We start from the raw sequence: 57,531 nt of genomic DNA on the forward strand, positions 1-57,531 counted from the left end.
TTTCTTGTAGTGGTGTGGGTAGCCGTGGGCACTTGGCTATACTTGCATAGCGACCTGTCATGGACAGATGCATTTAGGATCGTCGCAGTCAATGTGACGTCGGTGGTAACCACCACAGGCATTGCTGTAGGGGACTACACTCTTTGGGGCAGCTTCGCAGTACTGCTCTTCTTCTACCTTACGTTTATAGGAGGGTGTTCAGGGTCTACAGCCGGCGGGTTGAAAATATTTCGCTTTCAGGTGGCCGCGTCGCTTCTGGTTAGCAGTTTGAAGCAGTTGATCCATCCACGGGCGATGATCTCGAAAAAGTACAATGGTCACCCCATTGATGAAGAGATCGTGCGCTCATTGCTGACTTTTTCGTTCTTCTTCTCTTTCACCATTGCCATGATCGCACTGGGGTTATCCTTGATAGGGCTTGACTGGACCACAGCGCTCAGTGGTGCAGCAACGGCTGTATGTAACGTTGGGCCAGGGCTAGGTACAGTGATTGGGCCTGCCGGGAACTTCGCCTCTATACCCGACGCTGCGAAATGGCTGCTGACCATCGGAATGCTCCTTGGCCGACTTGAAATTCTTACCGTGTTAGTCCTCGTTTCTCCTGCTTTTTGGAGGTTCTGAATTGCGCCTAGATCACATCGACTTTTACTTGCTTGGCCGTTGTTTCTTTGGCGGGATCAAGTGTGAAGGTCTACTGTACGGTGACAGGACTATCGCAGCGTTGCATTGGACAAGCGCACCCTCCTAGGGAGGGTCTGAAGTAGACCGCTATTTTCGGCTATTGAGCCATCGGCGCTTTCAAAAACGGTTGCCGTTCAAAAGCTTTGGCACCGAAGGAATACTGGTTTCCCTTCTTCGTTTGGTGCATTTCTGGGCCGCGTTTACCGTCCTTGTTCTAGGTCGAACTGGGTGCATGAATCATGCGTGGCATCGACGATGGTGCCTTGTCGCAGTGACAAGCCACGGTCGCCCAGATAGCCATTGATCACACTGAAAATACCAGCGGCCAACGCGTGTTTTTCCAGCAGGCGATGGAAGTTGAGAATGGTGGTTTCTCAAGGATTCGCTCCAGGCTCAGGCCGAAAAACTGGCGCAAAATCGTTGTGCTTTTGCTCGTCGGTGTATTTGTCTTTGTCTCCACGTGGCATGGCCGTCACTCCTGAAGGGCTCTAGGTGAACAGTTGAGCGCCCTCGGCGGAGTGCCGACTGATGGACGAATGGAATATCGTTCCCTGACCTCTGCCCGCCACTGGCATCGCACATGCTGTGGCCGGTCGCATCGTCGATGCCGTCTGTGTTCATGAAACCGCCCCACGCTGTGTCTCAGTGGGGCGGTCTGGGTCACTTCCTGAGTGCCTGGAAAGAACTCACCATGTCCTTGGCCCAACCATCGAGCACTGCTTTTGCGTCCTTGGCCTGCATGACCTGAGACGCGTTATCCAGTTCCGTCCCCGCTCCCTTGCGCACGACCTCAGCGACCACTTGGTTGGTATCGCCATCCAGAAACGCAGCTTCAGTAGCAATGCTGGTGTCCTGGTCACGGATGCCAGTGGCGGTGCTGATGCCGGCGGCTACCAGGGCAATCGGGATGACCTCATAAGGCCGCAGGCTCTTGGTCTTTGCACTGACAGCGGTGATCGCCGGGCGAACCACCAGCACCCCTGGGCCCGGGCTTGTCGCCAACGGCAAAACCTGGGAGAAGTGGTTTTTCAGCGTCTGGTCATAATACTGGGTGATGCCCTGCAGCGTGGATTGCGGGATCTTTTCCGTCGGTTGCGGCTTGGGATAGAGCTGGCTGGGTTCCAGGTACACGCTGGTATACCGCTTCGCATCGGTGCCCGGCTTTATCCAGCGCATCACCGGAGCCCCTGATGGGGATTTGTCTTCCTTCAAGACACTGTAATCCTTGAGAAAGCCCGAGTACTGATCGGACTCCACATACTTGCTCGCACAGCCCTGCAACAGCAATGTGCTGAGGCACATCGTTGCAGCCAACGTTTTGATCTTCATGCAGGCTCTCCTTCCATACGATTATGATGTTGCCGCTAGCATTGCCCTCAACCAGCCAAACAGACTCGCCCACGTTGCTGCTTGGCGTGGTACATCGCCTGGTCTGCCGCCTTGACCAGCATGTCCGCACAGGTGGCATGCGCAGGCGCGAACGCAAGGCCGATGCTCGGTGTGACGAAATCGATCAGCACGTCGCCGATACTCACCGGTGCACTCAACACCGCCAATAGCCGCTCGGCCAGTGCTCTGGCCGCCGCCTCGTCGATGCCAGGCAGGATCGCCGTGAACTCATCGCCACCCAATCGATAGACCGAGTCCTGCTCGCGCATGGCATTGCGCAGGCGTTCGGCCATGCAGGACAGCAAGGCGTCGCCGACATCGTGGCCAAAGCGATCGTTGACTTGCTTGAAACGGTCCAGGTCGAGAAAAACCAGCGCCAGCGGCCAGCGCTGCGTATCGAGTTGCCGCTCCAACTGCTGGTGAAAAGCCTTGCGATTGCCCAAGCCGGTCAGTGCGTCATGGTAGGCCATGTCCAGCAGCGCCTGCTGGTACTGAACATGCTCGCTCACGTCATGCAGGATGCCGCGGTAGCCGATCACGCTGCCAGTTGGGCCACTGATCCTGGTAAATCGCGTTTGGTAATGGCCCACGCTTCCATCCGCACGCTGCAGCCGGGCCGACAGCGGCGCACCTGCTTCGGTGTCGAACACCACAGCTGGGGTGGTCGAGTTGGCCTGCGTACTGCCTTGCAGTGAAGCGAACCTGTGGCCGATGACATCCGCCGCAGCGTAGCCAAGTATTTTGCAGAACGCAGGGTTTACCGACTGGATCCTGCCCTGTTGGTCGAGTTCGAAGTAGCCATCCTCCATGCCGTCCAGGATTACCCGCCCGCGGCTCTCACTCTGCTCCAGACGGTCCAGGGTGCGGTTGGCTTCCTGCGCCAGCAGGCCCAACTCGTCATGCCCTGCATCCGACAAACGCCCGCCCGTTGAATCTGCGCCTATGGCATGAAACTCTCGATGCAGGGTAGAAATCCGCCTGAGCACTGTGAAGTCCAAGGCCAGATAGATCAGCGCCCAGGCCAGGCAGATGATCGCGGCCATAGCCCCCAGCAACAGCTTCAGTTGTTCGCTGCCCTCGATATACAGGTGCCGCTCACGCTGCAACTGCAACTTCACCTGCGGCTCGCCCAGGCTGTCATGGAAGATCAGCTCGATACTGTGCTGGCGCGCGTCACTGATCTGGCGATTGCCGATACTGATGAACTCGCCATCCGCTCGCGAGGCATTGCGTTCAGCGCCGGCAGCATTCCACTGCAGCACTGCGCCCAGTTGCCGTTGCAGGGCGGCGATCCGCGCGGCATCGAGAAACGTGCCTGCAAACAAGACGTCTTTAGCGCCGGCCGGGCCGCCATCAACAGCCACAAGAATGAACGGCTGGCCGTTCACCAGCATCAGCTGAGGCGCTGGCGCTGACGCCATGGCCCTGGTCAAGCGCTCAAGCTGCGTCGACACTTCGCGCTGGAGTGCTGCCAATGACAAAGGCGTACTGTTGCCTGTGGCCCTGAACGTCGCAGGGTCCAGGGGTTTCCAGGCCGCAAGTTGCCCTGTATCGGTGGCCAGTACGAAAAAGTCGAAACCGGTCCGGCTGAAGATTTGCGCGGGCAAAGGGAACGCCAGGCCGAGGGGGCGAGGCAGTGACTCGGCCAACTGCTGCAAGCGATCGGCATCGCGTTCGAAGATGCTGCCCAACAGCGCGCGCATGCGGCCTGCCTCGATGACCAGGAGTCGCTCGTCCTGCTTGTCCAGCCGTTCGAGCAGCAAGGCATGAGCGGCAACGTAGCTGAGGAGCAGCACCAGCAACAGCGGCGGCGCGAACAGCCAGAGCAGTTTAGTGCGTAACGACATACCTACTCCCATGGGGCGCCATCCAAACCCTGAACCTCACCTGAGCAGTGCACCCTCAGGTAGTGGTCAACGCAATGATCACAGGCCCACAGACCGCCAGCAGAACATTGGAGATGGCATAGCACACGGTAAAGCCGATGACCGGCGTATTGCTGCCGGACTGCTCAAGGATCTTGTTCATCGACGCCGCTTCGGTTTGCGCTCCGGCCAGGGCACCGAACAGGATCATCGGGTGCAGGCGCAACACGTAGTAGCCAAAGTACAAGGTCACCACGGGAGGGATCAGCGTGACTGCGGCCCCGGAGATCAATAACGCCAGGCCTTGCGTTTCGATCGCGGCCAGCGCGGCAGGGCCTGCGAGCAGCCCGACGACTGCACCGAATGCGGTGAGGCCAAACTCTGAAAATGCCCATTGCGCGGCCGGCGGCAGCGCGCCGAAATCAGGATGACGCGAGTTGTACCAGCCAATCAGCAGGCCCACCAGCAGCACCCCGCCACCCACCCCCAACTCGACCGGAATGATGCCGATGTGGGTAGACAACATGCCGAGCAACGACCCGACCACCAACCCCAACGCATGGATCGCGATATCGCTCTTGTGATGGTCCTCGCGCACCCGCCCCAACTGCTCGGCCAGCGCTTCGACGCTGCGGGTGCGACCGGTCAGGGTAATCACATCGCCACGGCGCAATACCGTGTCGGGCAGCAGCGGTAAATCCAGCCCCTGGCGCGTAATACCGACGATGTAACAGCCCATGCGCATGGCGCCGACCAGCTCATGCTTGATCTGCTTCAGGGTTTTGCCCGACAGCTTGCGCGAGGTGAGCACGATGTGCGCCGTGCGGGTGGCAAACGACATCGAGAGCGGGTCATCCACCTCGGGGCCGATCCACGGGTTGAGCTGGGCAACGGCTTCGCGTAACGCGTAAACGCCTAGCACATCGCCACGCTGCAGGCGCAATTGCGCGTCCCGCTCAAGCACCCGGCCGTCACGCACAACCCGCTCGACACTGAGGTTGCGGTGCACTGCCTCGATATCGGCAATGCGCATGCCCTCGGCCGCCGATGCAGTCAATTGATGGGCACGCACCACGATACGCGTATAGGGGATGCTCAACGCAGCGTCCTCCTGCTCGATCCCCAGCGAACGCTCCAATTCCCGCGCAGAACTGGCCAGGTCCACGCGTAGCAGCCGCGGTGCGATGCTGCCAACGAAGACCACCAGGCCGATGGTACCGAACACGTAGGTGATGGCGTAGGCCACTGCCATATGGCTGTTGAGTTGCGCCTTGGTCGCCTCGTCGATAGACAGCTGGGCAATGGCACTGCTGGCCGTGCCCATGATGGCCGTGTCCGTCAAAGCCCCGGCTCCGAGCCCGGCCGTGAAACCCGCATCGAAACCGTACACGCTGTACATCGCCAGTATCGTGGCCAGCGCAGTACCGCACAGGACCACCGAGAGCAGCACCAGTTTCAAGGTGCCTCGATTGAGGCTACCGAAGAACTCCGGCCCACTCTTGAAGCCGACGGCGTAGATGAACAAGGCGAAAAATACCGACTTCAGTTCATGTGGCACTTCGAGCCCGATCTGGCCTATGACCAAGCCCATCAGCAGCGCCCCGGCAACCGAGCCAAGGTGAAAGCTGCCCACGCGTATCCGGCCGATCAGAACGCCCGATGCGATGGCCAGGAACACTGCAATTTCTGGGTTTGCACGCAAGGCATGGAGCACAAACTCGATCATTGCCGTTCATCCCTGGGCGCGTCCACGCAACGCTGTGCGCTGGAGGATAGCTGTCGCCTGAACGGCTCGCCAGCGGCCCTGATCAGCCAAGCTGCAGCTTCGGCGAGTGCGCCACCCCTTCAGCGCTCGCCACCCGTAAACCAGCGCATGTAAGGATTCTGTGCGCTGATCGGCGCCAAGGCCCGCGCCTCGCGCATCCAGCCCTGGCGATCGCCGTTGTAAGCCAGTAGCGACAAGCCATAGAAACGTCGCAACAGTTGCCACTCATCGTTCACCGCCGCCCGCACTGAAGGGCTGGCGTTTTCCAACGGCGGCGCTACCCGCAATGCCAGCAGCGCTGGCAGTACGCGGGTGATTTCACGCGGCCGGACCCACGGGGCGTATTCGATGCGTGGTCGATCATCGGTAACCGGCTGAGCATCGCCGGCATAGCGCTCCAGGCCCTGCCTATCGGTGACCCAAGTGGCCAGCAAGGCGCCGAGCGAACTCACACCGACCTGTGACAGCGCAGCTGACACCTCAGGCTGCTCGAAGCGTTGGCGGATACGCGGCACATCCAGCACCATGGGCGTGGCCGAGCCGATCAGCAGCATTTCGTGAAACTCGGTGGTCCACAACGAGGCATGCGGGAACACGTCAAGGAAGCTGCGCACCAACGAGCGGCTGTCTTCGTCGTTCTGGGTTGGTAGCGGCAGCCATTGGGCGACCAGCCCATGTTCTTGCAGACGCGACGCCGCCAACTGGTAGAAGTCGCGCGAGTACAGGTTCACCACCCCTGCCGCAGACGGCGGTGGTGGTTCCAGGGTGATCACGTCGTAGCGTTGCTCACTGCGCAGAAGCTCACGGCGCCCATCACGCAGGCGGATGTCCAGGCGTGGGTCGTTCACAGCGTCGTAGTTACCGGAAAACAGCGGCGCCGCTGCCAGAACTTGCGGCAGCAGTTCGGCGACCACCGGGTGATCCAGGCCCGGGTAGCGCAGCATCGCGCCGGCGGTGATCCCAGTGCCGAAGCCGATCACCAGCGCTGAGCGCGGCTCACCGCGATGGATCAGCAACGGCAGCAACGCCTGCAGGCGCATATAGCGCAGTGACGGCATGGCATCGCCGGTGTTGGAAACCCCTTGAATGTACAGGCGGTTGAACGCTTGGCCCTGACGCTGCTGGTTGACCACCGCCACCGTGCCGCCGCGGCCCTCCTGGTAGAACACCAGCTCGCCGCTGCGCGCCCCGGGCAACAGTTGCGCCAGGCGCTGTGGCGGAGTCAGCGCGCCGCTGACCAGGGTCGCGACGGCAACCAGCAGGACCGCTACGCGCATCCCCTTGTGCACGGTGTGGCCACGCCACGCCGCCACTGCGCCGATGGCTGCCGCCACACAGGCGAGCACGACCAAGGTGCGTACCAGCCCGACCTCTGGCACCAGAACAAACCCGGTAAGCATGACACCGACAATCCCGCCCAGGGTGTTTAGCGCGACCACCACACCCACGTCCCGTCCCACCTGGCCACTGTCCACGGCCAGGCGCAACGCCAGCGGGAATGCCGCACCCAGCAACGTGGTGGGTACGAACACCACGCACAACGCGGCAGCGGCGAAGCGCGCGCACATACCTGCCAGCTGACTACCGGTCAATTGCAATACATGGCCTTCCAACGTGGTCTGCAGGATCACCAGCCAACGCCCGAGCCCGGCGATCTGCAGCAAGGCCAGTAGCCCAGCGGCCGCGATCAGCAGGCCGAACAACCCCCACGGGTCGCGGATGCGGTCGGCACGCCGGGCGTACACGGCACTGCCCAGTACCAACCCGGTCAGATAGGTGGCCAGCACCACGGAGAAAGCAAAGGCGCGGGTGCTCATGAACTGCACGATCGATTGCGTCCACATCACCTCGTAACCAAGCGCCACGCCCCCCGCCAGGCAATACAAGGTGAGGGCCAAGCGCGCCTGCGGGGAACGTGTTGGCGCAGTATCCGTAGCAGTGGGCAGTGCCCGCTCATCCTTGGCGCGCCCAACCCATGCACCCAGCGCCGCCAGCAGATTCAACAAGGCGGCCACACCGGCGGCCCCGGTTACGCCGAGCTGGGGCAACAGGACGAACGCCGCCAACAAGGTGCCGAGGATTGCCCCGGCGGTATTGGCGGCGTACAGCCGACCACCCGCCTCGCCCATCTGCCCTTCGCTTGGGGTCAGCGCCCGAACCAGCACCGGCAAGGTGCCGCCCATCAGGAACGCCGGCAGCCCGACCAGGCTGAATGGCAGCAGCCAAGCCAACAGGCCGACACTCGCCTCCAGGCGGGCAAACAGCGCCGCACTCTGCGCCAGGGCCAAGGTCGCCGCCACCGCAACGATTGCCACCGCCAGCTCTAGGCCGGCATAGAGCTTGACCGGACGCCGCAGGCGGTCGGCCCAGCGGCCGAACACCAGCCCGCCCAGCGCCAGGCCGGCAAAAAATGCACTGATGCCTGCGGTGATGGCGTACACCTCCACCCCAACCACCAAGGACAGCTGCTTGACCCAGAGCACTTGGTAGATCAGCGCTGCACCGCCAGAAACGAACAGCAGCGCCGCTGGCAGCATCAGTTGCAGCGGTGTCCGGTTTTCGGTGGATTCAGGGGTATGAACGCGGGCGCAATTCACAGCTGCTGGCATCGATAAGCCTTAGCGGACCTGTTGCCAAGTCCGCAATGGATGTAGAAAAAATGCGCCCGCCAACGGCGGGCGCGGGGCCGTACGCTCAGTTCTTCATCTTCTCTTCGATTTTCTTGTCCACGTCAGCACGGATCTGATCGATGCTGAAGCTCGCTGGACGCTGGCTCGGCGGATACTCGACGAAGGTCTGCAAGAATGCAGCTGCTTTGCGAGTACCTTGGAAGATCAAGTAATCGTTTTTGGTCAACCAATCGTAGTATTGGTCCGAGACGATATCAGCTCGCTCGTAGGGGTCCATGCGAAGGTTGAACATCTTCGGCACGCGCAAACAGGTGAATGGCTCGCTCCAGACTTGCAGCCCGCCAGGGGCGCGCTGTTCGCAGAACACCAGTTTCCAATCCTGGAAACGCATGGAGACCAGCACACCGTCATCGTTGAAGTAATAGAACTCGTTACGCGCGCTCTTGTCGGCTTTGCCCGTCAGGTAATCGAGTTGGTTGAAACCGTCGAGGTGGACCTTGAAGTTCTTGCCTGCCACATCAGTGCCCTTGAGCAAGCGGTCCTTGATGTCGGTATCCCCTGCTGCGGCCAGCAGAGTCGGGAACCAGTCCAATCCAGAGAACATCTGGGTAGACACCGTTCCCGGCTTGACCTTGCCTGGCCAGCGGACCATCGCCGGCACCCGATAAGCACCCTCCCAGTTGGAGTTTTTCTCATTGCGGAACGGCGTAGTGGCGGCGTCCGGCCACGACCACTGGTTCGGCCCATTGTCTGTGGTGTAGACCACGATGGTGTTATCGGTGATTTTCAGATCATCCAGTGTCTTCAACAGTTTGCCTACATCGCCATCATGCTCCAGCATGCCATCGGCGTATTCATTGCCGACCATTCCGCTCTGGCCCCGCATGGATTCACGCACATGGGTAAACGCATGCATCCGCGTGGTGTTCATCCAGACAAAGAACGGTTTGTCTGCCTTGACCTGCTTGTCGATGAAGTTGATCGCCGCCTGCGTGGTCTCGTCGTCGATGGTTTCCATGCGTTTCTTGGTCAAGGCGCCAGTGTCCTCGATCTTGCCGTCGGCGCTGGATTTGATCACCCCACGTGGTGAGGCGGCCTTGACGAATTCCGCGTCATCCTTGGGCCAGAACTCGCGCTCAGGCTCCTCCTCTGCATTGAGGTGGTAAAGGTTGCCAAAGAACTCATCAAAACCGTGGTTGGTGGGCAGGTACTCGTCGCGGTCGCCGAGGTGGTTCTTGCCGAACTGGCCCGTGGCATAACCTTGCGCCTTCAATGCCTGGGCGATGGTCACGTCACGGGCTTGCAGGCCGACCGGCACACCGGGCATGCCAACCTTCGACAAACCAGTGCGCAGCGGCGTCTGGCCAGTGATGAAACTCGAACGGCCGGCGGTGCAACTGTTTTCGGCGTAATAGTCGGTAAACATCATCCCTTCTTTACCGATGCGGTCGATGTTCGGTGTCTGGTAGCCGACCACCCCCTGGCCATAGGCACTGATGTTGGTCTGGCCTATGTCATCACCGAAAATCACCAGGATATTGGGCTTTTCTGCGGCATTCGCCGCGCACACGCCCATCGCCGCAGTGGCGGCGAGCGCGAGGGTGGATATCCATCTTCTACTGGACTTCATAAGGCGATCTCTCCGTATCACGTTTACTGGCAATTGCCACGACTACGCGCACGATCGACCTACTACTCGGCTGGTTCCCTGTGCCCCTGCGGTGTCTCTTTCATTGAGCCTGCTGCTTTTCATATGGGTAGATGCGCTGCCATTCACGGGCCATGTCCACCACGGTCCAGTTCGCGCGCCTGGCGGCGTCCAGAGCCTTGTCCAGGCGCCCGACCTTGCTGTTGCGGTCGTAAGCCCATTCGCGTGTTGCATCGGTGTGGTGGACCAGGCCGGCAAAACGCTTGCCGTCGCCGGCCATGGTCCACTGCAGCATTTGCAGGTCGCCATCGGAGTTGCCGAAAGCGAGGATCGGTCGACGGCCAATGCGCGCGTCGATGCTGACCGGCTTGCCGGGCCCGTCATCGTTGTGCAGCAACTTGGGCAGCCGCTCGATCGACAGTTTGCCGTTGTCATCGATAAAACGCGCGTCCAGGGTGGTGCCGATCACTTGCTCCGGCGGCACCCCGTAGACCTCTTCAGCGAAGGCACGCATGAAGGCCACCTCGCCGCCCGACACGATGTACGTTCTGAAACCGTTGGCCCGCAGGTACTGCAAGAGTTCGAGCATGGGCTGGAAGACCATTTCGGTGTACGGCTTGTGGCTGCGGGGGTGCACGGCCGTTGCCAGCCAACGCTTGGTGTTGGCGATGAAAGCCTCGGTACTGAACCCGGCATGGGTCGCGGCAACGATCTTCAGCAGGCCTTCCATGCCGCTATCGCTCAGCGTCTTCTGATCACCCTGCAGAACTGCCTTGAACGGCTGTTGGCTTGCCCACTCAGGGTGCTGAGGCGCGAGTCGTTTCACCTCATCCAGGGCAAACAGCACTTCGAAATACAACGGCTGTTCGCTCCACAAGGTGCCGTCATTGTCGAAGACAGCAACCCGCTCGACCGCTGGCACAAAGTCCTTGCCGCCCTCGGTGGTCACAGCCGTGACAAAGGCTTCGATGGCCTGGCGTGACGGCCCATCACGCCACGACGGTAATGGGTCCGCGGCTTGCACCAGCCAGGGCAGCATGAGCAACAGCGCCCACCACCAGCGTACGCGTTGTAGGTCAAGCATGCAGAATCCCTCCTCTGTACTACCTACCCTGTTCGACTCGTATCATGGATTGAGTGGTTTCAAACCGTTGCGCTGACTGCTGCGGACGTGTTCGGGTGCCAGCACCCGCCTGGCCTGCGAAAGCGTCGGGCCCAGCGGCGGCGTCACTTGAGCGGAGCCACTTGGCTTGCCGTAGCGGATCTGGAGCCAGTCTAGTAGACGAATTCCTGATGAGGGGGGCAAACGCTGGGAAAAATCAGACAACGTGTAGTACCCGGTACGGCGTCGAACCCACAGGTACAGCCCGCCAAGCTCAGGGGGGTCTTGTGCAAGTTGCTTGCGGGCCAACTGCCAGGCGTAGTCCGCAGACTGCAAGCGTGCCGTGCGGCGCGCCGCCTGCCAACCTTCGAACCGACGCCAGGCCGCGTACAGCCAAGGCCTGCAGAGATAAATCAGTCCCCCACCTAACAGCAACAGGCCGATCAACCACAGCCACTGCGCTGACAGGCGCAACTGTGCCTGGCGACCGAGCGCCCGCAAGTCTTCGTCGATGGAAAAGGGGGCTTTATAAGTGCCTTCGGTGACGTTCAAATCGATGGGCGGCAGCGTTGCCTGCCTGGCTTGGCCGCTGGCGGCGTCCCACCACTGCAGTTCGATGGCAGGCAGTTGGTAGTGCCCGGCGGCGGACACCACGTAGGTCACGCTGTCTTCACGCTGGCCACCGCTCGTGCCACCCCGACCATCACTGAGAGGTGTCACTCTGGGCGTTTGCACATAACGTTTGAGGCCGGCAACTTCGCTCAAGGGCGGCGGCGGTAGCAACATTGCCTGGGCGCCCTCGGCGCGGGTCAGTACACGCCGGGTAATGCTGTCGCCTGCTCTCAGTGGCGAATGCGACAGCTGCGTCTGTTGCTCGAGGCTAACCTTGCGCGCCACCAGGCGATGCCCACCCGTGTCACCCGCCAGTGCCTTGGCCACCCACGACAGCGGTTCGCTGGTGAGCGTCAACGGGCCATCCGACTGCCCTGGGAACACCTGAAAGGATTGCGCCGGGAGGGTGAAGGTTTGGGCTGCCTGCGGGGTGATCTGGTAGGTGTAGCGCAGGCCGAAGAAAGTCTTGCCATCGTGCTCTTGGTTCAGGTGCTGGGCCTCGCCGCTCGGCGCACTCACGGTGGCGCCCGGTAAGTCGATCAAAGGCAGCACTGGCGGTTGGGTGAACCAGGTATCGACCAGCAGATCGACCTGCAATTCGACGGTGGCGCCTACCACCGTGTCGCCGCCAGGCACCAGACGCGCCTGCACCCGAGCCTCGGGCGCCGCCATTGCAAGCAACGGCAGGTACAGCCCTAGCAGTAACAGCAAGTGTCTCATCAGCTGCCCTCCGCAGTTTGTCGCGAGGCGTCCTGCAGCAGGAACTTGCGCCTGAGAAACTGGGCCGGCGAGGTGGTCAGGTTGTTCAACCAGACCTGATCGGAAGCTGCCTGCGGCGTCTGCTGTTGCTTTTGCTTGGCGCCTTTGGAGGGCGTCTGGTCCTCTACCACCTTGTCAGCCTTCTCATCCGGGGTGCCGGCTTTTTGCTGATCTTCATAGTCCTTGAGCAACGCCTCGGCCAGCGCCAGGTTGGCGGTGGCCTCAGGAAATACGGGCTGCTGCTTCAAAGCCTGCTGATAGGCCTGGACCGCCTGGGGAAACTTGAACTGGCGCACGTAGATGTTGCCCCGGTAGAAGTAGGCCTGCGCGCTGTCAAGCTTGCCGAGGCTGGCCAAGGCGACGTCGTAGTCGGCAGCGTTGTAGGCAGCCAGGCCTTTCCAGTAGGGGTCGGTGAAATGCGCAGCGGCCTGAGGGTAGTGGCCATGTTCGAAGGCCCAGCGCCCCTGTTGGTTGGCGGTGAAGAACGCATCGGCCACAGGCCCGGCCTGGGCGTTTTGTGGCTGGGCGCCTAGTAGCACTGCCACCAGTACGCTAGCCATCCACTGCACCTTCCAACCACGGCGCAGGCACAACAGTGCAATGAGCGCCAATGGCCAGCACAGCCAATAGCCGGCGTCTTTCCAGTGCACCTGCTGCGGGTCGCCCTGGGCCGCCTGAAAATGCTGCTGCGCATGCAACTCGACCCAATCGAGGTCATCGTCGTTCAAGGTCAGGCTGCCCAACGGGCCATTGCTGGCCTTGGCCAGCTTTCGCAAAGCGTCTTCGTCGAAAGCCGCCTGTAGCGGCCGCCCATCGGCGCCGATCCGTGTACGGCCCTGAGCATCCCGCAGCACGCCGGCATCGCGGCTGCCGACCGCCAACACCATCACTTGCAGATCACTGCCCTCGAGCGCTTTTGGGATCGCTGCGAACTGCCCGGCGTCGGCGCCATCGGTAAGCAGGACCAGAGTTCCAGGTACTTGCTCGGCGGCCAGCAAGCGCTTGGCCACCTCGATCACCCCCAGCACGTCCTTGCCTGGCTGGCTGATCAGATCGGTGGACAACGCCTGCAGGAAGGTGTCGAGCAGTTGCGGGTCTTGCGTCGCCGGCAAGACCAGATGCGCGCTACCGGCATAGACGACCAGCGCGGTTCGCGCCCCTGCCCTGCGCATGACCAGGTCGTGCAGCGTGTGCTTGGCGGCCTGCAGGCGCGAGGGCGGCACATCGTCGGCATCCATCGAGGGCGAAAGGTCCAGCGCCAGGATCAACGGTGCTCGATTGTCGACGAACGCCGGAACATCGCGCTGCCAGGTCGGCCCGGCAGCGGCCAGCGCCCCGATGCCGAGCAGTGCAGCGAGCAGATGGACCGGCCGTACGCGCTGCTGTTCTTCTGGGGTGATGATCAAATGCGCGACCAGGTGCGGGGCGATGATGCCCTGCAATTGCCGCTTCAGATCATTGCGCCGCTGCCAGGCCCAAGGCAGCAACACGGCCGGAACCCACAGCAACAGCCAGTAAGGGCGAAGCAGATGCAGCGCGTTGAGGTCGATGTCCATATCAAGGCCTCGCCGGCGCGGGCTTTGCCCGCAACGGGCCGGCTATCGCTGCCAGGCCGTGACTCAGGGCCAGCAACAGCAAAGCCGCGCCTAACGGCCACCAGAACAGGTCCCGCTTGGGTTGGTGGCTGAACGTCTTGACCGTGTGCGGCGTGATTTGGTCGAGCGTGGCGTACACCTGGGCCAAGGCACTGCGGTCGTCGGCGCGGAAGAACCGACCGGCAGTGGTGCGCGCGATATTTTCCAGCGCCTGCAGGTCGACCTTGTCCTCACCGCTGGCCTGAGGATCGCCAATGCCGATGGTATGAACCGTGATGCCGCGTGCATGTGCCAGGGCTGCGGCGTGCTCCGGCGTGATCGCACTGCCGGTGTCATTGCCGTCACTGAGCAAAATCAGCACCTTCTCCTGTTCCTTGGCCTGGTCCAGCAGTTTGATGGCAAGGCCAATGGCATCACCGATCGCGGTGTTCGGCCCGGCCATGCCCACCCCTACCTCATCGAGCAGCAGCAACAGACTGGCATGGTCCAGGGTCAAGGGTGCCTGGGGGTAGGCACCGGTCCCGAAGACGATCAAGCCAATGCGGTCTTGCTTGCGCTGGTCGATGAAGTCACGCACCACTGTTTTGACCGCGCTCAAGCGGTCCACTTGCTGGCCATTGCCATCTGTGAAGTCCTTGGCCTGCATGGACTGGGAGATATCGATGGCCAGCAGCATGTCGCGGATCGGCTGGTCGTGCTCGATGGCCTTCTCCACCAGCACCGGCCGCGCACAGGCCGCCAGCAGCAGCCCCCACACCAGCAGGTTGATAACCACTTGCCAGCGACCGCCCGAACCTTGTGAGGTGCTCGGCAATTGATTGACCGCCCGGCTCATGGCAAAGAAAAACGGCACCCGCAACGCACTGTGCGCCTCGTGATACGGACGCAGAAACCGGTACGCGAGCCAGGGTAACGGCAGCAGCAAAAACACCCAGAGGTAGTCAAACTGCCACATGGTGGGCCTCGATCCAGCGTCGGCAGGTGTGCACCAGGGTGCTGAGTTCTTCGGCGCCGAGCGATTGCACCCGCGCATCAGGCGCATAGGCCAGGGTCTGCAGGCGCTCGGCAAACTGTTCGGGCAGCGCAAAGCGTGCCCGTTGCTGAAGAAAAGCCTGCCAGTGCGAGCCTGACAAACTGTGCACGGGCGGTGCATCGGGCATCGACAGCGCGACGCGCTTGAGTAATTCGGGTAGTTCCCGCAAGGCCTGTAGGCGTTGCTCGGGGATAGCCAGAGCCACATCGAGTTGGTTCAGCCGTTGCAACGCCTCACGCCGGTAACGTTCACGCTGCCAGCGCCGCCAGGCAAGCACGGCATAGGCAAGCGCCGCCGCCAAGGCAATCGCCAGCAATACCCACCAGCCCCAAGTTTGCGGGGCATAGCTGAACGGGGATACCGGTAGCGGTAGCTCCTTGAGCTGGTCGATCGTTGCCGCAGGCGCAGGCGCGTTCATCGGGCACCTCCCGCAAGCCGGCCAAGCTCGCGCCGCAGTTGGTCCAGCACCTCTTCACCGGTACTGATCAGCATCAACGGAATCTGGCTACGCCGCAGCAGTTCGGCCACCGCTTGCAAGCGCCCGGAGAGATAATCGCTCAACGGCCGCTGCACGTGGCGACGGCCAACTTCAAGGTCGACCTGCAATTCACCTTGGGTCACGGTAAGCCGCCCCTTGTCTGGCACTTCCAGGGCGATGGGGTCGTACACCTGCATGGCGATCACATCGTTGTGCGCACTGAGCTGGCGCAGCAGTTTCAGGGTCTGTTCGGTAACCCCGGCAAAGTCACTGATGATGCACACGAGGGCATCATGCCCGGCGATGCCGATGGCGTCGCGCAGCATGTTATCGAGTTGCACCTGTTGTTCACTGTCCGGGCCTGCTGCGCTTAGGCTGTTGTTGCTGCGCACCACGGCCGCGCAAAACTGCTGTACCCGTGCGCGACTGCGCAGCGGCTTGATATGCACCACCTGCTTATCATCGAAGACCAAACCGCCTACCCGGTCGCCGGCATGCAGGGCAATCCATGCCGACAACGCCGCAAGCTCGGCGGCGGTAACCGACTTGAAACTGCGCTGTGAGCCGAAGTACATGTTCATGCGTTGATCCACCAGCAGCAGCGTCGGCCGGTCCCGCTCCTCGGTGAAGGTGCGCACGAACGGTTTGCCGAAACGCAACGAGGCACGCCAGTCGAGGTGGCGCAGATCATCGCCAGGGATGTAGCGACGCAGCTCGTCGAAACTCAGGCCGCGACCCCGCAGGCGTGAGGCATGATTGCCTGCCAGGATGCTGGCCAACGGCTGCCGGGCCAAGAAACTCAACCCGCGCACGCGATGTTCGAACGCCATGAGCTGGCTTAGCGAGGCATAGACGAAACCATCCTGGGTCGGTTGCATGGGCTCACTCCGCTCAGGCCGGGATCGCCACTTTGTCCAGCAGCCGATCGATCACGTGGTCGGCACCGATGCCATCGGCGACGGCGTCATAGGACAGCTGCAGGCGATGGCGCAACACGGGGTGGACCACCGCCCGCACATCGTCCGGCGTGACGAAATCCTGCCCGGCCAGCCAGGCATGGGCGCGCGCCACCCGGTCCAGGCTGATGCCGCCACGCGGGCTGGCGCCGATCTTGATCCAGCGCCCAAGGTCGGGATCATGCTCGGCCGGGTGGCGAGTGGCATTGATCAGATCGATCAGGTAGCGATCGACCGCTGGCGAAACTTCAATACCGGCAATGGCGCTGCGCGCTGCGAACACCACCTCCTGGGGCAAGCGCTGAGGCGCCTGGTGCGCATGTCCGGCTTGCTGTTCCTCGCTGCGCACCAGGCGTAGCACCTGGGTCTCATCCTCGACTTTGGGGTAGTCCAGTTGCAGCTTCATCAGAAAGCGGTCCATCTGCGCCTCGGGCAACGGATAGGTGCCCTCTTGTTCGATGGGGTTCTGGGTTGCCAGCACCATGAACAACCCAGACATCGGGTAGCTCTGGCCGGCCACGGTAATCTGGCGCTCTTCCATGGCTTCGAGCAGGGCCGCCTGAACCTTGGCCGGGGCACGGTTGATTTCGTCGGCAAGAATCACGTTGCCAAACAGCGGCCCGGGTTGAAACTTGATCTCGTTGCCCTGTGCGGTCTGCTGGAGGATTTCGCCACCGGTGATGTCCGATGGCAGCAGGTCCGGGGTGAACTGAATGCGCCGCATGCTGGCTTCCAGATGCGTTGCCAGGGCCTTGACCGTGCGCGTTTTGGCCAGCCCTGGCAGGCTCTCCAGCAAGACATGCCCATTGGCCAGCAAGCCAAGGATCACATGGCGTATGGTATCCGCCTGGCCCAGCACGCTCTGCGCCACACTGGCTTCAAGCTCGGCTATTTGCTCGCGTATATCCACTGATCCCTTCCTTGTCAGCCGGGGCACCGACAGGGTGCCCCCTGGATGTTCGCAACTGCTGAAGGCGACGAGGTAAATCTAGACGCTTACCTCGATCGCGCCAGCTCATTGGGTGCTTTCGTACTTTTGCCAATAGGGCTCGATGCTCTGCAATCGAGGATCGTCCGGGGCAACTTTGCGCATGCGCTGGACATACGCATAGGCTTCACTGCGTTCACCGGCCAAGGCATGCAGGTAGATCAGCGAGTACAGCAGGTCGGCGTTCTCCGGTGCCTGCTGCAGCCCACGCTCAAGGGCCACCAAGGCTTCATCGCGGCGGTTCATGCGCGACAGCAAGAGGCCTTGGTTGTAGCGGATGCGCGAATTACCCGGCAGCGCAACGGCCGCATTTTCCATCCAGTTCAGCGCTTCCTCAGGCTGACGTCGCTCTACCAGCAGCAGTGCCAGCATATAGGCCAGGTTGCCGTGGTCGGTGGCCGGCATCTTCTCCAATACCAAGCCTGCACGCAGCACCTTTTCCGCCTCATCCAGCTGTTGCTCGGCCGTTGCTAGGTTAGCCAGGTTGACCCGCGCAGGGACAAAGTACGGGTCCAGGCGCAATGCCTGACGGTACTGGTCCATGGCTTCTTCTTGGCGCCCCTGGCGGCTCAACAGCACCGCCAGGTTCAAGCGCCCACCGGGCAGGTCGGCATTGCCGCGCAGACGCGCCTCATAGTCCGCCAACGCAGCGCTGAACGTGTCCAGCGATTGCACCGGCACCTGCGCCTTGGGCACATCGGCGAGCGCCCGGATCGCCTCGTCGCGTACTGCCACGGCGGGATCTTCAAGCAAGGGCAGCAACGGCTTGAGGCGCTGCTCCGGCGGCACGCTTGAAAAGCCCGACGCGGCGTACGCGCGCACCAGCGGGCTCGGATCCTTGAGTGCCCAGCCCAGGCTGATCAACGCCTGCGGGCCAAGGTCGGCCATCTGTTCGGCGGCACTGGCGCGAACGATGGTCGGCTTGCTCTTGTCTGCCAGGACCGTATTCAACAAGCTCAACGGTACCCCTTCGCCGTTGCGCACCGCCTGGAACGATTCACCAAACAGTGCGGGCCGCTGCTGCTTGCCGAACCACTGCTCGATTGCCTTGGCCGCCCAGGCCGGTTGCTGGTCCTTGTGACAGGCGGTGCAGGCATCGGGGCTGTCGACCTTGCTGGCGAGGTCTGGCCGCGGGATCCGCAAACTGTGATCACGACGGGGGTCGACCACCATGTAGGTCTTGGTCGGCATGTGGCAGCTGACACATTGGGCGCCGGGGCTGCCCGCAACATGATGATGATGGGCGGGGGTATCGTAATCCTTGGCCTGCAACGTGGCGAAGCGGGCAACCGGGGGGTTGCCGTTGTGGCATTGCAGGCACAGGCCGTTGCCTTCGACTTTCACCTTGCTGGTGTGCGGATTGTGGCAATCGGTACAACCAACACCTGCGTTATACATCTTGCTTTGCGTGAACGAGCCAAACTCGTACACCTCACCGTCGATCTGGCCGTCGGCGTGATACAGGCCGCTACGCAGCGTCGCCGGCAGGCTCTGGTCAAGCTGCGGGTGACCGGGCAGTTGGCCCACGCCCAGCGTTTGCCGGCGGCTGTGGCAGAACGCGCACTGTTCGACCTGGCCCTGACTGCCCAGTGCCTTGTAGTCGACCGCCAGGCCGATGTCCTTGGCCGACGCGTGGGTGTGATCGCCAGGCGCAGCTTTGTTCGCCCAGTCGACATGCGCCTGGCCGGGGCCATGGCAACTCTGGCAACCGACATTCTGCTCTTTCCAGGTGGAAGCGAAGCTGTCCTGACGATCGTCGTAGTTCTTCATCAAACGGGTTGAATGGCAATCCGCGCACATGCCGTTCCAGTTCTGGTAGCGGCCAGTCCAGTGCAAGGGGTCATCGGGGGCAAAGCGTTGGCCTGGGTAGAGCGAGAACCAGCGTTGCCCGCCTTCCCCCTTGGTTCTGCTGTCCCAGGCGATGGTCAAGGCCTGCAAGCGCCCCCTGGGCAGGGCTACCAGATACTGTTGCAGCGGGTAGTGGCCGAAGGTGTAGAGCACTTGAAAATCTGCAGGTTTACCGTCTTCACCTTCGGTATTGACGAAAAAACCACCCTGCTTGCGGAAGAAGCGTGCCGTTACCCCGGCCTCGTCGAACGATGCCCCCTTGAAATTGCCCAGTACGTTGGCCTCGGTGGCATCGCGCATGGCCCAGCCGTGATCTGAATCTTTCCATTCCTTGGCCTGCGCAACGTGGCAGCCAAGGCATGTCGTGGTAGCCACATAACCTTCGGGCTCAGTCGCAGGCCTGGGTGCCTGGCCGGCTTCCTGAGCAGCTAACGCAAAGCCCGACGGGCCGAGCACCAGGGTGATCAACACCGCCACACACCACCAAGCCTTCAATTGCCCACCCAGGTCCTTCTTGTCGGTACGACGCCCCATCCCTTAGCTCCACGGTCAACGCGAACAATCGGCCCTTTGGGCTCTTCTGGCGCCATGCGCCTATGCCTGCGTGATCAGGCTAGCGCATGGGGCCGACAACGAAAGGTCAATGCGCTGAAAAATCAGGTTCCTCAGGCCAACCGCTGTCGCCTTGAAACAAGCCAACGGCTGGACCACAAGCCACGACGGGCAACGCCGACACCTGAGGTTGCAGCACTTTTCCGGTAGACGATCCCCATGGCACCCGGCATTTCCCGTCTGGTCTGTGACTGATCTGAATCGGCATAACGCACAACCGCTCAAGCGCCCCGATGAGGCTCAGGATGACCCTTCAACCGCTCTGCCCCGACGCTCTTGCTCGCGGAAAAGCGCATCGCCTACCAGTTCCTCGATGGCAGCGTAGCCACCAAAGAACGGGAGCGCCGAGTGAATGCCTTCCAAGCGGGTTCAGGTGAGATCTTCCTCATCAGCCTGAAGGCCGGCGGCAGTGCCTGAACTCTACTCACACATCGCACAACAGTTCGATAATCGCACAAAATCCGCTTAGCTCCCTCTACTTGTGCACGATCTTGCGGCACGCTAGTACGCAGTCACCCAACAATTCCTAGGTGCTGATTGGCCCACCGCTTCGCCACGCGAAGACAAGGTCGATAACCCACACTCCAGGAAAAACCAGGAGCTCGCTTTGATCAATAAAACGTTTGAGTCCATCGCCAGCGCGGTGGAAGGCATCACCGACGGTTCGACCATCATGGTCGGTGGTTTTGGCACTGCCGGCATGCCGTCTGAACTGATTGATGCCCTGATCGCCACCGGTACCCGCGACCTCACCATCATCAGCAACAATGCCGGCAACGGTGAGGTCGGGCTTGCCGCGCTGCTCAAGGCGGGCAGCGTACGCAAGGTGGTCTGCTCGTTCCCGCGCCAGTCCGACTCCTACGTGTTCGATGAACTGTACCGGGCCGGCAAGATCGAGCTGGAAGTGGTACCGCAAGGCAACCTGGCCGAGCGTATCCGTGCTGCGGGCTCGGGCATCGGTGCGTTCTTCTCGCCGACCGGCTACGGCACCCTGCTGGCCGAAGGCAAGGAAACCCGTGAAATCGACGGCCGCCAGTACGTTCTGGAGATGCCGCTGCACGCCGACTTCGCGCTGATCAAGGCGCACAAGGGCGACCGTTGGGGCAACCTGATCTACCGCAAGGCCGCCCGCAACTTCGGCCCGATCATGGCCATGGCCGCCAAGACCGCCATCGCCCAAGTTGACCAGATCGTCGAACTCGGTGAACTGGACCCGGAACACATCATCACCCCGGGTATCTTCGTCCAGCGCGTGGTCGCCGTCTCCGGCGCTGCCGCTTCTTCGATCGCCAACGCTGTCTGAGGCCTGCCATGACCATCACCCGAAAACTCTCCCGTACCGAGATGGCCCAGCGCGTGGCCGCAGACATTCAGGAAGGCGCCTATGTAAACCTGGGCATCGGCGCACCGACCCTGGTGGCCAATTACCTGGGCGACAAGGAAGTATTCCTGCACAGCGAAAACGGCCTGCTGGGCATGGGCCCAAGCCCTGCGCCGGGAGAAGAAGACGATGACCTGATCAACGCCGGCAAGCAGCACGTGACCCTGCTGACCGGCGGTGCCTTCTTCCACCACGCCGACTCCTTCTCGATGATGCGTGGCGGCCACCTGGACATCGCCGTACTGGGCGCCTTCCAAGTGTCGGTCAAGGGCGACCTGGCCAACTGGCACACCGGCGCCGAAGGTTCGATCCCGGCTGTAGGCGGTGCGATGGACCTCGCCACGGGCGCCCGCCAAGTGTTCGTGATGATGGACCACCTGACCAAGTCCGGCGAAAGCAAGCTCGTGCCCGAGTGCACCTACCCGCTGACCGGTATCGGTTGCGTAAGCCGCATCTACACCGACCTGGCCGTGCTGGAGGTGACGTCAGATGGGCTGCAGGTGATAGAGATCTGCGCCGACATCGACTTCGACGAGTTGCAGAAGCTCAGCGGCGTGCCGCTGTTCAGGTAATCCACCCTGCCCGTATGACGCCTGGAATCCCCGAGCGCCTCTACTTGGCCAAGCTGGGCCACGTGCGCGTTGGTGAGAGGCGTTGATGACATTTCGTGATACCTCGGCGTCACTCAGGTAAGCTCTGCCCCCTGTAAGGCAGCGCATGGCGGGTCTTGATTGAATCAACGGCCGCCATGGGTTGACCCGCCGACATCACCACCAACCGATAAGGAAATCTCATGCGTAAACTCAAATTCGTGCTCATGGCGTTGCCGTTCTGCGTACTGGCCGGCTGCGGCGGCGACGCGCTGGAAGGCACTTACGAACAAACCACCACCGTGATGGGCTTCCAGGGTCCCAAGCAGACGGTAGAGTTCTCGAGCGACTACATCATCGCCAACGGCAACAAGGTCAAGGTTGACGAGTGGGAGCGCAAAGATGATGTGGTCACTGCTCGCAACAAGGACGGGGTAGCCCTGATCAACGTTCGCGTACTGGATGGCGGCAAGCGCCTGGAAGCCGTTGGTGGCAGTGACATGGCCAAGAACGTGTTCGTGCGGGTAGATTGATCTGGCGGGGCGGGCGTTCGCCTGCCCCCAAACACCGACCTTGGTCTGATCAGGGTAAAGCCGAGTGAGCCAATCTGATGCTCGCAATGGCGCAGGATGCCTATCGGCTGCACTGAGGCCAGGATTTGTTGGCACGCTCTACTTCTGAGCCGGATGCACCGCCTGCAAGTGGTTGGAAAACCCTGCCTCCGTTTCACAGCGCCAGGTCGCCCACAGCTTGCTACCGGCCTCACCGCCCATGTCCAACTCGAACGCCAACCAGTTCCGGGATGGCATCACATAGCGATTGAACCCCGGGAACAGCATCATCTCGACACAGTGCTGCACATCGATGGACTGGACCTTGCTCGCGGTATGGTTCAGCAACTGCAGAAACAGCCGTTCGGCCACGCCAATCAACGAAGGATGCACCACACCCGACGAGGTGAATTGCTGAATCTGCGCCCAGTTCGAGGTCGGCGGGATGTCTCGGCGATAACAGCTGCCCCACGCCGCGACGTGCACGTCCCCAGAAGCGATGGATACCCGCAGCAGCCTCTGCTCGGCAATCCGGGTCAGCGATTCCAGCAGGCGCTTGCGCTCGCCCTCGTGATCGCCGTGCGACCAATGGTCCTTGAGGTCGTCAGCATTGCTGTCGAGCACATGGTCCTGGCCGAAGGTATCGAGTAACCCTTCAGCCAGCGACAGTTTGGGGTGCGCGACTGGCACCGAGGACATGAAGATCAGGTGCTGGCATTTGCTCCCCGGATGGGCAGGCTCACCGTCACGCAGTGTGCCGAGCCAAGCCTGCATGGCAGCCCAGGTCGCGGCCCCCATCACCTGGGTGCGTGAACGCTCGGTGCGCAAATCAGCCACGAACAGTGATACCGGCCCTATGTGAAAGCCGAAACTGAAGCCCGGTTGGCCATCCAGAAGTGGCAAGGCCAAACGGTCCCCTTTCAGCCGTGTGCCCCATGCTATCGGCTCGTACTGAGGGTCCTGCTGGGAAACATTTGCACGCTTCAGCCCTTGCAGCGGCGGCAAGTCATCCAGGGCATGCTGCAACTGAAATACCCAGAACGCCTTGCGCGCGTGGCGCATCATCACCTGGAACAACTCACAGTGTTGCATGGCGGGGCTGTAAGACCCCCAGCCGTCGAAGATGTCGTGGTCGTCCCACATCATCACCGTGGGGATTCTCGCCATCGCATCAGCGGCATCCAGGTTCGGCTTGGCCTGGCCCCAGTCACGCCGAGTATCCGGCAGCCAACGCTTGGCATAGAGCCCGAAATAGTAAGATTCGATCTCCCTCTCCAGCGTCACGCCTACCTTGAATGCCAACTGCTCCTTGCGCGACAGCCCGACCCATTTCTTGAGCGCTGTTATATCTTCCCAGATCGAATCGAAGTAAATCTGGTCGCCCCCCATCAACAGCAATTGAAAGCGCTTCAAGCCCTTGTCATGGATACGGGCTTCATGCCAAAGCTGCTCCTTGTCCAGCACGTAACCTGCATCGCGCAGCAAACTGTCATGGTTACTGATCAGGTCAGCCCAGACGGCGTTTTCAGGGCGCACCAACTTGCGCATGCCACTTGGGTCGGAGAAGCCATTGCAAGAGACGTAGGCCATTCTCGGCGCATAGTCTCGGCCGGGCACGGAGAACTGCCATTGCGGCCCGCCCTGCGCTGCACCAAATTGCACCGTTCGCTCCTGGGCCTGTTGCTCGCAGCTCAGGTCATAGCGAAGGATGGTTTCCTTGCCATGCTCCAACAACACCTTCGGCGCAGCGCATGCCCGCCCTTCAATAACCAGCGCGGGGAATGCAGAACCCTGTGCAACCCCGACCAACGCAGTCACTTGCCACTGCCCGGTTTCACTGACGCCGCGAAAAGACAACACCGGCCCTACGGTAAAGCGTGCTTTGGACATCCCTGTTATCTCCCCTCAAGCTCGGCAGCAATAACGCTGACAATTCTGGCGCGCGAAACGGCTCTCTTGGCCAGCCTCTGCGCTTCACCGGTCTGGTCCAGCCATTCTCTGAAGCGCTGCAGCGCATGGCGCGTTTGCGACGCATCGCGGCAGTTGGCCAGGAAGGCAAACTGTACCTTCTGTACATCATCGGCGACAAACACACCGAAGGGTCCGCTGACCACGGTTGCATCAGCAAAGCCCAGCAACGCCGTGGCCTGATGCTCTGTAGCCCCCCGATGGCAGGCAATCAGGTGCAACGGCCCATGCCCGCCTTGCAATAAATGAGCATGCTCATGGTCACGTAGAAAGGGTTTACCCACCAACTCACGCGCAGCGGCAACGGTGAACGCAGCCGGGATTGCATGGACAAACACAGCGATATTCACGTCGGCCATTGGAACAATGGCATACGCATCGCCCACAGGGGCTTCGCCACCCGTAAGCGCCTGCAGCAACACCGTTTCCATCGCGCGTTTGCGCTGACGAAAGTCCATCCGTGTCCAATCGAGCGCCTGGCCCATGTCGAAGCGGCTCGAAGCGGCAGCGGTTACCCCACGCTGGGTCAGAACCACCACCGCGTCGAGCAGCGCTTCCTGAACGCGGTCGCGCAACTGCTCGACGGTAGAGACCATTCCCCCCCTGAACGGGGTCTGTTGCGCGATAAACGCCTGGAAGCGCTGATTACGTGCTGCCTCAGCTTCCCGGCTATCACCGATCGGAATATTCGGCATGGCGATGAAGCGCACCTTCCCGCGCGTGGTGGCAAGCCCTTCCATGTACTCCGCATGGCAGATGCCGATGTCACCGTCACCACTGGCCCAGCCGGCATTGCCATTGGACAGCACCAACAGCACATCGCAATCGCGCACGGCTTGTAAACAAGCGTCCCAACTGTCCTGCATGCCATCGGCTGGGGGGGCATCTTCGTTGATCCAGACTTCGAACAGTTGTTTGCCGAACAGCGTCGTGCCTTCTATCTCACGCTTGAGCTGCGCGCGGATACTGCTGAGGGTTTGATCGCTGCCAGCGGGAAAACGGTCGTTGCAGCGACTGGACAGCATGACGCTGATTTTCTTTGACTGGGCCATCCTTGCTCCTGCCCCACATGCGAGGCCTCAACAGTCTTTGATCGATAACAGGTTTTCGCCCCAAGCATAGATCAGGCGAAGACCGTGTCTAAAAGCATCGAAGGGTATTCCTATCGGCAATCAGTGAAGCCTCATGCAGTTTGGCCGCTAAACACTGAACAGCAGTTCCTTGTCAAAGTACTTCACCGCGACATGATGGCCAGTGCCAACCAGGTCGAACGGTTCGCACATGGCGCCTGTCGAGACGATATCGCCCGCACGCAGAACCTGCCCGCGCTCAGCCGCATGGGCATACAACGCTGCCAGCGAATGCATCGGGTCTGTCGCGGCATCGCCGAACAAACCACGCGCCCGTGGCACGCCATCCAGATGCACGACCGCGGTCGCGGCAAGTTCAGTCAGCAATCTATCGTCGATGCCACTGCAAATGTGCTCGCCGATGACCAGCGCTTCAAAACCGACGTTGTCGGCCACAAAGCTCGGCCAGCCGACACTTTTGCGATCAACAAAGCGTGAGCGGACGACCTCGAAGGTTACGCAGGTGGCACGGATATCGTCAGCTGTCGGTGCGCGCCCCGGTTCAGGGTGTACATCGCGGTCAAGCACGAACGCGACTTCACATTCGACAGTGACCGGCGTCAGCGCCGGCAACGGTACCCTGACCCCGCTTGGGTGGCAGCGCGCAGCATCGAGTTGCCCAACCAGCGGCCGTGTCAGCTTGCCGGCGTGCATGGCCGCTGGGCTGCCGACCCCAAGTTTCCAACCGACACGTTGGCCACCCGCCGTACTGAACAGCCGATCCTGAGCGTCGTACCCCTGGTCGAGGGTCTCGGGTTTCAGGTGCGCGGGCAAACACTGCAGAAGGTCGCCGCTGCGCCATGCGCGCAACAGGGCATCGGCGGTTGGCTGGGGCGTGAACGTCGAAGGAGTCATCAAGGCCTCTGGCTGAGTGGGCGGGTCAATGGGTTGCAGGTGGGGTACGGAATTGCACATCGAGCAGCGCCTCGAATACTTTGATCATGGCGCCTTTGTCCTGGCTGCCATGGCCTTGCAGCAGTGCCGTCTGGTAGGTCGCGGTGGCAGCCGCCAACACCGGTAGTGGCAGGCCCATCTCGGCGCTCAGCTGTGCACCGTGACGCATGTCCTTGTAGGCATCCTGCAGCGGGTAGCTGCTGGTGAAGCTGCCGGCCAGAATATGCGGCAGAAAGTATTCCGAAGCGTGGCTGCGCCCGGTTCCAGTGTTCACCACGCGGCTGACCTGCTGGGCATCCAGGCCCAGCTTGCAGGCCATGGGCAGGATTTCGGCAAGTGCTGCGATGTTGATGTTGTAGAGCAACTGGTTGATCAGCTTGGCCAATTGGCCGCTGCCCACCGGGCCCATATGAAGGATGGTCGATGCCATGGTCTGCAGGTAAGGACGCATCTGTTCAACGACCTCGGCCTGGCCACCACACATGGCGGTAAGCGTGCCGTCGCCAGCGCGCTGGGCCATACCCGAGACAGGGGCGTCCATGAAACGCACGCCCAGCGAGGCGAGGCGGCGCGCGATGTCGAGGGTCTGGGCATACCCGAGGGTACTGGTATCGACCACCGTACTGCCAGGGCGCATCCATTGCGCCAGGCCCTGGGCAGAAAACAGCACCTGCTCGACAACCTGGTCATCGGGCAAACAGAGAAACACCGTGTCGCAAGCGGCCAAGGCCTTACGCTCATCGGTCGGCTGCGCGCCCAGACGCTCAAGCGCCGCATACGCCTGACCGCTGGCAGAACTCACCAGCAAGCCCGGGTAAGCGCTGAGCAGGTGGGTTGCCATGGGCAGCCCCATTGTTCCCAAACCGATAAAAGCGATGGTCATCATGCGGCCCCTGGTGGTTGAGCAGCACATCCTAGACAGGCTTGTTCATAATGAAAAATATATTGTTATGATACTCGCGATCACATTTTGTTATGGAGCGGTGGCATGAACCTGAAAGCGCTACGCTGCTGCGTCGAGGTCAATCGCCAGGGCAGTTTTACCAAGGCTGCGAAAAGCCTGCACATCGCTCAACCGGCATTGAGCATGGCGATTACCCGCCTGGAGGAAGAGCTGGGCATGATGCTGTTCAACCGCGCTGGCCGCCGTGTAGTGCCGACCGCAGAAGGCGAACGCTTCCTCGCCCGCATCGATTCGGTGCTGCGAGAACTCGACACGGCTCGCCAAGAACTGCGCGACATGGGGGACCTGCAAAGCGGCGAGGTGCGCCTGGGTATCCCGCCGATGTTCGGCCTCTATTATCTGCCTAGGCTGCTGAGTAGTTTTCGCAAGGCTTACCCAGGCGTTGTCATGACCGTGCTGGAAGGCAGCGCCGACGACATCAGCCAGCGCCTGGAGCGGCGTGAAATCGATGTGGCGCTGCTCGAGTCGCGGCGCGTCATCCCGTCCTGGGAGTCAGTACTGCTGGGCAAGGATGAAATGGTGCTGTGCATGCACGCGGACCATCCCCTGGCCACCCTGCCCCATCTTGAACCTGGCGATCTGCAGGACGTCGAGATGGCCGTATTCGACAGCACATTCCTGCAACGGCACATGCTCGACGCATTCGTCGCCACGCAGGGCGTGCGGTACCGGACTGCACTGCAGAGCAACTTCGTTTCGCTGGTGATCCAGGCAGCACAAGACAACGTCGGTATTGCCACCCTGCTGCGTTCGGTGCAGCAATGCACACCAGGGCTAGTCGGCATTCCCTTCGAACCCGCGCAGCACATGGACTTTCGATTGTGCTGGCGACGCGGTGAATACTTGGCCCTGGCAAGCCAGCGCTTCATTGCATTCGTCCGCGAAGACCGCACACTGGAACGCACGGCTGAGTAGCGCATCCCTGGTGTACGGTCGCCCTAGTGTGGTGTTTCCGAAACACCACACTAGGGGCAGCGTGCCTCAACGCCACTCGCTGTACGGCTCAAGCGGCGCCACCGGCAGCGCCAGGTTGCCCCGCCACGGCTCGAACAGGTAGCGCAGGTACAGCATGCCATGGCTCGGAGCATAGTCATCGCTGTGCTGCCAATCGAACCCGCCCCCCAGCACCCAGTGGTCGCTCAGGCGGCGTTCGAACAGGCCGCGCAGGCGGTAGCCCAGGCCGCTGCTGTCGCTGGCGTCGTTCATGGCATCGATGTTCGAGCGCACGTCATACTGCGCCAGTACCTTGTGGTTGATGTGCGCGTCCGGGTACAGGCGGCTGCGGCCGCTGTGGGCCTGGGACCAACCGACCGAACCTTCCAGCAGCAACGACCAGTCGTAGTTGCGCCAGGCGTAACTGACCGGCACGCCCACCGACGTGTAGCGTTGCGGGCTGTAATAGCCGCCCTGCCCCAGGCTGTAGCCGCCCAGGTCCTTGTCGTGACGCCAGTGCATCAGCGTCAGGCCAACGCGTACGCGCTCGTCGGCTTTCTCCACCAGGCGGTGGTAGTAGCCGGCCATGGCGCGGGTGCGCTGGTTGTCGGTGACGTTTTCGCCATACAGCCAGTGGTGCCCCAGGCTGGCCCAGACGCCGTTATCGCCCCCTTGGTCCCAGCTCAGGCCAAGCGTGCCGCCATTGACCGTGACCCCGCCCCAGCGCACGCCGGTTGCCGGGTCACGTGCCCCGGCGAACGACAGCAGCGAGTTGCTCATTGGCCGCCGCGAAGCGGTCAGTGACCAGCCGACCTGGCCCAGGTCGCCGTTGACCGTTGCCCCACCCAGCCAGTTGTTGACTGCGTAGCCCTGGGTGGTGCCCAGGTCGAAGGCCCAGCGGCTGCCCTGCCAACCCAGCGCCAGCACACTGCCGTTGGCTGTCTGCGAGCCGCCCGTACACGCGGGCAGCGATTTTCCGTCAGCCGTCTGGCCAACAAACTGGCAGCTGCCGAAGTCGGGGGTGTAACGCCCCTGATCGTTCTGCTCGAACGAGCCCGCATCCATGCCGATACGTTCTACCCGCGCAAAGGCGGTGCCGTCCTGCCAGGGGGTATCGACATGCAACAAGGTCGACTGGGTGCTCAGCTCGGACGTGCCCGGCGTACCGTCATCCTCGCGCCAGCCGTAGTCATGCATCAGGGTCACGTGGGTATTGCGCTGGCGATACAGGGCATCGACGTCGCTGCGCAAGCTGCGCGCCAGCCAGTCATCGGCGCCCTGCTCGCGGCTGGCCAGTGTCAGCGCGCGGTCGTCGCGTGGCGACACGGCGGCGCGGTCGAGCAACTGCGCATCGGCCATGGCCGCCGCATAGAGGTCCAGCGCCCGTTGCGGGTCATCCTGCGCCACCAAGCGGGCGGCGTCGCGCCGCAGCAATGGATCGGGGCGCGCCTGCTGCGCGGCAATCCGGTCGAGCAGCCTCGCCGCTTGCTCGTGTTCGCCCAAGGCGACCCAGACCGCCGCCAAACGCCGTTGGGCGTTGCTGTCATCAGCGGCAAATTGTGGCACCTGCACGCCCAGCATGTGCCGGGCCTGCGCCAGGTTGCCTTCGGCCACGGCACTTTCCATCACCCCAAGCCGCGCATCAGCACGCCCAGGCTGCACGGCAAGTACACGCTGGTAATAGCCACGCGCTTTGCCAGGTTCACCGCGCGCTGCTGCCCAGTCGCCCAACAGCATCACGTCATCCGGGCTACCTTCACCACGCGCCAGACTGGCTTCCAGCAAAGCTGTTGCCTCGGCACCACGGCCTTGTGCCTGCAGCTGTTGCGCTGAGGCCAGGGTCATGCGCCGTTGAATACGCTGCTGCAGCGCGTGCATGTCCGGGTTCCAGGTCGCCTGCGGTACCGCGCCCAGGCTGTCCAGAGCCAAGGCATCACGGTCGCTGGACTCCAGGAACAGACCGTGGGCATAGCGGGTTGCCGGGTGGAGTGGCTGGTGCTGCACCAGCCTGGCGAATGCTGCGTCGGCCTCGGCGGTGCGCCCCTGGTGAAGCAAGCTGTTGGCCAGCTGATAAACCAGCCAAGGCTCATCGGGGGCCAAGGCAGTTGCCTGGCCCAGCGCCTGGCTGGCCGCCTGCCAGTCTTCGCGCTGCAGGGCTTCATCAGCCTGTTGACGCAGGCGCGCCAGTTCCAGGCTGCGGCGCAGGCTGGCGAACTGCGCTTGCTGGCGTGGCGGCAGGCTGTCCAGGTATGCCTGCGCCTTGTCTGGCGACTGCGCCTGGTACACACGCATCAGGCCACGCACAGCGCTTTCGTTATCCGGCGCCATGCGCCGCACCTGCAGGAATTGGCGCTCGGCAACTGCAGCGTCGCCTTCGGCCAGCGCGACATCCGCCAAGCCCAGCAGGGCGTATTCATCCTTGGGACGCTGCTGGCGAGCCTGCAGGTAAAGGGCGCGCGCGCCTCGCAGGTCGTTTGCCTGCAATGCCCGCTCAGCTTTGTTGAGCAGCGCCCAGTACTGGCTGGACGACTCCAGGTCTTTCCATTGGCTGATCCAGTAGGTGTCCTGCTCCTTGACGCTGGCCGCCCGGAACGCAGCGTTGGCGTCTTGGTAGCGGCTCTGGCGCATCAGCGCATAACCCAGGGCACCGTACAGGCTGGCATCGTCCGGGTATTGGCGCAGCGCCCGGCGCAGTTGTGCTTCAGCTTCGGCGTTACGGCCCTTGTCGAGCAGCGCCTTGCCCCGCTGGCCAGCCTGCCAGGACGGGTCGGCCAGCAGTTTGCGCTGCTGTTGCAGGTTATCGCTGGCCTGAGCCAGCAGCGGCGAGGCTGGGTAGCGTTGCAGGAAGGCTTGCCAGGCCACCGCACTGGCGGTGCTCACCGGCTGCCCGGACAGGTAGTCGAACTCGCGCTGGGCAGCGGCATCGCGTGCGCCAGGGTCGCGTGACAGTTGATCGAGCAGCGCCAGCGCTTCGCGGTCGCGGTTTTCAGCGAACAACCAACCGGCCAGGGTCTGGCGCAGCCCGGCACTGCCGGAGTACTGCCGGTCCAGTTGCTGCAACTGGCGGATGGCTTCAGGGCGTTGACCTGGCAGGTTGCCGCGCACGCGCCAGTAGTCAAGGGCCAGCTCAAGGCTGGGCGGTTCACCCGCAAACAAGCGTTCATACGCCGCCAGCGCTTCTTCATTGCGCCCGGTAACGGCCAACAGGCGTGCCTGCTGCAAGCGCCGCACGGCCTCTGGCTGCTGCAGCGCAAGCAGGCGCGTGGCCTGGCGTGCCTGCAGGCTGCCAGGCGCCAGGGCAGTGATCCGGGCCTGCAACTGCTGGGCCTCGGTGGTGTTCTTGTCACGCAACGCCAGGCTCAGGGCTGCCAGCAGCACGTCCGGGTTGCGCGGCTCCAGCAATTGCAGGCGGCCCAGTGCATCGCGCACCAGATCGTCACGGTGCAATGCCTCGCCCCGACGCACCTGGTCCAGCAGCCATTGGCGCTGTTCAGCGGCATCCTTGGGTTGCGCTACCGCCTGGCACGCCAGCGTCGCCAGCATCACCACGCCAATCATCCGCTGCATGGCGCGCTCCAGGCCGGCAACAAGCGGCCGTGCGAGTCAAAACGGTAACGGGCTTCATCCCAGCCCTGGCCAAACAGCGCCAGCACCTGGCCGTAATAGGCCTTGGCCTCGACTGGCTGCTCGTGCAGGCGCTGACGCTGGGCGGCAAGGCTGGCAACGTGCGCTGGCGACGCGGCCAGCAATGGCAGCAATGCTGCAGAGAACCCCGCCGGGCCATGGCCGCTGGTGTTACCGCTGTGCGCATCCGCGCGCTCTGGCGGTAGCCCCTGGTGTGCGGTCACTGCCGCCATCGGCGCATAATGAGCCAGCAGTTCGGCACGTTGCGCCGCGCCCTCGGCCAGCATGCCGACCCACAGGTACACGCGAATGGCGTCGTAGTCGCCGCCGTTGCCATGCTGCGGGTCCGCAGCCAGCTCACCGGCCGGCGTCCACAGCAGCCAGTCCGGGGCGAAACCCTTTGGCGACGAAGCCAGCCACAGACGCCGCGTATTGGCGGCCAGTTCGCCCCACAGCGGGTCCACCAGGCTGAAGCGGTCCAATACCTGCAGCGGCAGGTAGCTTGGGTTCAAGCGGGTGCCGTTGGCATCCTCGAAGCCGTAGTCACCAGGCAGCAGCATCACCCCCAGGCCGGGCAGCTTGCGCACGGTCTGGGCGGCGATGCGCCATAGCATGTGCTGCCCCAGTTGCGTATAGGCAGGCATCTCCCAAAGCCGCCCCGCCTCCAGCAGGCTGTAGGCAATCCACAGGTCGGCATCGCTGGCGTTGTTGGCATCCAGCACCTGCCACTGGTTCTGGCCCTTGCGGCCCCACAACCAGGCTGGCAGGTGCCGCGCCAGGTCGCCCTCGGCGAGATTGTTGCCGGTCCAGCCCAGCACCTGCGCGAACGCCTCCCGGTCATTGCCCACCAGGGCGAAGAACAGCGCATAGCTCTGCCCTTCCGAGGTGGTGATCAGGCGCTCATCGCTCGGGTCGATGACCCGCCCGTCCACGCTCACCAGCTCGGCCTTGAAGCGCTCCCAGGCCGGCCACGGGCAGACGGGTGCGGCATTGGCGAAAACGGGCAAGCCCAAGGCGACCAGCCCTACCAGCAACGGACGCACCATCACCCGCGCTCGCCCAAGCGACGACGGCCTGCCCAGCGCAAAGCCCGCCACAGCAAGAAGGCAAACAGCACCACGCAAAGGGCCGCGATCGCCGCCAGCAACACTGGGTGCTCGGACAAGTGGAACCACAGCAACATCCACCAGGGCAGCGCACCGACAAAGTAATGCTCGCCGACGAACTGGCTGGTGACACCACTGCTGCGCACCAGCGTCACCGAACCGGCCACGGCATCGAGTTTGCCCACATCACCCAGCACGTCGCGCAGCAATGCGTAATCGCTGTCGCTGTTGGCCAGCAGGGCGACGACGCTGCGCTGCTCGTGGAACGGCGATTTCAACCCGGTGATGGCCGCGATCGGCGCCTGCGCGCTGACCGCCACACGGCTGCTCGCGGCCACCGGCGCGGTGTCGAAGCGCTGGCTGCCTGGCAACCCTGCGCTACGGCCTTGCAGCAGCCAGTCACGCTGGGCGCTGAGCAGCAGGCCGAGGTTAGGCGCATCGCTCAAGGCCTCGGGCAAGCTGCCAATCAGCAACAAGTCGGCATCGGCGGTCGTTGCCTGCTTCCAGTCATCGACCAGCTTCAGGCCAAGCGCCGGGTAACCGATTTGCCCGGCCAGCCCACCAACCGCATCGAGCAAGGTGCCAACCTGCATCGCCGTGGGCGTTGCCGGCATGATGACCAGGGTTTCGGAAAGGTCGGCCATGCGGCTGAACGGGAAGCCGCTGCGGGCGAAGGCGCGCAGGTCGGGCATGGCGATGTAATGGTGGTAGCCGGACAAGTCGATGGTCGAGTTTTCGTCGATCGCCGCGCGCACATCCACCGGCAGCGACGTCTGGCAATGATCGCGCTGGGCGCTGCCCAGGGTGCTGGCAAAGCTGAAATCGAAACGCAGGCGGTTGCGGTCGCCGATCTTCAACGCCGGCACCAGCGATTTCTCGGTCAATGCGCTGCTGTCACCGGACAACACCGCCAGGCGCACCTGCTCGAGCGTGCCGCCGCGCCGGTCGTTGCCCACCAGCGGCATGCTGGTGATGTACTGGTCATTGACGCTGATGCTCAGGCGCGATTCGTCAGTCACTGCCGGTGCCGTGTAGCGGTACAGCGTGCGCAACGGGATGCCCTGGTTGCGCCAGACGAACAAGTCTGGCGGCAAATTCAGTGACAGCGTCACCGGCCGCGGTTGCAGGCCACTGACTTGCAGTTGCTCGGGGTAGTCGAGCAGTTCGGCGAAGCGCACCGGCCGATCGGTGCGCGTCCAGTTTGGCGCGTCATAGGGCTTGCGCGGCTGCAGCGCGGTCATCTGCTCGACCTGCACTCGGGCACCACGGAACAGGTTGTTGCCCACCGCCAGCGCCGAAGCGGCCTTGATCAGGTCGTCATCGTTGCGCCCCAGTACCAACAGCACCTTGCTGAAGCGGTCATGCGGATGGTCGATCATCTGCAACACCGGGCCGTCGACCAGCGGAAACTGCTGCAGGTCGGCGAGAAATGCCGGGCGGCGTTCATTGCTGGCAAACACGATGCTCGGCTTGGGGGTGTCGGCACTGGCCGGCAGGCGGTTGTACAGCACCGGGAAGGTTGCCTTGCGCCAGCCGGCCTGGCTGCCGAAGTAAGACGCCAGGATCGCGGCCGCACGCTGCTCACCCAGGCTCGGCACGCCACTGAACACCACCGGCAGCTCGACCTTGCCGGTGTCGCGCGCGTCAAAGAACGGCAGCGGGAAGTACGCCAGGTCGTTGTCCAGTGCCAGTGCCTGCTCGTGCAACTGCACCTGGCTCTTGCGGTTCAGGTTCAGCCACAGGCCGCTGTGCGCCGGGTCTTCGCAGATGTCGGTGTAATGCCCGACAAACTCCAGGCGGACCCGGTTGAAGTCGCTGAGCAGCTTCGGGTCCAGGGGCAGTTGGCGGCGCACGCGCTGGCCAAGTTGCTCCTTCTCAACCGGCACTACCCCCATCAACTCGTCATTGAGGTAGACGCGCAGGTGTGACAGGTTCGGCAACAGCGCGGGCGAAGGCGTGTAGTCCAGCTGCAAGGTGGCGTCGGTGGCGAGGCGGTCGCGACGCAGGCCGAATTCGATGTGTTCGCTATTGCGCACCCCCAGTAGCAGGCTGTCGGACGCATGCCCGAGCTGCTCGAAGGTTTTCGTAACCGGCCAGCTCGGCACCTTGGGTACGACGGGCTCGGCAAGCGGGGCTTCGGAGGCGGCAGCGGCGCTCTGCGACAAGGCGGCAAACAGCGCCATCGCCAGGCCCCAGGTACGCGCGGGATAACCAGTCATCATGCGTCTCGATCAACAGGGTTCATGAAAGGGATAGGCCGCGGCGTGCGGGGCCTGTAGCTGGCCAGCCAATGCACCAGCGCGCGCAGCGGGCGCAACCACGTCCGCAGCCACGGCGGCATGTGCTCGACCAGGCGCAGGTAACCGACAGCGCCCAGCTTCAGCACCTCGACCAGGCTGCGCAGCGGGCGATCGGCCTCGTGTTGCTGGTGCCAGCCAAGCCAGGCATCGGCACGGGCAAAGGTGCAGTGAACCAGGTCGATGCGCTGTTGCTGGCTCAGGTCGTGGAACACCAGGCCCACGTGTTGCCCGACGGTACGGGTGACGCTGGCCTGGAAGGCAAACTCGCGCTGGCCACGGTTGAGCAGCAGGCGTACCTGCGCCCCGGGTTTGAGCGCAAGGCCTTGGTGCAACTGCAGGCCGACGCCGCCATCGGAGTAATCGACCAGGGTGCAGGGGTAGGCGTGACCGCTGGCCAGCACCAGCCCCGCCGGCAAGTGCATCTGCACCCGGTGGGCGCGGCGTACCTGGCGCACCTCGGCGGCCACGGCAACGGCGGCGCCGATGATCAGCAGGTTGTAGACCACCCACAGCGAGCTGACGATCACCGTGCCGACTTCCGCCGTGGGGCCGGTGAACAGCCGCCACACGGCAAAGCCCAGGCCGGCCACGTTGAGTGCCGCAAGCCACAGGTAAGGCTGGGCGATGCGCCAGTCGAACTGCCCCTGCTCCATCAGGCCGCCCTTGGCGGTGACGTTGAAGGTGCCCTTCTTCGGCGCGAACAGCGCGACCGTGGTGGGGCGGGCGATGTACCAGGCCAGCACGGTCTCGTAGACCTCGCCCCAGAACGTTTGCCGGTACTTGCCCTGCATGCGCGAGTTGGTCAGGCTGGCGTGGATCATGTGCGGCAATACGTACAGCAGGATCATCAAGGCAGGGGCATAGATGATGTAGGCATGCAGCAACAGGAACGCCAGCGGCGCAGTCAGAAACACCAGCCGCGGCAGGCCGGCCAAGAAGTGCAGCATGGCGTTGGCGTAACACACCCGCTGGAACAGGCTCAGCCCGCGGCCGAAAATCGGGTTGTCGGTACGAAAGATCTGCACCATGCCACGCGCCCAGCGAATACGCTGGCCGATGTGCGCCGACAGGCTCTCGGTGGCCAGGCCCGCCGCCTGGGGGATGCTCAGGTAGGCCGAAGACCAGCCCTGGCGGTGCATGCGCAAGGCGGTGTGGGCATCTTCGGTCACGGTCTCCACGGCAAAGCCGCCAATGCTTTGCAGCGCCGTACGCCGCAGCACCGCGCATGAACCGCAGAAGAATGCCGCATTCCACATGTCGTTACCGTCCTGGATCAGGCCGTAGAACAGCTCTCCTTCATTGGGCCGGCGGCGGAACGAGCCCAGGTTGCGTTCGAACGGGTCTGGCGAGAAGAAGTGGTGCGGCGTCTGCACCAGCGCAAGCTTCGGGTCCTTGAGGAACCAGCCCACCGTCATTTGCAGGAATGAGCGCACCGGCACGTGGTCGCAGTCGAAGATGGCGATCAGCTCGCTGTCGGTCACACCCAGCGCGTGGTTGAGGTTGCCGGCCTTGGCGTGCTTGTTGTCCGGGCGCACGATGTAGCCCACGCCGACCTCGTCGGCGAAGGCGCGGAACGCATCGCGTCGGCCATCGTCGAGAATGTAGATGCGCAAGCACTCGCGTGGCCAGTCCAGGCCCAGGGCGGCCAGCACTGTGGTGCGCACCACCGCCAAGTCTTCGTTGTAGGTGGGGATCATCAGGTCGACCGTCGGCCAGTGCCCGGGGTTGGCCGGCAGGTTCGCTGGCTTGCGCTGCAGCGGCCAGCAGGTCTGGATGTAGCCCAGAATCAGTACGCACCACGAGTAGGTCTCGGCAGCCAGCAGGATCACCCCGCACACCAGGTCCGTGGTGTCGTTCCAGTTCAGTGTCGAGGTATAACGCCACCACAGGTAGCGGCAAGAGATGATGGTCGACAGCACGATCAGCATCAGGGTGGGAAAGCGGCCCGGCATGTGCCGCACCAGCATGGCGATACCCAGAAGCAGGCAGATGAACATCAACTGTGCCAGGTAGCCGAACGGCTCGGTCACGCACAGCAAGGCCAGGCCAAAGGCGCAGAGCGTCAGCACACCATAGAAGGCCCAGCGGGCGAATACGCTCAAGCCACGCAGGCGTGCCGAGGCTGCCTGCTTGAAGGCACTGGCCCGATAGCGCGCGGGCAACTGTTGCAGGCGGTCGATCAACCGGCCACGGTAGTGCTGCACCCTCTGACGCGTGGTGTGCCAGTGGCCGCGCACGGCACGCCAGGCTTTGCTGGTCGGCCCTGGTTGGCGTGGCAGCGGTTGGCGCCGTAGCAGCAGCCACAGGCTCTGGATCATCACCCGCACGGGGTCGCCCAGGCTCGGGCGCTTGCCCGCCAACTGCGGGTACAGGCGCTGACGCTCGGCCAACAGGGCCTGCCAGGCGGGCGACTCCAGGCGCAAGAACAGCACAGCCAGCGCCACACCCAAGGTAAACAGCCAGGCGACCGGCCGCTGCGCGCCGCGTGTGGTGAACCAGGCGTAAGCCGACAGAGGGTTCAGGGTCACGACTGCCGCCTCGTCAGGCAGCGCACTGCCAGGCTCTGCACATCCCGGCAGGCCAGGCTCTGCGGCGCGTAATGGCCCAGCGGGGCCTTGCACGCCAAGGCCTCGAGAAAGGCCTCGTCGCGGTGCACCACCTGCAGGGGCAAGCGATCACGGAACAGGTCGCGCCACACCATCAGAAGGTCGCTCTGCAAGCGGCTGGCCGGGTCGTAACGGTTGATCAGCAGCAGGTCGTAGCGCTCGATGGGTCGGCGCCCGAGCAGCAGATGGCTGGCCATTTCGGCCTCGGCCACCAGCACCTGCACATCGGTCTCGACGCAGTGGCCCGCAGTCGCGGCCGGTAACTGCGGCACGTCGAACAGCAACCAGTCGAAGTGTTCGGCCAGTTCAACTTGGCGAGCGGCCCAGGTTGCAGCGTCGGCCGCCGGGTGCAGCGCATCGCCAGGTGCATTGCCGAACGGCATCAGGCACAGCCCATCGAGCACCTCGTATACAGCGTCGGTGTACGGCCGCCCTTCCCGCTCGGCAAGCGCCCAGCCCTCGCGCGCCTCCAGCGGCAGGTTGAAATGCAACCCCAGCAGGTTGTCCGGGCACAGGTCGATCAACAGCACCCGCTCACCCACGCCCTGCAGCGCATAGCCCAGCGCGGCCAGCAAGGCACTGCGCCCCAGGCCACCGCGCACGCCGTGCAACGCCAGGCTGGTCATGGCAACACCGCCTCGCGCTTCGGTGCAGGCATGAGCAGCCCATCCTGGGCACTGGACCGGCAGCTTTCACCCAGCAACGGCCAGCGCTGCAAGGCCTGCTGAACCCCCACCAGCATGGAAATATCCTGATAGTTCAGGTCCGGCATACCCAGGTGCTGGCGCAGTTGGGCAATGTCGTCACTACGGTCGGCAGGGTCAGCGTTGCCAGGCTTCATCGGCTCTCCTCGGGGATAGGCTGCCAGTCAGGCTGGCCTTGCAGGCGCATGTAGGCGCGCCCCTGGTAGTTCAAGACCTGCGCACCGGAGGTTTCCGCGACCTGTTCGGTGGTCGGCAGGTCGTTCAGCAGGCTGGGCACGTCCAATGGCTGCTGCTGGCCAAGGCCGGCGTACACCCGCGATATCAGCTCGGACAACGCCAGGTAGCTGGTGGGCGCCGAGACCCGCAGCGGCTCGCTGCGCGCAGGCTGCCCCATGCCGATGAACTTGAGGCCAACCGGCACATGGGTAATCGACGGGGTGGGGATTTCGCGCATGCCCGACAGCTGCATGCGGTCGCCATGCAGCGCGGCGCCATGTTCCGGGACGATGGCCACGACCACGCGGCGGCCACTGCGCTGCAGTTCGTCGAGGAAGGTGCCCAGCTCGCCGAACAGGCGGTTGGCGCGAGTGGCGTAGTCGGCCACACGGGTGCCGCCGTCGGCGGTGACGATGCGGTTGCCGTCATGCAGGCTGATGCTGTTGTAGAACAGCGACACATGCTCGGCCGGCGTGCCTTTACGCTGGCCCCACCAGCGCCGCAACACGTCCAGGTCGCTGGCAATCGGCGAGCCGTCGAAGCCGACCAGTGCCCGCGGGAAATCGGTGTTGCGCAGGCCAGGTTGCGGCATGTGCTGCTGGGTGATATCGCCGATGAAGTTGTCGAAGCGTCCGCTGTGGTTGAGCAAGGTATTGCTCTGGAAGCCAAGCCTGGCCAGGTTCTGGAACAACAGGCACTGCTCCGGGGCACTCTGGTACAGGCCCGCGTGGGACGACTGCCCACAGCTGGCACGCAGTACGCGGATGGCGGCCGGCCCGCTGTAGGACGTGGCCGAGTTGAACTGATCGAAGACCACGTCCAGGCGCGAGAGCAGCGGGTTGTCACGCAGCCCCACGGCCGACAGGTCATCCCAGGCCAGCGAGCAGATGTTGATCACCAGCAGGTCGAACGGCTGCTCCTCGGCATTCATGGCAGGGAACGCCGTTACGCGTTCACGCTCACTGGCGAAGAACTGCTCAAGCCAGCCGTCGAGCGTGGCGTTGTCGGCCACCGCCGTGGCCTGCGCCTGCGCAGCGGGGCTGGTAGTCACCGTGCCGGGCGCCTGGCCCGCAGTGAACCCCAGTGACGGCAGCCCGCCGACGGCCAGCCAGCCCAGCCCTAACAGGCTCAGGGTACTCAGGCGCAGCCAATGGCGCAGGTACAGATACCCCACCAACAGCAGTGCCAGCGCGCCCATCAGGTTCCAGTTGATGAAACGGCCCAGCAGTTCGAGCAAGTAGTTCCACGAAAAATCGAGTACCCCCGGCTGCGCCAGCAGGCGACTGAACGGCGGCAACCAAGTGTCCTGGTAGAACAACGCGATGCCAATCGGCAGCGCCGCTAGCTGGCGCGCAATGCGCAACCACTTGCCCGGCAACGGGATCAGCAGAAACGCTGCGAACAACAGGTTCGGCAGCGCCTGGAAGTCGAGCATGCCCAGAGCGACCAGCAGGAACTTGGCCAGAAAATAGAGGTTCCACGCTCCCAGACCAGGCCATCGGGCCAGAACCGGGAGCGTGACGGTTGTATTAGTCATTACGGGGTTCCTGGCGTGCAGCGCGGTGGCGTACGCCCAGCGGTTTCAGGTAACAAGGGGAAAGGCGGCGGTGCAACCAGCCGCGCAACACTGCGCGCAGGCGCACCACCAGCAAGGCCAGGCCCAAGGTGACCAACGCAGTGAGGGCGATCACTTGCAGCAATTGCGCGAAGTTCATACTGCGCCCCGCTTGCCCAGGGCGACCCGGCGCGGCGCCAGTGCCGGCCGCGCTGGCGTGGGCAACTGCGCCGCTGCATCGACCCGCGGCGGCTGCGGCGAGCGGTTATCGAGGAAGGCCGGGGCGGCCAGGCTGTCGACGCCGGCAAGCACTTCCTGGCTGATGAACAGCTCTTTCCATGACAACTGGAAGATGTGATCAAGTGCCTGTTCGACGCCTTCGGAACGGCAGGCAAACAGGAACAGAAACAACACCTCCCCGACCACACAAGCGATGTCGCCGTCGCGGCGGAACACCGTACGCGAGCATGCCTGCAGGGGAGTCAGGCCTGAGGCCGGGCGCAGCACCAGCAACTGGTGGACGATTTCGCCGTTACGCACACCGTGCCACATGTTCTGCACTGCTTCGGCGAACGCATCAGGCGCTACCAAGCCGCAGATCGCGAGTGGCCGCAAACGCGTGAGCAAGGCATCGAAGTCGGTTGGCAGGTGTCGGCGCCAGACATAACCCTGGATGCTTTCCACCATGGTCAGGAAGCGTGACAGGCTGGCGCCAAACGGCACGATCTGGGTGGCGCCGCAGGCCAGCAGCAGTTGTTCATCCTGGTAGCGCAAGGTGGGCGCCATTTCGCGCACTACCAGCTTCAAGGCATTGCCACGCAACTGGCGCAAGCGGTGCAGCTGGCGCGCCAGGCTGTCCAGGCGCTGCCCGCCATCCATGGCGAAAATGACCGTGGCGGACACCGCTCGGCTGGCGCGGTCAGCCAGTTCGTCGAGGCTTTCGCAGACCTGCCAGTGCTCGGAGAAGGCAGGCGCCCCTTCAAGGACCGGCCGCTGGGCCAGGCACAACAGCTCATCGCCACCGGTATCGGTGGGCGCCTGCGGCGTACCGGCAACGGCAAACCCCGCGTCAAGGCGCACCAGCTCCATGTCCCGGGTGCCCGCTTTGCCAAGCGGGTTGCTCCAGAAGTGCTGCAGGTAACGGACCCCGCCTTTGCCGCGATACACCTGGGCCAGGCCGTCGACGCCCTGGTTGAACACGCGCAGGCGCTCCACCAGGCCGGCACTCTGGCCACCGCTGATAACCAGCAGCAGCGCCGCCTCGGCCAACAACAGCGGGCGCAGCGCCTCGCACCAGCGCTCGACCTTGCCGTCTGCCCAGGCACCGGCAGGCGCCAGCACGACAAGCACACGGCCAGGAACATCGAGACGGGGCAGATCATCGACCAGGTGCAGGGTGGCGTTAGGGTTGGCTTCATACAGCACCAGCTCGCCCGGGCCCTTTGCGGCATCCAGTGCACTCAGCACATCACCCATGCCTTGCGCATCGGCGATCAGGGCTGCCCGCGTTGGTTCGGGCAACCCCTCCACCACCTGGCGGCAGAGCAAGGTGGCGTCTTCTGCGGTGTCACAGGCCAACCAATACAGTCCTTGTAGATGAAGCTGGCTGCTTTCGGCGCCTAAGCCGGAGATTGCCAACAACGGCATTCCATTCGTCAAAACACTGGCTCTAAATTAAGAATTGAAACGGATTTCGGGAGGAATATTGCATGCGCGCTAAGGTGGCACTTTGATCTTCGTCAAAAAAATAGCAAATCAGCATGCGATTGAGCATAACCGTCAATCTTACAGCACGAAGGCAAAATGCTGGCGCGCGCAAATGTAATTAATTGCAAGGAGATGTTCGGTAAGGCCTGTGAGGCGTATGGGGAAGGGGGGCCTGGCTTGGTTTCGGTGCACAACCCGATTCCTGTCTAAGCTTCTGCCAGCATTTCCAGCAGTTGAGGCTTACGACGTACTCATGGGCAACATTCTGTCATCACATATCGGCCTGCGTGGCCTGATTTTGAGCTTTGTTCTACTTGCCGTGCTGGGCACCCTGTGCAATGGCCTGATCACGGCCTACGGCGTGCAACGCGATGCTTTGGTCCACTCGGCGCTAGAAGCCAACCGTGCCTATGCCTTCAAGGTGGCCTCCAGCATCGATGGGTTCCTGTACTCGGTCAATGAACGCCTGAAATACAGCAGCCAGCGCCTGGGCCGCGACATTGCCAACCCAGCCTTGCTGGAGGAGGAAGCACTTCGCTTGCAGGCCCAGGACTCGGAACTGAACAGCGTGCTGATCACCGACCCTGCAGGCAAGATCCTGCAGGCATACCCGCCCGGGGTGCAGATCGGTTCGACGGTGGCGTCTACTGAGTTGCACGCAGCACTCAAACAACGGCAGCCCTTGGTCAGCCAGGCATTCACCGCGGCCAACGGCAAGCTCATCGTCTTCGTGTCGCAGCCGATCTTCAGCCCGGCCGGCCAGTTTCTTGGACTGGTGGGCGGTTCGGTGTACCTGCAGCAGCGTGGCGTGATGCATTCGCTGATTGGCGAACATCACCTCGATGGCACCTTCGCCTTCGTCGCCGACGGCAACCGCCGCTTGCTTTACCACCCCGACCAACAGCGCATCGGTGAAGTGCTCGGCTGGAGCGAGACGGTGGACATCGCCCTGCACGGTGAAAACGGCACCCTGGAGACCGTCAACTACCGAGGGGTACCGATGCTCGCCGGGTTTGCCCATGTACAAGGCTCCAACTGGGCTGTGGTGGTGCAACAACCGCGGGCACAGGCACTGGCGCCATTGGCCAAGCTGATGCGCGACATGCTTATCAAGATCATCCCGGCCGGGGTGGTCGGTTTTGCTCTGATACTGCTCGGCGCAATGCTGATCACCCGCCCGTTACGTGCGCTGGCCGGCCATGCCATCGACCTTTCGGCGCCCAATGCAACGGCAGAACTGTCCGCGATCAATGCCTGGTACGCAGAGGCTGCGGCGATCCGCCAGGCACTGGTGATGCAGGCGCAACACCTGCAACAGAAGATCGGCACCTTGAACGCCGCCGCCGAAACCGACCTCTTGACTGGCCTGGGCAACCGGCGCGCGATGAAGGCGGCACTCGAGGCCCTGGATGCATCGCAGCAGGCTTATGCGGTACTGGCGTTGGATATCGACCACTTCAAGCGGGTAAACGACACCTTCGGCCATGATGTCGGCGACCTGGCCCTGCAGCAGGTGGCGCAGGTGATCCGTGACTGTACCCGTGCAGGGGACCTGCCCTGCAGGGCCGGCGGCGAAGAGTTCTGCCTGCTGCTGCCGAACACCGGGCCGAGTACTGCGAAAGAGGTCGCCGAGCGTATTCGCTCGACGCTGAGCGCCACGCCCATGAAGCAGGTCGGCACGCTGACGCTATCTATCGGTGTGGCTTACCGCAGTACAGAGACCCCCACCGCCGCAGCCATCCTCAAGCGTGCCGACGAGCGCCTGTACCTGGCCAAGGAAAATGGGCGTAACCGTGTGGTAGCTGAAGATCGCGTGCCTTCCTGGGTCAGAAATCCAGGGCGCCGCTGAGCAAGGCGTTGAGTTTGCCCGCGACGTCGGCGCCTTGCTCGTCCAGCAGGCACAACGCAATGCCTTGCAACGCCGCCTGAGAGCCCGCCAGGCCTGCGCCTATCAGCGCCAGCGGGCAGGCAATCTCCATCTGCAACGCGCGCAGGCGCCTGGCCAACACCGGGCCAACCGGTGCCTGCAGCGCAATCACCAGTGCCGCCGGCTGCATCGCCGCACACAACAGGGGCAGCTCTTCCAGCGGTTGCCCGCAGCCGAGCACCTCGATGCGTTGTTGCTCACCGCTCAACAGCAGCCCGGCACACAACACTTGCAGTTCGGCTTGCCCTTCGGTGCCCGCCAGCAGTACGCGCGGCGCATCGGGCTGGTTCATCTGCAGGCGCAGCAGCAAGCGGGCGCGCAGGAACGTATCGAGAAACAGCCATTGGCTACGCTGGCCGAACGCACTGCCTGAAGCCAGCTCATGCCACACCGGAATCAGCACTTCACGCAGTACAGTGGCCTTGGGCATGAGTGTGAACAACTGGCCATGGATCCCTTCCAGCGCCTGCGCATCGAATGCCTGGGTTGCGCGTACTACGGCGGCGCGCCAATCGTCAAAGGCCGAATGCGGCTGCACAGACGCCTCAGGCTGGCCTACGAGCATGTCACCGACCTTGCTGATGGGCAGGCCGTTGGAGGTCCAGCGCAAGATGTCACGTATACGCTGCACATCCCGGGCCGTGTACAGGCGATGGCCGCCCTCGGTGCGCTGCGGGCGGATCAGCCCGTGGCGCCGCTCCCAGGCACGCAAGGTCACCGGATTGATGCCGGTCAGGCTGACCACGTCGCGCATGGGTAGCAAATCGGGTGGGGTGGCGTCTGTCATGGCGAGTGGGCTTCCGGGGGGTGCCCTATTCTAAACCCATCTGCACCTTCTGCGGCGAGCAACCTTGGTTCATCATACAGCACACGGCGCCGAAGCCTTCTGCACAGAGGCTACGCTGCGCATATCGCATACGAGATTTCTGTGGGTGGGCCCTATGATCAACGCAAAACTCCTGCAACTGATGGTCGAGCATTCCAACGATGGCGTCGTCGTCGCCGAGCAGGAGGGCAATGACAGCATCCTTATCTACGTCAACCCGGCCTTCGAGCGCCTGACCGGCTACAGCGCCGACGACATCCTCTACCAGGACTGCCGCTTTCTTCAGGGCGAGGATCATGACCAGGTGGCCATCGCCACCATCCGCGAGGCAATCCGCGAAGGTCGCCCCTGCTGCCAGGTACTGCGCAACTACCGCAAGGACGGCAGCCTGTTCTGGAACGAGTTGTCCATCACGCCCGTGCACAACGAAGCGGACCAGCTGACGTACTACATCGGCATTCAGCGCGATGTCACAGCGCAGGTATTCGCCGAGGAGAAGGTTCGCGAGCTGGAGGCGGAAGTGGCTGAATTGCGCCGGCAACTGGGCCAGGCCAAGGGCTGACCCAAAAAACCTATACACGATCGTTAATTTGTATAGATTAAGACCTAGACTTCAGCTATACCTGTACAACAAAGCATAGTTGTACAGGATTGACTGGAGCCCAGCATGTCAGCGTACCTACAGCAATTCGCCGAGCGCTTCGCCAGCCTCGATGGGGGCAACCTCGACACGCTGGCAAAACTGTACAGCGAAGAGGTCACCTTTCGCGATCCCCTGCATCAGATACAGGGGCTGCCGGCGCTGCGGGCCTACTTCGAGCAGCTGTACGCCAACGCCCACGATATCCGCTATGCCTTCACCAGCGCCGACGAGGTGAGGCCCGGGCAGGGTTACCTGCGCTGGACCCTGCAGTTCTGCCACCCACGCCTGGCCCGCGGCCAGCAGATCACCTTGCAAGGCTGCAGCTGCTTGCATTGGCACGACCGCGTGCATTTTCACCAGGACTATTTCGACGCCGGCGCCCTGCTGTATGAACACCTTCCGGTCATGGGCAGTGCTATTCGCTGGCTCAAAGGCAGGCTGGCATGAGCCGCTGCTGGCTGACCGGCGCAAGCAGCGGTATCGGTGCCGCACTCGCGCAGATACTGCTGGAGCAAGGCCACCAGGTTGCCCTGGGGGGTCGCCACGCGGAGCGCCTTGCCCCCTTGGCTGAACGGTTCCCCGGGCAGGTATTGCTGGCCATTGGCGATATTGACGACCCGCAGCAGGTGGCCGTTATCGCTGCCCGCATCGAGCAGGCCTGGGGCGGGCTGGACATGGCCATTCTCAATGCAGGCACCTGCGAATACCTGGAGCCGGGCCATTTTGATCCGGCCTTGGTCGAACGTGTGCTGCGCACCAACGTGCTGGGTGCCAGCTACTGCCTGGCGGCGGCACTGCCCTTGCTTCGCGCCGGCCAACGTCCCCACCTGGTGGTGATGGGCAGTTCGGTGAGCTGGCTGGCCTTGCCTCGCGCTGGCGCCTACGGCGCGTCCAAGGCTGCGGTGCGTTACCTGGTGGAGTCACTGCGCATCGACCTCGCACACGAGGGCATCGCGGTCACCCTGGTCAGCCCCGGCTTCGTCGACACGCCATTGACCCGGCGCAACGATTTCCCCATGCCGCAGCTGTGGCCCGCGCAGCGCGCAGCCCAGCATATCGCCAGGCGCCTGCAGCGCCGCCCGCTGGAAATCAATTTCCCCGGCTTTTTTACCTGGGCGTTGCGCCTGCTCGGGGCGCTGCCCGCGCGCCTGCGCCTGGCACTGGGCCAACGCCTTGCCCGTCATGAACAGGAATGATGATCCATGCGTATAGCAATCATCGGCAGTGGCATCGCAGGGCTGACCTGCGCCCATCTGCTGTCACGCAAGCACGAAGTGACGGTTTTCGAGGCCGAGCAATGGGTCGGGGGGCACACGCATACCTTCGATGTGATCTGGCAAGGCGAGCGCCATGCAATAGACACCGGTTTCATCGTCTTCAACGACTGGACCTACCCGCACTTCATCCGGTTGCTCGACCAGCTCAAGGTCGCCTCGCAGCCGACCGAGATGAGTTTCTCGGTGCATGACCCGATCAGCGGCCTGGAATACAACGGTCATGACCTGAACACACTGTTCGCTCAACGACGCAACCTGGTGTCCCCAGGGTTCTGGGGGATGCTACGGGATATTCTGCGTTTCAACCGCCAGGCAGTCGCCGACCTCGACGCCCAGCGCATCGACGCCAACACCACCCTGGGCGCCTACCTTCAGGCGCACCGCTATGGGCGGCGGTTCATCGACCACTACATCGTGCCAATGGGGTCGGCCATCTGGTCGATGTCCCGCGCAGACATGCTCGGCTTCCCCCTTGAATTCTTCGTGCGCTTTTGTCGCAACCACGGCTTGCTGTCGGTCACCCAACGGCCGCAGTGGCGGGTGATCAAAGGGGGTTCGCGCGGCTATGTTGCGCCGCTGTGCCGACCGTTTGCCGAACGCATCCGCCTCAACTGCAAGGTTTACCGGGTCAGCCGCGACGAAGGTGGCGTCACCCTGGTCAGCGCTGCCGGCAGCGAACGCTTCGACAATGTGGTGTTCGCCTGCCACAGCGACCAGGCCCTGGCGCTGCTGGACACCCCAAGCCCACAGGAGCGCGCCGTGCTCGGCGCCATCGGCTACGCCAGCAACGACGTGGTGCTGCACACCGATACCCGTCTGCTGCCACGCCGCCGGCGCGCCTGGGCCAGCTGGAACTACCGCCTGGGGGGCCCAGAGCAGGCCCCCGCGGCGCTGACCTACAACATGAACCTGCTGCAAGGCATCAAGGCGCCGACCACCTTCTGCGTGAGCCTCAACCAGACCGCGCAGGTAGACCCGGCGCAGATCATCGCCCGCTTCCAGTACGCCCACCCGCAGTACAGCCTTGCGGCCTCCGCCGCGCAGGCGTGCCAGGCGCAGTTGCAGGGCCAGCAACACAGTTACTTCTGTGGCGCCTACTGGGGTAATGGTTTTCACGAAGACGGGGTAGTCAGCGCGCTGAAAGTGGCCGCGCACTTTGGAGAGCAGCTGTGAACAGCAGCCTTTGCCTGGGCTGGGTCAGCCACCGGCGCCTGACGCCGCGGCGCCACGCGTTCCGTTACCGGATCGGCATGTTCTACCTGGACCTGGACGAGCAAACCTGGCTGCTGAAACTGTCTCTCTGGCTGGGGCGCTGGCGCCTGGCACCGCTGTGTTGGCGCGAGACCGACTACCTGCCCGCGCTGACCCGCCAAGGCGAGCCGTTGGCCCAAGCCGCACGCTTGCTGGTCCACCAGGCGACAGGGCATATGCCCGAAGGCCCGGTGCGCCTGCTCACGCAACTGCGTTGCTGGGGGCTGTCGTTCAACCCGGTGAGCTTCTACTTCTGCCATGACCGCGACGGGCGCCTGGCGGCGATTCTGCTGGAGGTGCGCAACACGCCGTGGCGTGAACGCTTTCACTACGTGCTGCCGGTGCAGGGCAACCTTGCCAAGCACTTCACCGTAGCCAAGGCCTTCCATGTGTCGCCGTTCATGCCCCTGGACATGGACTATCACCTGCGCTTCAGCCTGGACGCGGCGCATGTACGCATTCACATGCAGAACTGGCAAGGCGGCCACAAGGTGTTCGAGGCCGACCTCACCTTGCAGCGCCAGCCACTGGATGCACCCGCGCTGCGCCGCTACGTGCTGACCTTTCCCTGGATGAGCCTGCACACCGTTCTGGCCATCTACTGGCAAGCGCTGCGCCTGTTGTTCAAACGCACCCCCGTCCATGACCACACCACCCGCCAGGGTGACCTGGCGCTCGGCCAACCTTGCGAGGACCCTGAACATGTCGAATCCCACCCTGAGCGTTAGCAAGTTCGCCGGCCTTGCGCCCTTGCTCGGCGGGCTGGCACGAAGCGCCGTGCTGGCCCAGATGGGCAAACTGCGCCACGGCCACCTGCGTCTGCTCAGCCACGGGCAGCAGTGGAGCTTCGGGGATGCCGAAAGCCTGCTCCAGGCCGAGGTGGAGATCCTCGATGACGCCACTTGGAGCCTGATCGCCGGTAATGGCTCGATCGGCGCGGGCGAAGCCTACATCCATGGCTACTGGCGAAGCCCCGACCTGGCACTGGTGACGCGCTTGTTCGTCGCCAACCTGGAAGTGCTCGATGCGCTCGAAGGTGGCCTGGCCCGCTTCGGCCGCCCTGCCCTGCGCCTGCTGCACCGGCTCAACCGCAACAGCAGACGCGGCGCCCGGCGCAACATTCTGGCGCACTACGACCTGGGCAATGCCCTGTTCGAGCGGCTACTGGACCCGACCATGATGTATTCTGCCGCCCAGTTCGAGTACCCCGGGCAAACCCTGGAGCACGCCCAGTTGCACAAGCTGGAGCGCATCTGCCAGAAGCTCGAACTGCGCGCTGACGATCACCTGCTGGAGATTGGTTGCGGCTGGGGCAGCCTGGCAATCCACGCTGCCACTCGGTACGGCTGCCGGGTCACCACCACGACACTCTCCGAAGCCCAGTACACCCATACCTTGCAGCGCGTTCAGGCCCTGGGGCTGGCGCAGCGCGTGACGGTGCTGCGCGAAGACTACCGCGACCTGCAAGGCAGCTTCGACAAATTGGTATCGATCGAGATGATCGAGGCTGTCGGGCACCGTTACCTGCCGGTGTACTTCCGTCAGTGCGCCTCGCTGCTCAAGCCCGAAGGCCTGATGCTGTTGCAAGCGATCACCATCCGCGACCAGCGCTATGCCCAGGCGCGGCGCTCGGTAGACTTTATCCAGCGCTACATCTTCCCCGGTGGCGCCCTGCCCTCACTGAGCGTGATGCTGGACACCGCCAGCCGGCAGACTGCACTCAACCTTGTGCACCTGGAGGATTTTGGCCTGGACTATGCCCACACCTTGCAGCATTGGCGCGAAAACCTGCGCCAGGCGCGCACAGCGCTGATGGACCTGGGCTACGACGACATGTTCCAGCGCCTGTGGGAGTTCTACCTGTGTTATTGCCAAGGCGGCTTCGAGGAGCGCGCCATCGGTGTCGCGCACCTGCTGTGGGCGGCCCCCCAGGCACGGCGCGCCCCCTGGCCTGGCAGTGCGTGATGCGCAGCTGCTGGCTGGTCGCCAATGCGCTCTGGTTACAGGCCGGCTGGTGGGCCTGCGTGCTGGGCGCGCAACGCCCTTGGTTGCTGCTGCTGGTGCCTCTGGGCCTGGCCGTGCACCTGCGCCTGTGCCCGAACTTCAACGCCGAGGGCAAGGCACTGTGGCGCGTTGCATTGGCCGGCTGCCTGCTCGATAGCGTGTTGGGGGTACTGGGCGTGTTCGGTTTCGACGCCTGGCCGCTGCCGCTGTGGCTGGCACTGCTGTGGTGGGTGCTGGCCAGCGGCATGCGCCACAGCCTGGCATGGGCCGGCAAGCGCTACTGGCTCGGCGCGTTGCTAGGCGCATTCGGCGGCCCGTTGGCGTATGTCGGCGGCGCCAGGCTGGCGGATGTCGCCTTGCCTTTGGGCACGATGGAAACCGGCCTGTTATTGATGCCGGTGTGGGCGTTGGCCCTGCCACTGCTTTCGCGTCTCGCGGCGTCGCCCTCACGTTGAGCGGGGCAAGCGCGCTCAGCCTCAGGGCGTGCCCGCTGGCAAGCGGCGGAAGAACAGGGTGATCTGGCCGACTTCCACGCCCAGTTTGCTCATGCTCGTGCGGTTGATCAGCGTGTCTTCATCCATGAGGTACATCCAGTCGTCCATGTCCACCTGCCAGTGCCGCCCGTCGACCGGCAGGTCAAGCTGGTAACGCCAACGCAGCGCATTCCCCGCCACTTCGCCGCGCGCCTCACCGATCACGTCCCCCGCTGTCCCGCGCCAGCGGCCAGGGCCATCCGGCACCAGTGTCCAGGTACGCTGCTGGCGCGTGCCATCGCTGTAGAGAAAATGCTCGTCGAGGATCAGCTGCTCACCTTCGCGGCGGCTGTCGATGCGCACGTGGAAGCGCTTCACCACTTCGCCGGAACGCTTCTGGAACATCCCCCAGGCCTGCACCGGGCGCGAGAAGAACGCCGCCAGGTCCAGCGTCGGTTGCGCCTGGGCATAGTGCTCGACACCGACATTGCCACAGCTTCCCAGAAGCAGACAGGCAACCAGCAACAGCGCTTTGTACATGTTCAGCTACCTCGGTCGTTGCCCGCTGCCAGCCCGAGGAGGCGCTGACTCAGTTGCGGGTCCATGGACTGCGGATCGAGCCAGAGGGCGAAGAACGCCCAGCAGGCCTCGACACCTGGAAAAATACTATACAATACTAGCTTATTGCATAGATATTAGGTGGATTTGTACAGATTTCTTCACACTCCACACGCGCCCTGCAAATCCCGCAAAATACGCCGTCTACTGCCCCCTGAAGGAATTGCTCATGCTGTACGTAGTCATGCTCGGTGGCCGCCACCCACGGGCCAGTATCGAGGTACACGACGTGCTGTTCGCACAGGCCGATTCACTGGAGCAGGCATACCCGCAACTGCGCCATGACTGGTTCGGCAGCCGTGCGGGCCTGCACATCGACTCGTGGCTGGAAGTCGACGGCATCGATCGCTACCGTGTCGCGTTCAGCCCGCTGGCGCCAGGCGCGGATGACCCACGGCTGTTCTTCATCAACCTGGGTGGCTACGAGCCCAACGTGTTTGGCGAGGCGCACCGCTACCTGCTGGTGGTGGCCAGGGACAAGGCCCAAGCCAAACAACTGGGCAAGCAACGCTTGCAGTCGGGCTGGCTCAAACCCCATACCGATGCAGTACTGGAAGTAGACGACTGCCTGCCCGTCGACCGGGTGGGCGGGCGTTATGTGCACTTGATCGAAGGTGCCCATGGCGGGCTGCGTCAATACAGCGACTACATCCTGCTCTGAGATTCAAACACCGTCTCACCGGCGGGGATCAGCCCGCACTGACACCCGCTTGCCTGGCTTTCGGATTGTCATGAAACAGGCTATGTTCGACGAAACTCGACTGCGCGTCGCCAGCACCGACTTCGATCAAGGGAAACCTCATGCAGCAACGTGAACTGCTGACAACCGTTGCAGGTGCCTGCGAAGTGCCGCAACGCGCTACCGTTCAAGCGTGGCGGCGGCAGCCATGACAGGCCTTGATCCTCGCGATGAGATAGCGCACTCGGTAAGGACGGACCGCCTGAAACAGCTGTTCGTCCAGTCAGCGCCCGCTGTGCTGGGCAGCTACTTGGCAGCCATCATGTTGTGCTGGCTGGGCTGGGAGCGTTTCGACCAGCAAAAGGTGGTCGCCTGGATGGCCGTACTCAGCCTTTCGACGGCCCTGCGTACCGCCATGTTCATCACCTACCTGCGCGCTCCCGCCAGCCAGCGCACGGCTGAACGCTGGGAGTGGCGCTACTGGGCCACGCTGGTACTGTCGGCGGCGACCTGGGGCTTGGGTGCATTGGCTGTGATGCCGGCCGACGACCTGCTGGGGCAGACATTGATCATGCTGTTTGCCGTGGGCATGTCGGTCAGCGCCGTGTCGTGTTACTCGTCATACCGCAACATGACCGTGGTATCGATCGCCCTGGTGCTGCTGCCCTGTACCGGTTGGCTGGTGGTGCAGCCTTCCGCGCTGCAGCAGGGGATCGCACTGGCGGTACTGGTGTTCGCATCGTTCGTCGTCAACGCGACGCAAAGCCTGTCCTCAGCCCTGTTGACCGCGTGGCGCCTGAAACACGAAATGGAACACGCTCACCGGCTTGCCATGGTGGCTTCGTGCACGGACGAACTGACCGGGCTGAACAACCGACGTGCCTTTTTCGACTCTGCATCGGTGCAGCACGCCCGCTGCAGGGAGGGGTGTAACTTCGTGGCCGTGCTGATGCTGGACGTCGATCATTTCAAGCAGATCAACGATACGGCCGGGCACGCGGCGGGCGACCAGGTGCTGCAGCGGATCGGTGCCGTGATCAGCGCCAGCCTGCGGGATGACGACATAGCCGGCAGGCTGGGCGGCGAGGAGTTCGCCATCCTGCTGCCCGATACGCCCCTGCACACCGCCACCGAGATCGCCGAGCGCCTGCGGGCCCTGATAGCCAAACTGAACGTCAACGTCGAACACCCGGTGACCGCAAGCATAGGCCTGGCGTTCGCAACAGCCCCCGCGAGTGAACTCGGTGCGTTGCTCAGTAGCGCAGACAAAGCCATGTACCACGCCAAGGCATCCGGCCGTAACCGAGTGACGGTCGTCGACCAGATGCACGCCGCCGTCTGACAAGAGGCAAGCCTGCCCAGATTTGGTTCAACCCTGCCATCACGCCAAACCTTGCACTCAATTGATGCAAGGCAGCCGCGCGCTCGGCATGCGCCCCTACATCCAGGTGCCATAAATCCCCGCCAATTCGGCTGATACCGTCGCGTTTCTGCTACTAAACCGCGCACATCTGCTTTTTTAGCGCCATTTTCCCTCCCGATTCATCCGCCCTGCCCGTTCCGGCATTGTCATTGCAAAGCGAGTTCACCCCTTAACCCGAGGCGATCCATAAAAACCGCATCCACAAGTAAATGCAGTACCGCACCCCGTTGTGAATGGATGAATGTGCAACATCACTGCCGACGAGTCGTGGCAAGGAGTGGGTATGTCCCGGGCTTTTTTCAATGAAATGTATGAGGCAAACGGAAGTTGCCGCCCGCACTATCAGGAGTTCGCCCGCTGGCTAGCGAACACGCCGCTGGCATTGTTGGAGCAGCGGCGGCACGAAGCCGACCTGCTGTTTCATCGGGCCGGCATCACCTTCACCCTGTACGGTGACCAGCAAGACACCGAGCGGTTGATCCCCTTCGATATCATCCCGCGCAGCATCCGCGCCAGCGAATGGCGCATCGTCGAACGCGGGTGTATCCAGCGCGTCCAGGCGCTGAACCTGTTCCTGCAGGACATCTACCACGAACAGCGCATTCTCAAGGCTGGCATCATTCCGCCCGAGCAGGTGCTGGCCAACGAGGGCTACCAGGTCGCCATGCAGGGCCTGAATCTGCACCGTGGGCTGTACGCCCATATCGCCGGCGTCGACCTGGTGCGTGACAGTGATGGTACGTATTACGTACTGGAAGACAACCTGCGCACGCCCAGCGGCGTCAGCTACATGCTCGAAGACCGCAAGATGATGATGCGCCTGTTCCCCGAGCTGTTCGCCGCCCAGCGCATCGCACCCATCGACCACTACCCCAACCTGCTGCTGGACACACTCAAGAGTGCCAGCCCGCTGGACAACCCGACCGCCGTGGTGCTCACTCCGGGGCGTTTCAACAGCGCCTACTTCGAGCATGCGTTCCTGGCCCGGGAGATGGGCATCGAGCTGGTCGAAGGCGCCGACTTGTTCGTGCGCAACGACCATCTCTATATGCGTACCACCGCCGGCCCACAGCAGGTGGATGTGATTTACCGCCGCCTGGACGACGAATACCTCGACCCGCTGTCGTTCAACCCTGACTCGATGCTGGGCGTACCGGGGCTGATCTCGGTGTACCGGGCTGGCAACGTGGTGCTGGCCAACGCGGTGGGCACCGGCGTTGCCGACGACAAGTCGATCTACCCCTATGTCGACGAGATGATCCGCTTTTACCTGAGCGAGGAGCCGATCCTGAAGAACGTGCCCACTTGGCAATGCCGCAAGCCAAAGGACCTTTCCCACGTCCTGGCCCACCTCCCCGAGCTGGTGGTCAAGGAAACCCAAGGCTCCGGCGGCTATGGCATGTTGGTCGGCCCTGCCGCCACAGCGGCGCAGATCGAAGACTTTCGCGCCCGCATCAAGGCGCGCCCGCACGCCTACATCGCGCAGCCCACGCTGTGCCTGTCCACCTGCCCGACCTTCGTCGAAAGCGGCATTGCGCCGCGCCACATCGACCTGCGTCCGTTTGTGCTGTCAGGCAGTGAAACCCGCCTGGTGCCCGGTGGCCTGACCCGCGTTGCGCTGCAAGAAGGCTCGCTGGTGGTCAACTCGTCGCAAGGCGGCGGTACCAAGGACACCTGGGTGGTGGAGGACTGACCCATGCTTTCGAGAACCGCTTCCGATCTGTACTGGATGTCCCGCTACCTGGAACGCGCCGAAAACCTCGCACGCATGCTCGAGGTCAGCTACTCGCTTTCGCTGATGCCGCAAGCCGGGCGTTCGGATGGCCACGCCGAGCTGGCCATGTCGCTGCTGGCGTCCGGTACGCTGGACGATTACATCCGCAAGCACACCGAGCTGGACCCCGAGCGCATGCTGCACTTCTTTGCGCTGGACGCGAGCAACCCCAGCAGCATCTATTGCTGCCTGCAAGCTGCCCGTACCAACGCCCATGCGGTACGTGGGCGGATCACCGCCGACATGTGGGAAAACATCAACGCCACCTGGATCGAAATGCGCAACATCGCCAGCAAAGGCCTTGGGCGCTACGGCATCAGCCAGTTCTGCGACTGGGTCAAGGAACGCTCGCACCTGTTCCGTGGCGCGACCTCCGGCACCATCATGCGCAACGATGCCTACAGTTTCATTCGCCTGGGCACCTTCCTCGAGCGGGCAGACAACACCCTGCGCCTGCTCGATGCCCGTTATGAAATGTTCGGGGAAACCTCCGAGGAGGTCAGCGACGACTCTGCACGCGGTTATTACCAGTGGAGCGCCTTGTTGCGCGCCCTGACCGCCTACGAAGCCTTCAATGAAATCTACCGCAACGCGCCCAGCGCGCGACCGGTGTCGGAGCTTTTGCTGCTGCGCGTTGACGTGCCGCGTTCGCTGCATGCCTGCATTGATGAGCTCGACCAGATTCTTGCCGGCCTGCCTGGCAATACCGGCCGCGCCGCACAAAGGCTGGCCGCCGAACTCAACGCACGACTGCGCTACACCGCCATCGACGAGATTCTCGAAGCCGGGCTGCACCTGTGGCTGACCGACTTCATCGGCCGCATCCACCAACTGGGCCAGACCGTCCATAACGCCTATCTGGAGGTCATATGAAACTGTCCATCCGCCACGACACCACCTACAGCTACGCCAGTGACGTCTGCAACAGCATCCAGTTCCTGCGCCTGACACCGCGCAGCAGCGAGCGCCAGCGTATCCTCGACTGGCAATTGGACTTGCCCTGCAAGGTGAACAGCCAGATCGACCCCTATGGCAACATCCTGCACGTGCTGACCTTGGAAAAGCCCCATGGCCACCTGGCCCTGACGGCCAGCGGCCAGGTGGAAATCGACCCGGATTGCGAGCACGAGGCCGGCAGCCAGTCGCCCCTGCCGTTCCTGCGCAGCAGCCACCTCACCCAGGCCAGTGACGCGCTCAAGGCCTTCGCCACTCAGCAGTGTGGCGAGCGCCGCGACCGGGCAGCGTTGACTGCGCTGATGCAAGGCCTGGCCGACCATATGCCCTACAGCCCAGGCGCGACCTCGGTGGGCACCACCGCCATCGAGTCGTTTGCCGGCGGTGCCGGGGTGTGCCAGGACCATACCCACGCGTTCCTGGCCTGCGCCCGCAGCCTGGGTATCCCCGCACGCTACGTGTCCGGCTACTTGTGCACCGAAGACGAAACCCACCTGGCCAGCCACGCCTGGGGTGAAGCCTGGATCGATGAAGCCTGGTACAGCTTCGACGTCACCAACCGCCTCACCCGGCCCGAGCGTCACCTTAAACTGGCCGTCGGGCTGGATTACCTCGATGCCTGTCCGGTCCGCGGCGTGCGCCGGGGTGGCGGCGTCGAATCCATGCAGGCAAGTGTTCAGGTGCATCGCCAGTAACCCCCTGGCGCAACACCAGCAGGCCCCGGCGTGCCGTGTGCGGCGGGGCCCTCCATTCAAAGCACAAGGTAAACAGCATGACCTACTGTGTCGCTATGCACGTGGCGGACGGGCTGGTATTCATCTGCGACTCACGCACCAATGCCGGCATCGACCAGATCTCCACGTTTCGCAAGTTGTTCGTTTTCAGCGTGCCCGGCGAGCGGCTGATCGTCCTGCAGACCGCCGGCAACCTCGCCACCTCGCAATCGGTGGTCAACCTGCTCGAACAACGCAGCCGGGGCGCCGGCACCCACTTGCTGAACGTCGCCACGCTCTACGATGCAACGGTGCTGGTGGCCGAAACCCTGCGCGAAGTGGTCGCCCGTGACCGCAGCAAGCTGACAGCCCAGATCGATCTGAGCGCCTCGTTCATGGTGGGCGGGCAGATCGCTGGCAGCCCTATGGGCATCTACAACGTCTATGCCCAGGGCAACTTCTTCCAGGCCACCCAAGACACCCCCTTCCTGCAATTGGGCGAGAGCAAGTACGGCAGGCCGATCCTGGACCGTAATCTCACCTACCACACGCCCTTGGACGAGGCGGTGCGCTGCGGCCTGATCTCATTCGACTCCACCATCCGCAGCAACCTGTCCGTGGGCATGCCCCTGGATCTGCTGGTGTATGGCAAAGACAGCTGCACAGCCAGGGAGCCGGTTCGCATTCATCATGACGACCCTTACTACAGCCAGATCCGCAAGCAATGGGGTGATGGCTTGAAAAACCTGCTGGCCGAACTCACGCCACCCCCACGGGAT

49 protein-coding genes and 1 pseudogene (2 of these 50 running past the window's edge) are annotated in these 57,531 nt (G+C 63.1%); 21 read left to right on the forward strand and 29 right to left on the reverse strand.

Annotated features, from left to right (window positions below):
- On the forward strand, positions 1–621 hold the 3' end of the coding sequence (locus LOY26_RS14660) for a TrkH family potassium uptake protein (RefSeq protein WP_186655880.1). The gene continues 834 nt to the left of window position 1, outside the view; only the last 621 of its 1,455 coding nucleotides appear in the window; its start codon lies beyond the left edge, outside the window; the stop codon is at positions 619–621.
- A gap of 199 nt (positions 622–820) precedes the next feature.
- Here the strand turns inward: LOY26_RS14660 and LOY26_RS14665 are convergent.
- From LOY26_RS14665 to LOY26_RS14730, 14 genes and pseudogenes are all read right to left on the reverse strand, one after another.
- Positions 821–1,105, reverse strand: a pseudogene (locus tag LOY26_RS14665) (IS5/IS1182 family transposase); the annotation flags it as partial.
- A gap of 236 nt (positions 1,106–1,341) precedes the next feature.
- Positions 1,342–2,010 (reverse strand): DUF3313 domain-containing protein, encoded by a 669-nt coding sequence (locus tag LOY26_RS14670; protein ID WP_186655882.1) that lies wholly within the window; start codon positions 2,008–2,010, stop codon positions 1,342–1,344.
- Between the two features lie 47 nt (positions 2,011–2,057).
- Positions 2,058–3,917 (reverse strand): diguanylate cyclase domain-containing protein, encoded by a 1,860-nt coding sequence (locus LOY26_RS14675; RefSeq protein WP_258713704.1) that lies wholly within the window; start codon positions 3,915–3,917, stop codon positions 2,058–2,060.
- Between the two features lie 55 nt (positions 3,918–3,972).
- A complete protein-coding gene (gene aspT / locus LOY26_RS14680; RefSeq protein ID WP_186664200.1) occupies positions 3,973–5,661 on the reverse strand; it encodes an aspartate-alanine antiporter in 1,689 nt (562 codons plus the stop codon).
- 119 nt (positions 5,662–5,780) lie between these two features.
- Positions 5,781–8,237: a fused MFS/spermidine synthase gene (locus LOY26_RS14685; RefSeq protein ID WP_258714912.1), complete on the reverse strand. Its 2,457-nt coding sequence runs from the start codon at positions 8,235–8,237 to the stop codon at positions 5,781–5,783.
- A 157-nt stretch (positions 8,238–8,394) separates the two neighbouring features.
- Complete coding sequence (locus tag LOY26_RS14690; RefSeq protein ID WP_186664202.1) at positions 8,395–9,960, reverse strand: arylsulfatase; 1,566 nt, start codon at positions 9,958–9,960, stop codon at positions 8,395–8,397.
- Between the two features lie 100 nt (positions 9,961–10,060).
- Positions 10,061–11,062 (reverse strand): HAD family phosphatase, encoded by a 1,002-nt coding sequence (locus LOY26_RS14695; RefSeq protein ID WP_186664203.1) that lies wholly within the window; start codon positions 11,060–11,062, stop codon positions 10,061–10,063.
- A gap of 42 nt (positions 11,063–11,104) precedes the next feature.
- Complete coding sequence (locus LOY26_RS14700; RefSeq protein ID WP_258713705.1) at positions 11,105–12,412, reverse strand: hypothetical protein; 1,308 nt, start codon at positions 12,410–12,412, stop codon at positions 11,105–11,107.
- The gene (locus LOY26_RS14705; RefSeq protein WP_258713706.1) at positions 12,412–14,007 is read right to left on the reverse strand and encodes a VWA domain-containing protein; all 1,596 of its coding nucleotides are present in this window, start codon (positions 14,005–14,007) and stop codon (positions 12,412–12,414) included. Before LOY26_RS14705 ends, LOY26_RS14700 begins: the two co-directional genes overlap by 1 nt.
- 1 nt (position 14,008) lies before the next feature.
- Positions 14,009–15,001, reverse strand: coding sequence for a VWA domain-containing protein (locus LOY26_RS14710; RefSeq protein WP_186655924.1), 993 nt, complete (start codon positions 14,999–15,001; stop codon positions 14,009–14,011).
- A complete protein-coding gene (locus LOY26_RS14715; protein WP_186655927.1) occupies positions 14,988–15,497 on the reverse strand; it encodes a DUF4381 domain-containing protein in 510 nt (169 codons plus the stop codon). Before LOY26_RS14715 ends, LOY26_RS14710 begins: the two co-directional genes overlap by 14 nt.
- Positions 15,494–16,435, reverse strand: coding sequence for a DUF58 domain-containing protein (locus tag LOY26_RS14720; RefSeq protein ID WP_186655930.1), 942 nt, complete (start codon positions 16,433–16,435; stop codon positions 15,494–15,496). The genes LOY26_RS14715 and LOY26_RS14720 overlap by 4 nt, the downstream gene beginning before the upstream one ends.
- A 13-nt stretch (positions 16,436–16,448) precedes the next feature.
- A complete protein-coding gene (locus LOY26_RS14725; protein WP_186664209.1) occupies positions 16,449–17,423 on the reverse strand; it encodes a MoxR family ATPase in 975 nt (324 codons plus the stop codon).
- Between the two features lie 105 nt (positions 17,424–17,528).
- Positions 17,529–19,883, reverse strand: a complete 2,355-nt coding sequence (locus LOY26_RS14730) for a tetratricopeptide repeat protein (protein WP_258713707.1) — start codon at positions 19,881–19,883, stop codon at positions 17,529–17,531.
- Positions 19,884–20,237: 354 nt separating this feature from the next.
- Here LOY26_RS14730 and LOY26_RS14735 point away from each other — a divergent pair, with 354 nt between their 5' ends.
- The 4 genes from LOY26_RS14735 (at position 20,238) to LOY26_RS14750 (ending at position 22,465) form a co-directional block, all read left to right on the forward strand.
- Positions 20,238–20,378, forward strand: a complete 141-nt coding sequence (locus tag LOY26_RS14735; RefSeq protein WP_258713708.1) for a hypothetical protein — start codon at positions 20,238–20,240, stop codon at positions 20,376–20,378.
- A gap of 190 nt (positions 20,379–20,568) precedes the next feature.
- Complete coding sequence (locus LOY26_RS14740; protein WP_186655939.1) at positions 20,569–21,264, forward strand: 3-oxoacid CoA-transferase subunit A; 696 nt, start codon at positions 20,569–20,571, stop codon at positions 21,262–21,264.
- A gap of 8 nt (positions 21,265–21,272) precedes the next feature.
- A complete protein-coding gene (locus LOY26_RS14745) occupies positions 21,273–21,914 on the forward strand; it encodes a 3-oxoacid CoA-transferase subunit B (RefSeq protein ID WP_033698417.1) in 642 nt (213 codons plus the stop codon).
- A gap of 221 nt (positions 21,915–22,135) precedes the next feature.
- Positions 22,136–22,465 (forward strand): hypothetical protein, encoded by a 330-nt coding sequence (locus LOY26_RS14750; RefSeq protein ID WP_033698419.1) that lies wholly within the window; start codon positions 22,136–22,138, stop codon positions 22,463–22,465.
- A 138-nt stretch (positions 22,466–22,603) separates the two neighbouring features.
- On the opposite strand, the gene LOY26_RS14755 is transcribed toward LOY26_RS14750, so the two are convergent.
- The 4 genes from LOY26_RS14755 to LOY26_RS14770 form a co-directional block, all read right to left on the reverse strand.
- The gene (locus tag LOY26_RS14755) at positions 22,604–24,373 is read right to left on the reverse strand and encodes an alkaline phosphatase family protein (protein ID WP_258713709.1); all 1,770 of its coding nucleotides are present in this window, start codon (positions 24,371–24,373) and stop codon (positions 22,604–22,606) included.
- A 5-nt stretch (positions 24,374–24,378) separates the two neighbouring features.
- A complete protein-coding gene (locus LOY26_RS14760) occupies positions 24,379–25,503 on the reverse strand; it encodes a DUF4062 domain-containing protein (RefSeq protein WP_186655945.1) in 1,125 nt (374 codons plus the stop codon).
- A 147-nt stretch (positions 25,504–25,650) separates the two neighbouring features.
- Entirely contained in the window at positions 25,651–26,436 is a 786-nt protein-coding gene (locus tag LOY26_RS14765; RefSeq protein WP_186655956.1) for a 2-keto-4-pentenoate hydratase, read from the reverse strand.
- A 25-nt stretch (positions 26,437–26,461) separates the two neighbouring features.
- Positions 26,462–27,316, reverse strand: a complete 855-nt coding sequence (locus tag LOY26_RS14770; RefSeq protein ID WP_238338593.1) for an NAD(P)-dependent oxidoreductase — start codon at positions 27,314–27,316, stop codon at positions 26,462–26,464.
- Here LOY26_RS14770 and LOY26_RS14775 point away from each other — a divergent pair.
- Together LOY26_RS14775 and LOY26_RS14780 are read left to right on the forward strand one after the other, a co-directional pair.
- The gene (locus LOY26_RS14775) at positions 27,315–27,467 is read left to right on the forward strand and encodes a hypothetical protein (RefSeq protein ID WP_162181142.1); all 153 of its coding nucleotides are present in this window, start codon (positions 27,315–27,317) and stop codon (positions 27,465–27,467) included. The genes LOY26_RS14770 and LOY26_RS14775 overlap by 2 nt on opposite strands.
- Positions 27,464–28,354 (forward strand): LysR family transcriptional regulator, encoded by an 891-nt coding sequence (locus tag LOY26_RS14780; protein WP_186655959.1) that lies wholly within the window; start codon positions 27,464–27,466, stop codon positions 28,352–28,354. Before LOY26_RS14775 ends, LOY26_RS14780 begins: the two co-directional genes overlap by 4 nt.
- A gap of 66 nt (positions 28,355–28,420) precedes the next feature.
- Here the strand turns inward: LOY26_RS14780 and bcsC are convergent, their stop codons facing one another.
- The 9 genes from bcsC to LOY26_RS14825 are packed head-to-tail and all read right to left on the reverse strand — an operon-like array spanning position 28,421 to position 42,130.
- Positions 28,421–31,939: a cellulose synthase complex outer membrane protein BcsC gene (bcsC, locus tag LOY26_RS14785; RefSeq protein ID WP_258713710.1), complete on the reverse strand. Its 3,519-nt coding sequence runs from the start codon at positions 31,937–31,939 to the stop codon at positions 28,421–28,423.
- Positions 31,927–33,042, reverse strand: coding sequence for a cellulose synthase complex periplasmic endoglucanase BcsZ (gene bcsZ, locus LOY26_RS14790; RefSeq protein ID WP_258713711.1), 1,116 nt, complete (start codon positions 33,040–33,042; stop codon positions 31,927–31,929). The genes bcsC and bcsZ overlap by 13 nt, the downstream gene beginning before the upstream one ends.
- Complete coding sequence (gene bcsB, locus LOY26_RS14795; RefSeq protein WP_258713712.1) at positions 33,042–35,324, reverse strand: cellulose biosynthesis cyclic di-GMP-binding regulatory protein BcsB; 2,283 nt, start codon at positions 35,322–35,324, stop codon at positions 33,042–33,044. The genes bcsZ and bcsB overlap by 1 nt, the downstream gene beginning before the upstream one ends.
- A complete protein-coding gene (gene bcsA / locus LOY26_RS14800; protein ID WP_186664235.1) occupies positions 35,321–37,930 on the reverse strand; it encodes a UDP-forming cellulose synthase catalytic subunit in 2,610 nt (869 codons plus the stop codon). The genes bcsB and bcsA overlap by 4 nt, the downstream gene beginning before the upstream one ends.
- Positions 37,927–38,634, reverse strand: coding sequence for a cellulose biosynthesis protein BcsQ (gene bcsQ, locus LOY26_RS14805; protein ID WP_033698435.1), 708 nt, complete (start codon positions 38,632–38,634; stop codon positions 37,927–37,929). Before bcsQ ends, bcsA begins: the two co-directional genes overlap by 4 nt.
- Positions 38,631–38,849: a cellulose biosynthesis protein BcsR gene (bcsR, locus tag LOY26_RS14810; RefSeq protein ID WP_258713713.1), complete on the reverse strand. Its 219-nt coding sequence runs from the start codon at positions 38,847–38,849 to the stop codon at positions 38,631–38,633. The genes bcsQ and bcsR overlap by 4 nt, the downstream gene beginning before the upstream one ends.
- Positions 38,846–40,465, reverse strand: a complete 1,620-nt coding sequence (gene bcsG, locus LOY26_RS14815) for a cellulose biosynthesis protein BcsG (RefSeq protein WP_186664241.1) — start codon at positions 40,463–40,465, stop codon at positions 38,846–38,848. Before bcsG ends, bcsR begins: the two co-directional genes overlap by 4 nt.
- Positions 40,458–40,643 (reverse strand): cellulose biosynthesis protein BcsF, encoded by a 186-nt coding sequence (bcsF, locus tag LOY26_RS14820; protein WP_258713714.1) that lies wholly within the window; start codon positions 40,641–40,643, stop codon positions 40,458–40,460. The genes bcsG and bcsF overlap by 8 nt, the downstream gene beginning before the upstream one ends.
- Positions 40,640–42,130, reverse strand: a complete 1,491-nt coding sequence (locus tag LOY26_RS14825; RefSeq protein ID WP_258713715.1) for a cellulose biosynthesis protein BcsE — start codon at positions 42,128–42,130, stop codon at positions 40,640–40,642. Before LOY26_RS14825 ends, bcsF begins: the two co-directional genes overlap by 4 nt.
- A 313-nt stretch (positions 42,131–42,443) precedes the next feature.
- Between LOY26_RS14825 and LOY26_RS14830 the strand changes: the two genes are divergently transcribed.
- On the forward strand, positions 42,444–44,039 hold the full coding sequence (locus tag LOY26_RS14830) for a diguanylate cyclase (protein WP_258713716.1): 1,596 nt from the start codon (positions 42,444–42,446) through the stop codon (positions 44,037–44,039).
- Here LOY26_RS14830 and LOY26_RS14835 read toward each other — a convergent pair.
- Complete coding sequence (locus LOY26_RS14835) at positions 44,017–44,904, reverse strand: MerR family transcriptional regulator (RefSeq protein ID WP_258713717.1); 888 nt, start codon at positions 44,902–44,904, stop codon at positions 44,017–44,019. The genes LOY26_RS14830 and LOY26_RS14835 overlap by 23 nt on opposite strands.
- Positions 44,905–45,058: 154 nt before the next feature.
- On the opposite strand from LOY26_RS14835, the gene LOY26_RS14840 reads away from it, so the two are divergent.
- The 7 genes from LOY26_RS14840 (at position 45,059) to LOY26_RS14870 (ending at position 50,573) form a co-directional block, all read left to right on the forward strand.
- Entirely contained in the window at positions 45,059–45,505 is a 447-nt protein-coding gene (locus tag LOY26_RS14840; RefSeq protein WP_186656005.1) for a PAS domain S-box protein, read from the forward strand.
- 105 nt (positions 45,506–45,610) lie between these two features.
- Positions 45,611–46,033, forward strand: coding sequence for a nuclear transport factor 2 family protein (locus tag LOY26_RS14845; RefSeq protein ID WP_186656007.1), 423 nt, complete (start codon positions 45,611–45,613; stop codon positions 46,031–46,033).
- Positions 46,030–46,782, forward strand: coding sequence for an SDR family oxidoreductase (locus tag LOY26_RS14850; RefSeq protein WP_186656022.1), 753 nt, complete (start codon positions 46,030–46,032; stop codon positions 46,780–46,782). The genes LOY26_RS14845 and LOY26_RS14850 overlap by 4 nt, the downstream gene beginning before the upstream one ends.
- A 6-nt stretch (positions 46,783–46,788) precedes the next feature.
- Positions 46,789–48,036 carry an NAD(P)/FAD-dependent oxidoreductase gene (locus tag LOY26_RS14855; RefSeq protein ID WP_186656039.1) on the forward strand — a complete coding sequence of 416 codons (1,248 nt, stop codon included), beginning with the start codon at positions 46,789–46,791 and terminating at the stop codon, positions 48,034–48,036.
- Positions 48,033–48,842: a DUF1365 domain-containing protein gene (locus tag LOY26_RS14860; RefSeq protein WP_258713718.1), complete on the forward strand. Its 810-nt coding sequence runs from the start codon at positions 48,033–48,035 to the stop codon at positions 48,840–48,842. Before LOY26_RS14855 ends, LOY26_RS14860 begins: the two co-directional genes overlap by 4 nt.
- Positions 48,817–50,079 carry a cyclopropane-fatty-acyl-phospholipid synthase family protein gene (locus LOY26_RS14865; protein ID WP_186656045.1) on the forward strand — a complete coding sequence of 421 codons (1,263 nt, stop codon included), beginning with the start codon at positions 48,817–48,819 and terminating at the stop codon, positions 50,077–50,079. Before LOY26_RS14860 ends, LOY26_RS14865 begins: the two co-directional genes overlap by 26 nt.
- Positions 50,079–50,573 carry a DUF2878 domain-containing protein gene (locus tag LOY26_RS14870; protein ID WP_033700116.1) on the forward strand — a complete coding sequence of 165 codons (495 nt, stop codon included), beginning with the start codon at positions 50,079–50,081 and terminating at the stop codon, positions 50,571–50,573. Before LOY26_RS14865 ends, LOY26_RS14870 begins: the two co-directional genes overlap by 1 nt.
- A 21-nt stretch (positions 50,574–50,594) precedes the next feature.
- On the opposite strand, the gene LOY26_RS14875 is transcribed toward LOY26_RS14870, so the two are convergent.
- Complete coding sequence (locus LOY26_RS14875) at positions 50,595–51,131, reverse strand: DUF3833 domain-containing protein (protein ID WP_258713719.1); 537 nt, start codon at positions 51,129–51,131, stop codon at positions 50,595–50,597.
- A 247-nt stretch (positions 51,132–51,378) separates the two neighbouring features.
- Between LOY26_RS14875 and LOY26_RS14880 the strand changes: the two genes are divergently transcribed.
- The 6 genes from LOY26_RS14880 to LOY26_RS14905 form a co-directional block, all read left to right on the forward strand.
- Positions 51,379–51,870 (forward strand): DUF1543 domain-containing protein, encoded by a 492-nt coding sequence (locus LOY26_RS14880; RefSeq protein WP_258713720.1) that lies wholly within the window; start codon positions 51,379–51,381, stop codon positions 51,868–51,870.
- Positions 51,871–52,183: 313 nt separating this feature from the next.
- Positions 52,184–53,230 (forward strand): diguanylate cyclase, encoded by a 1,047-nt coding sequence (locus tag LOY26_RS14885; RefSeq protein ID WP_258714913.1) that lies wholly within the window; start codon positions 52,184–52,186, stop codon positions 53,228–53,230.
- 364 nt (positions 53,231–53,594) lie between these two features.
- Positions 53,595–55,004, forward strand: a complete 1,410-nt coding sequence (locus LOY26_RS14890; RefSeq protein WP_186656069.1) for a circularly permuted type 2 ATP-grasp protein — start codon at positions 53,595–53,597, stop codon at positions 55,002–55,004.
- 3 nt (positions 55,005–55,007) lie between these two features.
- The gene (locus LOY26_RS14895) at positions 55,008–55,958 is read left to right on the forward strand and encodes an alpha-E domain-containing protein (RefSeq protein ID WP_258713721.1); all 951 of its coding nucleotides are present in this window, start codon (positions 55,008–55,010) and stop codon (positions 55,956–55,958) included.
- The gene (locus tag LOY26_RS14900) at positions 55,955–56,734 is read left to right on the forward strand and encodes a transglutaminase family protein (RefSeq protein ID WP_258713722.1); all 780 of its coding nucleotides are present in this window, start codon (positions 55,955–55,957) and stop codon (positions 56,732–56,734) included. The genes LOY26_RS14895 and LOY26_RS14900 overlap by 4 nt, the downstream gene beginning before the upstream one ends.
- A 77-nt stretch (positions 56,735–56,811) precedes the next feature.
- Positions 56,812–57,531, forward strand: the 5' portion of a protein-coding gene (locus LOY26_RS14905) for a proteasome-type protease (protein ID WP_258713723.1). The gene runs 15 nt beyond the window's last position; only the first 720 of its 735 coding nucleotides appear in the window; it begins with the start codon at positions 56,812–56,814; the stop codon falls past the right edge of the window.

This window comes from Pseudomonas sp. B21-047, from assembly GCF_024748775.1.
In the GTDB taxonomy this organism is placed as follows: Bacteria; Pseudomonadota; Gammaproteobacteria; order Pseudomonadales; family Pseudomonadaceae; genus Aquipseudomonas; species Aquipseudomonas capeferrum.

What these genes read in the sequence shown, in the direction of transcription:
- LOY26_RS14670 (WP_186655882.1), bottom strand. Translation starts at nt 2,010, where the DNA reads ATGAAGATCAAAACGTTGGCTGCAACGATGTGCCTCAGCACATTGCTG.
- LOY26_RS14675 (WP_258713704.1), bottom strand. Translation starts at nt 3,917, where the DNA reads ATGTCGTTACGCACTAAACTGCTCTGGCTGTTCGCGCCGCCGCTGTTG.
- aspT (WP_186664200.1), bottom strand. Translation starts at nt 5,661, where the DNA reads ATGATCGAGTTTGTGCTCCATGCCTTGCGTGCAAACCCAGAAATTGCA.
- LOY26_RS14685 (WP_258714912.1), bottom strand. Translation starts at nt 8,237, where the DNA reads ATGCTGCCAGCGGCGCTGCTGTTCGTTTCTGGCGGTGCAGCGCTGATC.
- LOY26_RS14690 (WP_186664202.1), bottom strand. Translation starts at nt 9,960, where the DNA reads ATGAAGTCCAGTAGAAGATGGATATCCACCCTCGCGCTCGCCGCCACT.
- LOY26_RS14695 (WP_186664203.1), bottom strand. Translation starts at nt 11,062, where the DNA reads ATGCTTGACCTACAACGCGTACGCTGGTGGTGGGCGCTGTTGCTCATG.
- LOY26_RS14700 (WP_258713705.1), bottom strand. Translation starts at nt 12,412, where the DNA reads ATGAGACACTTGCTGTTACTGCTAGGGCTGTACCTGCCGTTGCTTGCA.
- LOY26_RS14705 (WP_258713706.1), bottom strand. Translation starts at nt 14,007, where the DNA reads ATGGACATCGACCTCAACGCGCTGCATCTGCTTCGCCCTTACTGGCTG.
- LOY26_RS14710 (WP_186655924.1), bottom strand. Translation starts at nt 15,001, where the DNA reads ATGTGGCAGTTTGACTACCTCTGGGTGTTTTTGCTGCTGCCGTTACCC.
- LOY26_RS14715 (WP_186655927.1), bottom strand. Translation starts at nt 15,497, where the DNA reads ATGAACGCGCCTGCGCCTGCGGCAACGATCGACCAGCTCAAGGAGCTA.
- LOY26_RS14720 (WP_186655930.1), bottom strand. Translation starts at nt 16,435, where the DNA reads ATGCAACCGACCCAGGATGGTTTCGTCTATGCCTCGCTAAGCCAGCTC.
- LOY26_RS14730 (WP_258713707.1), bottom strand. Translation starts at nt 19,883, where the DNA reads ATGGGGCGTCGTACCGACAAGAAGGACCTGGGTGGGCAATTGAAGGCT.
- LOY26_RS14745 (WP_033698417.1), top strand. Translation starts at nt 21,273, where the DNA reads ATGACCATCACCCGAAAACTCTCCCGTACCGAGATGGCCCAGCGCGTG.
- LOY26_RS14750 (WP_033698419.1), top strand. Translation starts at nt 22,136, where the DNA reads ATGCGTAAACTCAAATTCGTGCTCATGGCGTTGCCGTTCTGCGTACTG.
- LOY26_RS14755 (WP_258713709.1), bottom strand. Translation starts at nt 24,373, where the DNA reads ATGTCCAAAGCACGCTTTACCGTAGGGCCGGTGTTGTCTTTTCGCGGC.
- LOY26_RS14760 (WP_186655945.1), bottom strand. Translation starts at nt 25,503, where the DNA reads ATGGCCCAGTCAAAGAAAATCAGCGTCATGCTGTCCAGTCGCTGCAAC.
- LOY26_RS14765 (WP_186655956.1), bottom strand. Translation starts at nt 26,436, where the DNA reads ATGACTCCTTCGACGTTCACGCCCCAGCCAACCGCCGATGCCCTGTTG.
- LOY26_RS14775 (WP_162181142.1), top strand. Translation starts at nt 27,315, where the DNA reads ATGGGCAGCCCCATTGTTCCCAAACCGATAAAAGCGATGGTCATCATG.
- LOY26_RS14770 (WP_238338593.1), bottom strand. Translation starts at nt 27,316, where the DNA reads ATGGCAACCCACCTGCTCAGCGCTTACCCGGGCTTGCTGGTGAGTTCT.
- LOY26_RS14780 (WP_186655959.1), top strand. Translation starts at nt 27,464, where the DNA reads ATGAACCTGAAAGCGCTACGCTGCTGCGTCGAGGTCAATCGCCAGGGC.
- bcsC (WP_258713710.1), bottom strand. Translation starts at nt 31,939, where the DNA reads ATGCAGCGGATGATTGGCGTGGTGATGCTGGCGACGCTGGCGTGCCAG.
- bcsZ (WP_258713711.1), bottom strand. Translation starts at nt 33,042, where the DNA reads ATGGTGCGTCCGTTGCTGGTAGGGCTGGTCGCCTTGGGCTTGCCCGTT.
- bcsB (WP_258713712.1), bottom strand. Translation starts at nt 35,324, where the DNA reads ATGATGACTGGTTATCCCGCGCGTACCTGGGGCCTGGCGATGGCGCTG.
- bcsQ (WP_033698435.1), bottom strand. Translation starts at nt 38,634, where the DNA reads ATGACCAGCCTGGCGTTGCACGGCGTGCGCGGTGGCCTGGGGCGCAGT.
- bcsR (WP_258713713.1), bottom strand. Translation starts at nt 38,849, where the DNA reads ATGAAGCCTGGCAACGCTGACCCTGCCGACCGTAGTGACGACATTGCC.
- bcsG (WP_186664241.1), bottom strand. Translation starts at nt 40,465, where the DNA reads ATGACTAATACAACCGTCACGCTCCCGGTTCTGGCCCGATGGCCTGGT.
- bcsF (WP_258713714.1), bottom strand. Translation starts at nt 40,643, where the DNA reads ATGAACTTCGCGCAATTGCTGCAAGTGATCGCCCTCACTGCGTTGGTC.
- LOY26_RS14825 (WP_258713715.1), bottom strand. Translation starts at nt 42,130, where the DNA reads ATGCCGTTGTTGGCAATCTCCGGCTTAGGCGCCGAAAGCAGCCAGCTT.
- LOY26_RS14830 (WP_258713716.1), top strand. Translation starts at nt 42,444, where the DNA reads ATGGGCAACATTCTGTCATCACATATCGGCCTGCGTGGCCTGATTTTG.
- LOY26_RS14835 (WP_258713717.1), bottom strand. Translation starts at nt 44,904, where the DNA reads ATGACAGACGCCACCCCACCCGATTTGCTACCCATGCGCGACGTGGTC.
- LOY26_RS14840 (WP_186656005.1), top strand. Translation starts at nt 45,059, where the DNA reads ATGATCAACGCAAAACTCCTGCAACTGATGGTCGAGCATTCCAACGAT.
- LOY26_RS14845 (WP_186656007.1), top strand. Translation starts at nt 45,611, where the DNA reads ATGTCAGCGTACCTACAGCAATTCGCCGAGCGCTTCGCCAGCCTCGAT.
- LOY26_RS14850 (WP_186656022.1), top strand. Translation starts at nt 46,030, where the DNA reads ATGAGCCGCTGCTGGCTGACCGGCGCAAGCAGCGGTATCGGTGCCGCA.
- LOY26_RS14855 (WP_186656039.1), top strand. Translation starts at nt 46,789, where the DNA reads ATGCGTATAGCAATCATCGGCAGTGGCATCGCAGGGCTGACCTGCGCC.
- LOY26_RS14865 (WP_186656045.1), top strand. Translation starts at nt 48,817, where the DNA reads ATGTCGAATCCCACCCTGAGCGTTAGCAAGTTCGCCGGCCTTGCGCCC.
- LOY26_RS14870 (WP_033700116.1), top strand. Translation starts at nt 50,079, where the DNA reads ATGCGCAGCTGCTGGCTGGTCGCCAATGCGCTCTGGTTACAGGCCGGC.
- LOY26_RS14875 (WP_258713719.1), bottom strand. Translation starts at nt 51,131, where the DNA reads ATGTACAAAGCGCTGTTGCTGGTTGCCTGTCTGCTTCTGGGAAGCTGT.
- LOY26_RS14880 (WP_258713720.1), top strand. Translation starts at nt 51,379, where the DNA reads ATGCTGTACGTAGTCATGCTCGGTGGCCGCCACCCACGGGCCAGTATC.
- LOY26_RS14890 (WP_186656069.1), top strand. Translation starts at nt 53,595, where the DNA reads ATGTCCCGGGCTTTTTTCAATGAAATGTATGAGGCAAACGGAAGTTGC.
- LOY26_RS14895 (WP_258713721.1), top strand. Translation starts at nt 55,008, where the DNA reads ATGCTTTCGAGAACCGCTTCCGATCTGTACTGGATGTCCCGCTACCTG.
- LOY26_RS14900 (WP_258713722.1), top strand. Translation starts at nt 55,955, where the DNA reads ATGAAACTGTCCATCCGCCACGACACCACCTACAGCTACGCCAGTGAC.